General features: G+C 60.5%; 53 protein-coding genes (2 of these 53 running past the window's edge). 24 read left to right on the top strand and 29 right to left on the bottom strand.

Annotated elements, in window-relative coordinates:
- The 3 genes in view from WFP06_RS11790 to WFP06_RS11800 are tightly spaced (at most 22 nt apart) and all read left to right on the top strand, a layout consistent with a single transcriptional unit that may run on beyond the window.
- Positions 1-327: the 3' end of an ABC transporter ATP-binding protein gene (locus WFP06_RS11790; RefSeq protein WP_336987357.1), read on the top strand. 390 nt of this gene lie to the left of the window's left edge; the window shows 327 of its 717 coding nt (coding positions 391-717); its start codon lies beyond the left edge, outside the window; the stop codon is at positions 325-327.
- A gap of 22 nt (positions 328-349) precedes the next feature.
- Complete coding sequence (locus tag WFP06_RS11795; RefSeq protein WP_336987358.1) at positions 350-1,354, top strand: efflux RND transporter periplasmic adaptor subunit; 1,005 nt, start codon at positions 350-352, stop codon at positions 1,352-1,354.
- The gene (locus tag WFP06_RS11800) at positions 1,351-2,787 is read left to right on the top strand and encodes an efflux transporter outer membrane subunit (protein WP_336987359.1); all 1,437 of its coding nucleotides are present in this window, start codon (positions 1,351-1,353) and stop codon (positions 2,785-2,787) included. The genes WFP06_RS11795 and WFP06_RS11800 overlap by 4 nt, the downstream gene beginning before the upstream one ends.
- On the opposite strand, the gene WFP06_RS11805 is transcribed toward WFP06_RS11800, so the two are convergent.
- The 4 genes from WFP06_RS11805 to WFP06_RS11820 are packed head-to-tail and all read right to left on the bottom strand — an operon-like array spanning position 2,754 to position 8,194.
- Entirely contained in the window at positions 2,754-3,737 is a 984-nt protein-coding gene (locus WFP06_RS11805) for a HupE/UreJ family protein (RefSeq protein WP_336987360.1), read from the bottom strand. The two genes, WFP06_RS11800 and WFP06_RS11805, sit on opposite strands and share 34 nt — an antisense overlap.
- A complete protein-coding gene (locus tag WFP06_RS11810) occupies positions 3,734-4,540 on the bottom strand; it encodes a peptidylprolyl isomerase (protein WP_336987361.1) in 807 nt (268 codons plus the stop codon). Before WFP06_RS11810 ends, WFP06_RS11805 begins: the two co-directional genes overlap by 4 nt.
- On the bottom strand, positions 4,537-6,447 hold the full coding sequence (locus WFP06_RS11815; protein WP_336987362.1) for a DUF3604 domain-containing protein: 1,911 nt from the start codon (positions 6,445-6,447) through the stop codon (positions 4,537-4,539). The genes WFP06_RS11810 and WFP06_RS11815 overlap by 4 nt, the downstream gene beginning before the upstream one ends.
- 46 nt (positions 6,448-6,493) lie before the next feature.
- Complete coding sequence (locus WFP06_RS11820; protein ID WP_336987363.1) at positions 6,494-8,194, bottom strand: solute:sodium symporter family transporter; 1,701 nt, start codon at positions 8,192-8,194, stop codon at positions 6,494-6,496.
- Between the two features lie 89 nt (positions 8,195-8,283).
- On the opposite strand from WFP06_RS11820, the gene WFP06_RS11825 reads away from it, so the two are divergent.
- The 4 genes from WFP06_RS11825 to WFP06_RS11840 all read left to right on the top strand — a co-directional run bounded on the left by WFP06_RS11825 (position 8,284) and on the right by WFP06_RS11840 (position 13,657).
- Complete coding sequence (locus WFP06_RS11825) at positions 8,284-9,426, top strand: FAD-dependent oxidoreductase (RefSeq protein WP_336987364.1); 1,143 nt, start codon at positions 8,284-8,286, stop codon at positions 9,424-9,426.
- Positions 9,427-9,496: 70 nt separating this feature from the next.
- Positions 9,497-11,638: an FAD-dependent oxidoreductase gene (locus WFP06_RS11830; protein ID WP_336987365.1), complete on the top strand. Its 2,142-nt coding sequence runs from the start codon at positions 9,497-9,499 to the stop codon at positions 11,636-11,638.
- Between the two features lie 143 nt (positions 11,639-11,781).
- A complete protein-coding gene (locus tag WFP06_RS11835) occupies positions 11,782-13,047 on the top strand; it encodes a NupC/NupG family nucleoside CNT transporter (protein WP_336987366.1) in 1,266 nt (421 codons plus the stop codon).
- A 1-nt stretch (position 13,048) separates the two neighbouring features.
- Entirely contained in the window at positions 13,049-13,657 is a 609-nt protein-coding gene (locus WFP06_RS11840; protein ID WP_336987367.1) for a CDP-alcohol phosphatidyltransferase family protein, read from the top strand.
- Between the two features lie 33 nt (positions 13,658-13,690).
- On the opposite strand, the gene WFP06_RS11845 is transcribed toward WFP06_RS11840, so the two are convergent.
- Positions 13,691-15,559, bottom strand: coding sequence for an ABC-F family ATP-binding cassette domain-containing protein (locus WFP06_RS11845; RefSeq protein WP_336987368.1), 1,869 nt, complete (start codon positions 15,557-15,559; stop codon positions 13,691-13,693).
- Between the two features lie 58 nt (positions 15,560-15,617).
- On the opposite strand from WFP06_RS11845, the gene WFP06_RS11850 reads away from it, so the two are divergent.
- The 4 genes from WFP06_RS11850 to WFP06_RS11865 all read left to right on the top strand — a co-directional run bounded on the left by WFP06_RS11850 (position 15,618) and on the right by WFP06_RS11865 (position 19,030).
- Positions 15,618-16,163: a pseudouridine synthase gene (locus WFP06_RS11850; protein ID WP_336987369.1), complete on the top strand. Its 546-nt coding sequence runs from the start codon at positions 15,618-15,620 to the stop codon at positions 16,161-16,163.
- Positions 16,164-16,281: 118 nt separating this feature from the next.
- Positions 16,282-16,929: a maleylacetoacetate isomerase gene (gene maiA, locus WFP06_RS11855; protein ID WP_336987690.1), complete on the top strand. Its 648-nt coding sequence runs from the start codon at positions 16,282-16,284 to the stop codon at positions 16,927-16,929.
- Complete coding sequence (locus WFP06_RS11860) at positions 16,926-17,936, top strand: fumarylacetoacetate hydrolase family protein (protein WP_336987370.1); 1,011 nt, start codon at positions 16,926-16,928, stop codon at positions 17,934-17,936. Before maiA ends, WFP06_RS11860 begins: the two co-directional genes overlap by 4 nt.
- Before the next feature lie 110 nt (positions 17,937-18,046).
- On the top strand, positions 18,047-19,030 hold the full coding sequence (locus WFP06_RS11865) for a complex I NDUFA9 subunit family protein (RefSeq protein ID WP_336987371.1): 984 nt from the start codon (positions 18,047-18,049) through the stop codon (positions 19,028-19,030).
- Here the strand turns inward: WFP06_RS11865 and WFP06_RS11870 are convergent.
- From WFP06_RS11870 to WFP06_RS11880, 3 genes are all read right to left on the bottom strand, one after another.
- Entirely contained in the window at positions 19,022-19,468 is a 447-nt protein-coding gene (locus tag WFP06_RS11870; RefSeq protein WP_336987372.1) for an NfeD family protein, read from the bottom strand. The two genes, WFP06_RS11865 and WFP06_RS11870, sit on opposite strands and share 9 nt — an antisense overlap.
- The gene (locus tag WFP06_RS11875) at positions 19,468-20,463 is read right to left on the bottom strand and encodes an SPFH domain-containing protein (protein ID WP_336987373.1); all 996 of its coding nucleotides are present in this window, start codon (positions 20,461-20,463) and stop codon (positions 19,468-19,470) included. The genes WFP06_RS11870 and WFP06_RS11875 overlap by 1 nt, the downstream gene beginning before the upstream one ends.
- An 83-nt stretch (positions 20,464-20,546) precedes the next feature.
- The gene (locus WFP06_RS11880; protein WP_336987374.1) at positions 20,547-21,425 is read right to left on the bottom strand and encodes a dienelactone hydrolase family protein; all 879 of its coding nucleotides are present in this window, start codon (positions 21,423-21,425) and stop codon (positions 20,547-20,549) included.
- 197 nt (positions 21,426-21,622) lie between these two features.
- On the opposite strand from WFP06_RS11880, the gene WFP06_RS11885 reads away from it, so the two are divergent.
- Together WFP06_RS11885 and WFP06_RS11890 are read left to right on the top strand one after the other, a co-directional pair.
- Complete coding sequence (locus WFP06_RS11885; protein WP_336987375.1) at positions 21,623-23,740, top strand: PQQ-dependent dehydrogenase, methanol/ethanol family; 2,118 nt, start codon at positions 21,623-21,625, stop codon at positions 23,738-23,740.
- Between the two features lie 96 nt (positions 23,741-23,836).
- The gene (locus tag WFP06_RS11890) at positions 23,837-25,258 is read left to right on the top strand and encodes an aldehyde dehydrogenase family protein (protein ID WP_336987376.1); all 1,422 of its coding nucleotides are present in this window, start codon (positions 23,837-23,839) and stop codon (positions 25,256-25,258) included.
- A gap of 72 nt (positions 25,259-25,330) precedes the next feature.
- Here the strand turns inward: WFP06_RS11890 and WFP06_RS11895 are convergent, their stop codons facing one another.
- The 3 genes from WFP06_RS11895 to WFP06_RS11905 are packed head-to-tail and all read right to left on the bottom strand — an operon-like array spanning position 25,331 to position 27,646.
- Positions 25,331-25,759 (bottom strand): DUF3592 domain-containing protein, encoded by a 429-nt coding sequence (locus tag WFP06_RS11895; protein ID WP_336987377.1) that lies wholly within the window; start codon positions 25,757-25,759, stop codon positions 25,331-25,333.
- A gap of 5 nt (positions 25,760-25,764) precedes the next feature.
- Positions 25,765-26,619, bottom strand: a complete 855-nt coding sequence (gene purU, locus WFP06_RS11900) for a formyltetrahydrofolate deformylase (protein WP_336987378.1) — start codon at positions 26,617-26,619, stop codon at positions 25,765-25,767.
- 4 nt (positions 26,620-26,623) lie between these two features.
- A complete protein-coding gene (locus WFP06_RS11905) occupies positions 26,624-27,646 on the bottom strand; it encodes an NAD(P)H-dependent flavin oxidoreductase (protein WP_336987379.1) in 1,023 nt (340 codons plus the stop codon).
- A gap of 196 nt (positions 27,647-27,842) precedes the next feature.
- On the opposite strand from WFP06_RS11905, the gene katG reads away from it, so the two are divergent.
- A complete protein-coding gene (katG, locus tag WFP06_RS11910; protein ID WP_336987380.1) occupies positions 27,843-30,032 on the top strand; it encodes a catalase/peroxidase HPI in 2,190 nt (729 codons plus the stop codon).
- A gap of 72 nt (positions 30,033-30,104) precedes the next feature.
- Here the strand turns inward: katG and WFP06_RS11915 are convergent, their stop codons facing one another.
- Positions 30,105-30,746 (bottom strand): dioxygenase family protein, encoded by a 642-nt coding sequence (locus WFP06_RS11915; RefSeq protein ID WP_336987381.1) that lies wholly within the window; start codon positions 30,744-30,746, stop codon positions 30,105-30,107.
- Here WFP06_RS11915 and WFP06_RS11920 point away from each other — a divergent pair.
- The 3 genes from WFP06_RS11920 to WFP06_RS11930 are packed head-to-tail and all read left to right on the top strand — an operon-like array spanning position 30,745 to position 33,076.
- The gene (locus tag WFP06_RS11920; RefSeq protein ID WP_336987382.1) at positions 30,745-31,272 is read left to right on the top strand and encodes a cytochrome b; all 528 of its coding nucleotides are present in this window, start codon (positions 30,745-30,747) and stop codon (positions 31,270-31,272) included. The genes WFP06_RS11915 and WFP06_RS11920 overlap by 2 nt on opposite strands.
- 6 nt (positions 31,273-31,278) lie before the next feature.
- A complete protein-coding gene (locus tag WFP06_RS11925) occupies positions 31,279-31,527 on the top strand; it encodes a hypothetical protein (RefSeq protein ID WP_336987383.1) in 249 nt (82 codons plus the stop codon).
- 25 nt (positions 31,528-31,552) lie between these two features.
- Complete coding sequence (locus tag WFP06_RS11930) at positions 31,553-33,076, top strand: catalase (protein ID WP_336987384.1); 1,524 nt, start codon at positions 31,553-31,555, stop codon at positions 33,074-33,076.
- A gap of 57 nt (positions 33,077-33,133) precedes the next feature.
- Here WFP06_RS11930 and purT read toward each other — a convergent pair whose 3' ends face one another.
- The gene (gene purT / locus WFP06_RS11935) at positions 33,134-34,312 is read right to left on the bottom strand and encodes a formate-dependent phosphoribosylglycinamide formyltransferase (RefSeq protein WP_336987385.1); all 1,179 of its coding nucleotides are present in this window, start codon (positions 34,310-34,312) and stop codon (positions 33,134-33,136) included.
- Between the two features lie 37 nt (positions 34,313-34,349).
- Entirely contained in the window at positions 34,350-35,642 is a 1,293-nt protein-coding gene (locus WFP06_RS11940; protein ID WP_419716227.1) for an aspartate kinase, read from the bottom strand.
- A 53-nt stretch (positions 35,643-35,695) separates the two neighbouring features.
- Here WFP06_RS11940 and ubiG point away from each other — a divergent pair, with 53 nt between their 5' ends.
- The 3 genes from ubiG to WFP06_RS11955 all read left to right on the top strand — a co-directional run bounded on the left by ubiG (position 35,696) and on the right by WFP06_RS11955 (position 37,573).
- Positions 35,696-36,442 (top strand): bifunctional 2-polyprenyl-6-hydroxyphenol methylase/3-demethylubiquinol 3-O-methyltransferase UbiG, encoded by a 747-nt coding sequence (ubiG, locus tag WFP06_RS11945; RefSeq protein ID WP_336987386.1) that lies wholly within the window; start codon positions 35,696-35,698, stop codon positions 36,440-36,442.
- A gap of 130 nt (positions 36,443-36,572) precedes the next feature.
- A complete protein-coding gene (locus tag WFP06_RS11950) occupies positions 36,573-37,139 on the top strand; it encodes a hypothetical protein (protein ID WP_336987387.1) in 567 nt (188 codons plus the stop codon).
- Between the two features lie 8 nt (positions 37,140-37,147).
- Positions 37,148-37,573 (top strand): hypothetical protein, encoded by a 426-nt coding sequence (locus WFP06_RS11955; protein ID WP_336987388.1) that lies wholly within the window; start codon positions 37,148-37,150, stop codon positions 37,571-37,573.
- Between the two features lie 42 nt (positions 37,574-37,615).
- On the opposite strand, the gene WFP06_RS11960 is transcribed toward WFP06_RS11955, so the two are convergent.
- Genes WFP06_RS11960 through WFP06_RS11980 form a run of 5 tightly spaced genes read right to left on the bottom strand, consistent with a single transcriptional unit; the run spans position 37,616 to position 40,544 of the window.
- Positions 37,616-38,632, bottom strand: a complete 1,017-nt coding sequence (locus tag WFP06_RS11960; RefSeq protein WP_336987389.1) for a glycerophosphodiester phosphodiesterase family protein — start codon at positions 38,630-38,632, stop codon at positions 37,616-37,618.
- Positions 38,629-38,976, bottom strand: a complete 348-nt coding sequence (locus WFP06_RS11965) for an ArsC family reductase (RefSeq protein WP_336987390.1) — start codon at positions 38,974-38,976, stop codon at positions 38,629-38,631. The genes WFP06_RS11960 and WFP06_RS11965 overlap by 4 nt, the downstream gene beginning before the upstream one ends.
- Positions 38,977-38,986: 10 nt before the next feature.
- On the bottom strand, positions 38,987-39,328 hold the full coding sequence (locus WFP06_RS11970; RefSeq protein ID WP_419716228.1) for an antibiotic biosynthesis monooxygenase family protein: 342 nt from the start codon (positions 39,326-39,328) through the stop codon (positions 38,987-38,989).
- Positions 39,306-39,776 (bottom strand): crossover junction endodeoxyribonuclease RuvC, encoded by a 471-nt coding sequence (ruvC, locus tag WFP06_RS11975; protein ID WP_336987391.1) that lies wholly within the window; start codon positions 39,774-39,776, stop codon positions 39,306-39,308. The genes WFP06_RS11970 and ruvC overlap by 23 nt, the downstream gene beginning before the upstream one ends.
- A 21-nt stretch (positions 39,777-39,797) precedes the next feature.
- A complete protein-coding gene (locus WFP06_RS11980; RefSeq protein ID WP_336987392.1) occupies positions 39,798-40,544 on the bottom strand; it encodes a YebC/PmpR family DNA-binding transcriptional regulator in 747 nt (248 codons plus the stop codon).
- 119 nt (positions 40,545-40,663) lie between these two features.
- Between WFP06_RS11980 and WFP06_RS11985 the strand changes: the two genes are divergently transcribed.
- Positions 40,664-41,335 (top strand): CPBP family glutamic-type intramembrane protease, encoded by a 672-nt coding sequence (locus tag WFP06_RS11985; RefSeq protein WP_336987393.1) that lies wholly within the window; start codon positions 40,664-40,666, stop codon positions 41,333-41,335.
- On the opposite strand, the gene WFP06_RS11990 is transcribed toward WFP06_RS11985, so the two are convergent.
- The 3 genes from WFP06_RS11990 to WFP06_RS12000 form a co-directional block, all read right to left on the bottom strand.
- Positions 41,332-41,649 carry a heavy metal-binding domain-containing protein gene (locus tag WFP06_RS11990; RefSeq protein ID WP_336987394.1) on the bottom strand — a complete coding sequence of 106 codons (318 nt, stop codon included), beginning with the start codon at positions 41,647-41,649 and terminating at the stop codon, positions 41,332-41,334. The genes WFP06_RS11985 and WFP06_RS11990 overlap by 4 nt on opposite strands.
- Positions 41,650-41,771: 122 nt before the next feature.
- Positions 41,772-42,008 (bottom strand): DUF2312 domain-containing protein, encoded by a 237-nt coding sequence (locus WFP06_RS11995; RefSeq protein ID WP_336987395.1) that lies wholly within the window; start codon positions 42,006-42,008, stop codon positions 41,772-41,774.
- A gap of 92 nt (positions 42,009-42,100) precedes the next feature.
- On the bottom strand, positions 42,101-42,424 hold the full coding sequence (locus WFP06_RS12000) for a DUF1244 domain-containing protein (RefSeq protein WP_336987693.1): 324 nt from the start codon (positions 42,422-42,424) through the stop codon (positions 42,101-42,103).
- A 47-nt stretch (positions 42,425-42,471) separates the two neighbouring features.
- Between WFP06_RS12000 and pyk the strand changes: the two genes are divergently transcribed.
- Entirely contained in the window at positions 42,472-43,944 is a 1,473-nt protein-coding gene (gene pyk / locus WFP06_RS12005) for a pyruvate kinase (RefSeq protein WP_336987396.1), read from the top strand.
- 62 nt (positions 43,945-44,006) lie between these two features.
- A complete protein-coding gene (locus WFP06_RS12010; protein WP_336987397.1) occupies positions 44,007-44,375 on the top strand; it encodes a hypothetical protein in 369 nt (122 codons plus the stop codon).
- Between the two features lie 46 nt (positions 44,376-44,421).
- Here WFP06_RS12010 and gltX read toward each other — a convergent pair whose 3' ends face one another.
- From gltX to WFP06_RS12025, 3 genes are read right to left on the bottom strand one after another with little or no spacing between them, the layout of a single operon-like run.
- Positions 44,422-45,765 (bottom strand): glutamate--tRNA ligase, encoded by a 1,344-nt coding sequence (gene gltX / locus WFP06_RS12015; protein ID WP_336987398.1) that lies wholly within the window; start codon positions 45,763-45,765, stop codon positions 44,422-44,424.
- A gap of 20 nt (positions 45,766-45,785) precedes the next feature.
- Positions 45,786-46,502 (bottom strand): hypothetical protein, encoded by a 717-nt coding sequence (locus WFP06_RS12020; protein ID WP_336987399.1) that lies wholly within the window; start codon positions 46,500-46,502, stop codon positions 45,786-45,788.
- Positions 46,502-48,169 (bottom strand): NAD+ synthase, encoded by a 1,668-nt coding sequence (locus WFP06_RS12025; protein WP_336987400.1) that lies wholly within the window; start codon positions 48,167-48,169, stop codon positions 46,502-46,504. The genes WFP06_RS12020 and WFP06_RS12025 overlap by 1 nt, the downstream gene beginning before the upstream one ends.
- A gap of 62 nt (positions 48,170-48,231) precedes the next feature.
- On the opposite strand from WFP06_RS12025, the gene WFP06_RS12030 reads away from it, so the two are divergent.
- Positions 48,232-49,389, top strand: coding sequence for a serine hydrolase domain-containing protein (locus tag WFP06_RS12030; protein ID WP_336987401.1), 1,158 nt, complete (start codon positions 48,232-48,234; stop codon positions 49,387-49,389).
- Here the strand turns inward: WFP06_RS12030 and WFP06_RS12035 are convergent.
- From WFP06_RS12035 to rpoB, 4 genes are all read right to left on the bottom strand, one after another.
- The gene (locus tag WFP06_RS12035) at positions 49,386-49,748 is read right to left on the bottom strand and encodes a DUF6481 family protein (protein WP_336987402.1); all 363 of its coding nucleotides are present in this window, start codon (positions 49,746-49,748) and stop codon (positions 49,386-49,388) included. The two genes, WFP06_RS12030 and WFP06_RS12035, sit on opposite strands and share 4 nt — an antisense overlap.
- A gap of 88 nt (positions 49,749-49,836) precedes the next feature.
- The gene (locus WFP06_RS12040; protein WP_336987403.1) at positions 49,837-50,907 is read right to left on the bottom strand and encodes an AI-2E family transporter; all 1,071 of its coding nucleotides are present in this window, start codon (positions 50,905-50,907) and stop codon (positions 49,837-49,839) included.
- A gap of 126 nt (positions 50,908-51,033) precedes the next feature.
- Positions 51,034-55,383 (bottom strand): DNA-directed RNA polymerase subunit beta', encoded by a 4,350-nt coding sequence (gene rpoC / locus WFP06_RS12045; protein ID WP_336987404.1) that lies wholly within the window; start codon positions 55,381-55,383, stop codon positions 51,034-51,036.
- 68 nt (positions 55,384-55,451) lie between these two features.
- Positions 55,452-57,142: the 3' portion of a DNA-directed RNA polymerase subunit beta gene (gene rpoB, locus WFP06_RS12050; RefSeq protein ID WP_336987405.1), read on the bottom strand. It continues 2,557 nt past the right edge of the window; only the last 1,691 of its 4,248 coding nucleotides appear in the window; its start codon lies beyond the right edge, outside the window; its stop codon occupies positions 55,452-55,454.

The raw sequence follows: 57,142 nt of genomic DNA on the forward strand, positions 1-57,142 counted from the left end.
GTTGCCATGCTGGATAAGCTCAACATTGCGGATCAGGCCGACAAGCTGCCCAACCAGCTTTCGGGCGGCCAGCAGCAACGCGTGGCGATTGCGCGCGCGCTGGTGCACGAGCCGCGTCTGGTGGTGTGCGACGAACCGACCGCAGCGCTCGATGCCAAATCGGGCCGCCGGGTGATGGACCTGCTGCGCGAAGTCGGTGTGGCCGACGACCGTTCGGTCATCATCGTCACGCACGACAACCGGATATTCGACCTCGCCGATCGTATTCTCGTGCTTGAAGACGGCAAGATTATTCACGACGGCACTGAAATGCCCGACGACCATTAAACCCGACCTCTAGGATTATCGCATGGCTTTGCTTCCCGAAAACCTTAGTTTCAACCGCAAGATTTTGCCGGTCATTGCTGTTGTCGGACTGATCCTGGCGGCAATCTTTATCTGGCGCGGCCTACCTGATCGCCAATTGGAAGAACCTGACCGGCAACCGCCCCGCGCAACCGGCGCTCTGGCGAATTCCGCACGGGTGGCGGGTTCCGGCGTGGTCGAACCATCAAGCGAAATAATCGACGTTGGCACTGCCCTGTCCGGCCTCGTCACCGACCTGCGCGTCCAGCCGGGCGACTATGTTTCAAAAGGCCAGCCGCTGTTTGTGGTGGACGACCGCGCAGCACGCGCCCGCACGCAGGAAGCCAGCGCCGCCATCGGCGAAGCCCGCGCCGCCATTGCCGAAGCACAGAGTGCTCAGGCCACCGCGCGGCGGCAGCTTGCGCTTTATCGCAGTGTCGATGATCCCGCCGCCGTCAGCCGCGCCGAAGTGATCCGCGCTGAAGGCGATGCCAATGCCGCCAGCCAGCGCCTTACGCTGGCACAATCGCGGCTGCGCGCAGCGCAGGCCAGTGCGAATAGCGCGCAAACCGAATTGGGCCGATTGACAGTGAGAGCACCGATTACGGGCGAGATATTGGCGGTCAACATCCGCCCCGGAGAATATGTTGCGACACAAGGCGGTAGCGGTGTGCCGTTCATCCAGATGGGGCAAACGCGCCCGCTTTATATCCGCGTCGATATTGATGAAAACGAAGCGGGGCGCGTCGATCTGGGCGCGGCGGCGATAGTATCGCCTCGCGGCTTGGCAGAACAGCAAGTGAAAGCCGACTTCGTGCGCGCCGAACCGCTGGTCGTGCCCAAGCGGTCGCTTACCAACAGCGCTGCCGAGCGTGTGGATGTCCGCGTGCTGCAGGTGCTTTATCAACTGCCCGATACCGATGGTCTGTTCAGGGTTGGCCAGCAAATCGATGCGTTTATTCCGGCGCGCAAACAAACCAGATCCGCAACTGCGCAGGATCAGAAATGATGCACCTGCGCCATCTTTTGCTGGCCGGAATGGCGAGCGCCGCGCTCGGCGCCTGTGTCGCTGGTCCGCCCGCCGAAATTGCCACCCCTGCGCCGGTATTGCCCGCGGCATTTGCTTATGCCCCAAATGCCGGCGAGGCCGCTTCGCTCGCCGCTCTGCTGCCAACCGACGATCCGGCATATAGCGCGTTATCCACGCTCGCCCTCGCCCAGTCTCCGACTTTGGGCGAAGCGGTTGCACGGATCGATGCAGCACGTGCTGCGGCAGGCAGGGCAGGCGCCAACCGTCTGCCGCAGATTGCCGCGGGTGCAAATGTCACCGGATCGCGCACCAACCAAAGCCAGATCGCGGATGCGCTGCCGCCGGGTGTCAGCATCGATAGCGAGCAGATAAGCTACGGTGCCAATCTGACCGCCGGATGGGATGTCGATCTGTTCGGCCGCCTGCGCGCGCAGGAACGTGCCGCCACCGCGCGCATCGATGCCGCCGGGGCCGATGCCGCAGCAGTGCGTCTGGCTTTACTGGGTGAAATTGCCGCAACCGTGATTGACTGGCGCACGCTGTCCGCGCGGCAGGCATCGCTCGAGGCCGATCTGGGCGCCGCAAATAATCTGGCCCGCCTAACCGGGTCGCGCGAGCGGGCGGGCATTTCCCCCGGGTTTGACCGGGTGCGCGCGGAAAGCGCTGCTGCAACATCGCGCAGCCGGCTGACTGCGCTGGAGGGAGAGCGGGCGCGGCTGCTGGGCCGGTTGGTCACGCTGACCGCCACTTCCGCGCAGGCTGTGCGGACCAATCTGATGCTTCCTGCGGACAGCATGACCATACCCGAAGCCCCCGCCGCCGCGCCGTCGATCCTGCTGACGGGCCGCCCCGATGTGCTGGCCGCGTGGAGCCGGTTGGCGGCATCGGATGCCGATCTGGCTGCGGTTGCCGCCAGCCGGTTTCCCAATATCAGCCTGTCTGCGGCGCTGGGTTTGCTGGCATTCAATCCGGCGGATTTGTTTGACGGGGAATCGCTGGTCGGATCGCTTGGCGCTGCGGTGGCTGCACCGCTGTTCGATTTTGGCCGGATCGAAGCCGACATCGACCAAGCCGAAGCTGGCAAACGCATTGCCTTCCAGGCTTATCGCGGCGCTGTCTATTCAGCGTTGGGCGACGCAGAGGCAGCCTACGGGATCGTCGCGTCCGCCGATGCCGAGCTGGCCGCTGCGGTTGACGAGGAAGCCCGCAACAGCCGCGCTGCACGGCTGGCGGATGTCCGTTACCGCGCCGGCCTGGCCGATTTTTTGACCGTGCTGGAAGCGCGGCGATCCGCCGATGCCTCGGGCGAGCGGGTTGCGGCGGCCAATGGCCGGGCGCGGCGGGCACGCGTGCTGTTGTGGCAGGCACTTGGCGGTGATTACCAGCCCGCCAGCCTGTCCAGCAGCCAATAGGTTCCGGTAATCCCGATCGCGTATGTCGCCAGCATCAATGCGGGCGCTTCGGTTCTCGGGGCCATCTTTCGTAAGGCCAACCGCAGCGCCAGAACGGCGGCGATAACCACCAGTTGCCCCGCCTCGACCCCCAGATTGAATGATATCAGCGCCGCGGGCACTTCGCCTTCGGGCAGACCGATTTCGCGCAAGGCCCCCGCGAATCCGAACCCGTGGATCAAACCGAACCCAAACGCGGCCAGCCAGGGAAACCGCGCGGTCATTGATGGATCGCCGCGCTTGGCCTGCCGTGCCAGTTCGACCGCAAGAAACACGATTGAAAGTGCAATCACCGCTTCGACCGGACGCTGCGCCATGCCCGTAAATCCCAGCACCGTTGCCGCCAGCGTGAGCGAATGCGCGGCAGTGAATGCGGTGGCTGCTTTGACCACCGCCCACGGGCGCGCCACCAGCAAAACCAGCGCGATCACAAACAGCAAATGGTCCCAGCCCATAAGGATATGTTCGACCCCGATAGCGAAATAGCTGCGCCAGACCTGCGCTGCGGACGGTTTGGCCGCGATTGTCGCGCGGGGCTCCGCAGCGCTCAGCCGCAAGGTTTGCACCGGCCTTCCCAGCGGCTCCACCCTGACCATGACATCGGCATTGCCGAACAGGCCCGCCACCCCTATCTGGCCGCCAGCGATAGCACCATCGCACCGCACATCGGCGCTGCCGAGCAAGGCCATCGGCGCGCCGCGCTTTATCGGTGTCCCGGCAATCGCGCATCCGCCGGGTAATTCGGGAATGATCAGCGGCGCGGGGCCGGGGGTGGATAGCGATTGCTTCCATGTCAGCGACCAATGGCTGTCGCTGCGCTGGATAAACTCGATCGTGCCGGGCCGCAGCTCATCCGCCAGCGCAGGGCATGACAGCAGCAAAACCAGCGCGGTTACAAGCGCGCGGATCATCGTTCCAGCGATACGTCGTAACCCCTGCGCAGGATGCGATACGCCTCCTCGCGGCGGTTTGCCATGGTTTCTGCCCGCCAGTCATTCGCGACCCGCTCGCGGATTTCGGCCAGCGGCGGAACGGGTCCGGTGCTTGCCTTGCGCAGCCGCAGCAAATGGAATCCGAAGCCGGAGCGCAGCGGTCCGGTCCATTCATTAAGCGGCGCGGTGCCTAGCTGGCCGACAAACTCGCTGCCGAAGCGTGCGATCAGATCACTGCGGCTCGCGCTTTCAACGCTGCGCGGCAGACTGATTTGCTCGCCCTGGCCTTCCCAGCTGGCACCAGCGCCCAGCTGCGCCATCGCATCGCGCGCAGCGGGCCCTTGCGCAAACCACAGTTGATCGAACGAGAAACGGCTGTCGGGTGCAAACCGGGCGGGATGCCGCGCCAGCCATTTCTCCAGCACCGCATCGTCCGGCTGCTGTGTTTCGGCGCGGCTGGCGGCGAGATAATCCATCTTCTGCGCCATTCGCTTGCGGATTACGGCATCGTCATTGTCGAGGCCGAGCCGCAATGCTTCGCGGTACAGCACTTCCTCGCGCACATATTGGTCGACCAGCATATCGAGCTCGCCATCGGTGGGCGGGCGCTGCATCGTCTGCTGGAACTGCAGCGCAATCCGCGCCTGCTGTTCGCGGCTTATATCGATCGAGCGGCTGGCCGGATCCACATCGACGCCGCGCCATGCGAAAAACGCAAAAAGCAGCAGGCCGCCGATCAGAAAATGGACGAGCGGTTCGCGGGTCCAGCCGGGCAATGTCACCCCGTACCAAGCCGCTTGGCGGGCGCTTTCAGCCATACGGGCGAGCTGTAGGCCCGCTCCTGCGACACCGAATTGGCCATTGATTCGGGCGACAGTTTGGTTCCGAAACGCACCGCATCGAACAAGGTCCACCGCGGTGTCGGGATTTCGAGCACGCGGACGTAATAAAACGCGCTCTGTCCCTCGCGGTATTCGGGGTCCGTCCACACGGTTCTGAGTTCTGCGGCCCCGATCGTGTTGGTATAGGTTGCCGTCTTGCGGTCCACCGTATCGCCCACCGGCGGGACCGGCGAATTGGACGCGGCATCCATTTCCCGTTCGCTCCATGCGATATCGAACACCCGTTCCTGCGCCGCTCCGCCCGCATCGATCCAGCCCTTCACGATCTGGACCCGGTCAAGATTGGCGCCTTCGGGATCCTTGAGTGCGGACACGACAAAGCGCGGTGCCTTGCCCTGATCCACCAGCGATCCCCCCATCGGCACGCCGCGTGTATAGCCGTCACGCACCCAGTCGCCGGCAAACGCGTCATCGGCAAAATCGAAACCGGCAAACAGCCGCACCACCATGCGCGGGCCGGTAGTGGCATAAACTTCGCGCCGCACCATCGCATCGAATATTTCAGCGCGCGTATTGGCCCGCGCCCACACCGCGGCATAACCGCTGGCGAGGTAATTCCAGCCGAACCGTCCAAGCCGCGTACCCAGATTTTGCGCTTCGTTCCCGCGCTCGGCGCGTGGTTCGTTGCCGGTATGCTTGCCGAAGAAATTATCCTCGTCGGCCGTGGCCAGCGCAGTGTGGCTGTCGGTCGATCCGATCATGCCGAAATGATAGGGGTTCACGCCGGTCTGCTGTTCGATCGACAGCCCGCGCTTCAACGCCTCGCGAAGATATTCGCCCGCGAACATCGCGTCGCTCTTGCCCGCTGTCAGCGGCAAATTGCCCAATTCCCAGCCGGCATCGCCGAAGCCTGCAAATTCGTCATTCGGCGACAGGAACGGGTGCGCCTCGCTGTCACCCTTGATTTGGGTGACTTCGACAACCGGTTCATATTTCGCACGTTTTCTGGCGTATCGGGCTGTCATCGGTCCGCCGTCCGGCCCCGTCAGTTCAAACATCAGCCCGTTTGAAATATTGGAATTATGCGGAATCGCCAATACTTTACCGCCGGTGGCTTTCTCATATGCCTCCATATAATCCCACAGGCCGGTCACAGGATTGTCGATACCCGGATAGGGTAAAACCCGGCCGGTCTTGTCGCTGCCATCGCGGAACATCACCACTCGGTGCAGATTATTGCCATCCGGCATCAGCGTATATTCAAAGCCTGCAATCGCCGTGAACTTACCCGGTTTGTTGAAATTATCGAGCGTGTCCAGATGGTCTTTCCAGATCGTGGTCGTCGCTTCTTTCGAACGTTCGGGGTCGCTCAGCGCAGGCGGTAAAGTATCATTTGCCGCTGCGGTGATCAGTTCGGCAATCGCCATCTGCGACTGTTCGGGGCTGTCATGCATCATATCGTACCAGCGCAGCAGCGTCTTGTCCCGGATCATCATGCGCGGCGCATCATACAGGCGGCGTGTCGCGCCCAACCCGTCGCTGTGATCGGCAATCACCAGGAAATCGAGCGGACGGTCGAGCTTGGCGGTAACCCCTGTGGTGGAAGTGACTTCCTCGCCGCTGGCAAACCGCAACGCATCATCGGGGCCAAGCCGCACGCCAAAGCCGAATGCGTCGATCGAATTGTCCGTGTGGAGATGCGTATCACCCCACAAGGGGCGTTCGGGAAATTCGGCCAGTTCGATGGTGCCGCTTCCGTCGCCGCGCGCATCCGGTGATGCGCCGCCCCCCGCATCGCAGCCCGACAAAAGGCACAGCGCCGCGGCGCCGATCAACCATTTGCGCATATCTGTCTCCCTCAGACCGGAAGATGGCACGCCGGTAAAAGTTTCGTCAAGCCGCCGGTCTGCGCCCGAAGCCGAACCAGAACGCCAGATTGAGTGCGATGAGCGCGCTGATAGCTGCAGCGAAACCGCTGGAAAGATGGCCTGATGCCAGTCCGAAATTCGAAAACAGCAGATATGTTGCCACCACACACGAAAACAGGCTGACCGCTGTCGGCACGGCCCATTTCCAGCTGGTCAGATCCACCCCCTTCACAGGAGTGAACTTCCACGGCTGCGCGCGCGGCGCGATCTTGCCCGCGGCGAGCATGATGGCGACTTCGATCACGAACAGAACCGCGTAAATATGCAGAAAATGCAGCGTAACCACATCGGCCAGCGCGAATTTCAGCAGGCCATAAGCAATCACATGAAAGACAATCACGATCTTGGCAGCGATTGCCGGCACGCGGCGTGTAAACAGGCCGACCAGTACGATCGTAATGACGGGTATGTTGTAGAAGCCGGTGAAGATGCGGATGATCTGCCACAGCCCCTCGGGCGCGAGGAACAACAGCGGCGCTACGACAAAGCTGGAAACTGCAATCACGGCGCTGACGATTTTGGCCGTCCGGACCATCGCCTGATCGGACAGCGGCTGCACGCGCAGCGGCGCAAGAATATCAAGGCAGAACAGTGTGGCGGCGCTGTTGACCAGCGAATTGAACGAGCTGAAAACAGCGCCCAGCAGCACCGCAAGAAACAAACCCATCAGCCAATGCGGCAGCAGGTCGCGGACCAGCTGCGGATAGGCAAGATCGATGGTGGCAAGACCGGGGCCATACAGATGGAAGGCGATGACGCCGGGCACCATCATCAGAAACGGCACCAGCACCTTGAAATAACCGGACAGCAGCACGCCCTTCTGCCCTTCGGCCAGCGATCGCGCGGCCAGTGTCCGCTGGATGACATATTGGTTGGTGCACCAGTAAAACAGATTGGCGATGATCATCCCGGTGAATATCGTGCCGAACGGTGTCGGATCATCCGCGCCGCCTATGGCATTCAGTTTTTCCGGATTGTCCTGCACCAGTCGCTGGATCCCGCCAGCGATATCTCCGCTGCCCAGCGCCATGAGCCCCAGCACGAGGATCAGCACACCCATGAACAGCAGCCCGATGCCATTGAGCGTATCGGACACCGCAACCGCTTTCAACCCGCCAAACACCGCATAAGCCGCGCCGATCACGCCGATTACGAGGATTGTGGCCACCAGCGCGGGAAATTCCCCGATCCCGAACAGACCCGGCACGTCGAAAATCTTCATCACCGCGATAGAACCGGAATACAGCACCGACGGGATCGTCACCAACCCGTAGCCCAGCAGGAACAGCACGACTGACAGGCGCTGGACGCCGATATCATAACGGTCGCGCAGAAATTCGGGCAGTGTGGTGAACGCTCCGGCGAGGTAGCGCGGAAGGAATATGAACGCCATCGCGATGGTTGCCACGGCAGCCGTTACTTCCCATGCCATGCTCGACAGGTTGAAGCCGTAGGCCGAACCGTTGAGGCCGATCAGCTGTTCCGCGCTGAGATTGGTCAGCAGCAGCGATCCGGCGATAAACACCCCGCCCAGCCCGCGTCCGGCAAGAAAGTAGCCGTCCTTCGTATCGACCGAGCCGCGCGCCTGCCGCCATGCAATCAGCGCCACCAGCGCCATGAAGGCGGTGCAGCTGGCCAGCGTGAGTGCCAGTTCGGCTCCGGTCATCAGGTGGTCCTCCCTGCAGCAGCAAATGCCAGCCTGCCGCAGGCACGTCCAGCTTGCCATTCACCGTTTCAATCGCGAGAGGTCTGTTTGTGAGTGCAGATACAGCCACAAATCCCGCCCCGATCCTGCTTGCCGGCGGCGGCCATGCGCATCTGGGCGTGCTGGCAGACTGGATTGAGAACGGCCCACCGGCGCACGGCTGCGTGCTCGTCTCGCGGCATCCCAAAACGCTATATTCAGGGCTGGTGCCAGGCTGGATCAGCGGCGATTGCGCGTTAGGCGATGCAACCATCGCGCTCACCGGACTGACCGGAAAAGCTGGCGCAACATTCATCCGGGGCGATGTGACAGCTTTCGACCCGCACGCAAAAACCGTCTCGCTCGCGGACGGACGCAAGATTGCATACGACCTGCTATCGCTTGGCACCGGCGGAACGGGCCGCGCGCGCGCCGCGCTGGGAGAGGCAAATGCGCCGCTGTTCGACATCAGACCCATGGAAGCATTCGTAGAAAATTATGCCAAATGGCGCGCTGCCCAAGCCGGGCAGGCCGGCCTTGCCATTGCAGTAATCGGCGGCGGTGCGGGCGGGACAGAACTGGCCTTTGCCCTGCGCTCGGGCCATGGGCTGGCAGAGCAGCCGCAGGTGGTGTTCATAACCGGCGAGGACGGCCTTTTGCCCGGATTTCCACGCGGTGTCCGCAAACACGTCGCCGCAGCGCTGCGCCAGCGCGGCATCGAAATTATCACGGCCGAGGCCCAGATTGCGGACGGCCGATTGACCGCGGGCGGGGAAGAAATCCGGCAACCCGACTGCATCGTCACCGCGCTTGGCAGCGGCGCGCCCGACTGGCCGCGCAAAGCGGGTATCGGGACCGATAGTTCGGGTTTCGTCAAAGTCGATGCCCAGCACCGCTCGCTGTCGCATCCGGAGATATTTGCCGCAGGTGACATCGCGCAGCGCACCGACCGCCATCTGCCGCATTCGGGAGTTCATGCGGTGTTTGCCGGTCCGGTGCTGGCTGACAACCTTCGCGCGGTTCACAAGGGAACAGGGAAACTACGGCGCTATAACGCGCGCTGGAACAACCTTTATCTGCTGTCCACCGGCGACGGTTCCGCAATTTTGACCTATGGCCGCTTCCACGCGGAAGGCGTCTGGGTGTGGCGGCTGAAACGCTGGATCGACCTGCGCTGGGTAAAGCGGTTTCGCAAATTGGCAGAAGGTGTGTAACGACGCGCCTGCGCGGGCCTGAACAAGCGTGCGGACAAGCGGTGAAATTGCGCGATACAGGGATTAAATAATGAAGAAAATTCTGGTCGTTGTGGTGCTTGTTGCGGTTATCGCGGCATATTTCCTGTTCGATCTTGGCCAATATCTCTCGCTTGACGGCATCAAAGGCGTCGCCGCCCAGGCTGACACTACTTATCAGGACAATCCCGCACTGGTGATCGGGGTGTTCTTCGTCGTCTATGTCGCCGTTGCCGCCGCCTCGCTGCCGGGCGCTGCGGTGATGACGCTGGCGGCTGGCGCGCTGTTCGGCGTGCTGGTCGGCACGGTTGTGGTCAGCTTTGCTTCTACACTCGGGGCGACGCTTGCCTTTCTTGCCAGCCGGTTTGTGCTGCGCGACACGATCGAGAGCAAATTCGGCCAGCGGCTGAAAACCATGAACGAAGGGCTGGAACGCGACGGTGCGTTTTACCTGTTCACTATCCGGATGATCCCGCTGTTCCCGTTTTTCGTCGTGAACCTGCTGATGGGGCTGACGCGGATCAAAACCTGGACTTACGCATGGGTAAGCCAGATCGGTATGCTGCTTGGCACAATCGTTTACGTGAACGCAGGGACCCAGCTCGCGCAGATCGACAGCCTTTCGGGCATCGCTTCACCCATGGTGATCGGCAGCTTCGTGCTGCTGGGCATCATGCCCTGGATTGCCAAGGCGATCATCGGCTGGTTGCAGCGCCGCCGAGTTTACAAGGGCTTTGAGCGGCCCGGATCATACGACCGGAATATGGTGGTGATCGGTGCGGGGTCTGCCGGGCTGGTTTCCGCCTATATTGCAGCCATGGTGAAAGCCAAGGTGACATTGGTCGAAGCGCACAAGATGGGCGGCGACTGCCTCAACACCGGCTGCGTGCCCAGCAAGGCGCTGATCAAGACGGCGCGAGTAGCCGACATGATCCGCCACGCCGACCGTTACGGCCTCAAAGCCGCCGAACCCGAAGTTCCGTTCCGTGAAACCATGAAACGGGTGCGCGGCATCATCACCGACATCGAACCGCATGACAGTGTCGAGCGGTTTACCGGCCTCGGCGTCGATGTGGTTCAGGGCTATGCCAGAATCATCGACCCGTGGACGGTCGAAATCGCCCGCAATGATGGCGAAACACAGCGTTTGACGACCCGCTCCATCATCATCGCTTCGGGCGGCGAGCCATTTGTGCCGCCGCTGCCCGGGATCGACACTTCGGGCTATCTCACCAGCGACACCATGTGGGATGCATTTTCCGAAATGGACACGGTCCCGCGGCGCATCACCGTGCTGGGCGGCGGACCGATCGGCAGCGAACTGGCGCAGGCGCTCCAGCGGCTTGGCGCGCAAGTCACGCAGATCGAAATGGCAGACCGGCTGCTGGGCAAGGAAGACGTCGAGGTTTCCGAACTGGCGCAAAGCTCGCTCGAAGCGTCAGGCATCGATGTGCTGCTGGGACACCAGGCGGTTCGCATCGAAGCGGGCAACCGGCTGATTGCCGAACATGGCGGGTCGGAAAAGGCGGTCGAATTCGACTGCCTGATCGTTGCGGTCGGCCGCAAGGCGCGGCTGACCGGCTACGGCCTTGAAGAGCTGGGCATCGATACCGAGCGCACTGTCGTGACCGATGAATTTCTCCAGACCAAATTCCCCAACATTCTGGCAGCGGGCGACGTTGCGGGGCCGTATCAGTTCACTCACGTGGCCAGCCATCAGGCATGGTTTGCTTCGGTCAACGCCCTGTTCGGCCAGTTCAGGAAATTCAAGGCCGATTACCGCGTCATCCCGTGGACGACCTTTATCGATCCCGAAGTTGCACGGGTCGGTTTGAGCGAGGCCGAAGCACAAGAGCAGGACATTGCTTACGATGTCACGCGTTACGACCTCGACGATCTCGACCGGGCAATTGCCGAAAGCGCAACAGCCGGCTTCGTCAAAGTGCTGACTGTGCCGGGCAAGGACAAAATCCTCGGCGTTACCATTGTGGGCGATCATGCGGGCGAATTGCTGGCCGAATATGTGCTGGCCATGAAACACGGCTTAGGGCTCAACAAGATCCTCGGCACGATCCACACCTATCCGACGTGGGCCGAGGCGAATAAATACGCGGCGGGCGAATGGAAAAAGGCCAGAAAGCCTGAAAAACTGCTGGCCTATGTCGAGAAATACCACGCATGGCGGCGCGGTTGATGCCGGCTGAGCAGCGGAGAAATTTGATGAAAGCAGTTTCACTGGCGTTTGTGCGCGTTGCCACCGGGCTGACCGCTGTTTGCGAGCGCGGCATTTTCGATTGCGCCAATGCCTTCGCCCGCAAGAACGCTGCAAACTAGCGCATGGAAGTGCTGCAACAGCTTCAGGGCCTGATCGGCATTGCTCTGCTGCTCCTGCTTGCATGGGGCATTTCGGAAGACCGCAGCGCGCGGCCAAGCTGGCGGTGGATCGGTGCGGCGCTTGGCGTGCAATTGTTGCTGGCAGCCGTGATCCTGCGCGTGCCTTTCGTCTGGGATGTCATGGTGCTGGCCAATCACGGTGTGACGGCTATCGAACAGGCAACGCTGGCCGGCTCGTCCTATATGTTCGGCTATCTGGGCGGGGGCGAGCTGCCCTTTGCGCTGCAAAATCCGGACGCGGCACCGCTGATCATCGCATTCCAGATATTGCCGCTGGTGATCGTGTTTTCCGCGCTCGCCGCATTGCTGTGGCATTGGGGCGTGCTGCAATGGCTGGTGCGCGGGCTGTCATGGGCGCTGCAGCGCACATTGGGTGTCAGCGGCGTCGTGGGCCTGTCGGGCGGCGCGAACATGTTCCTCGGCGTGGTGGAAAGTCCGCTGGTGGTGCGCGCCTATTTCGAGAAAATGAGCCGCGCAGAATTATTTGCGGTGATGGTGCTGGCCATGTCGACCATCTCCGGCGCAATCCTGATCCTTTATGCAACCACGCTGTCCAAGGTGGTGCCCGATGCGGTGGGGCATATGATTTCCGCGTCGCTGATCTCGCTTCCCGCCGCGGTGTTGCTCGCCAAGATCATGGTGCCGGGCGAAGGCCACACAGCGGAGGACCGCGAAGAGCCGGGGCTGAAATATGACGGTTCAATCGATGCGATAGTCAAAGGTACGATGGACGGGATGCAGCTGTTTCTGGCGGTAATCGCGATCATTATCGTGGTGTTCGCACTGGTTGCGCTGGCCGACCAGATGCTGACCGTGCTGCCATTTGTGGGTGACGAACCGATTACGGTAAAGCGCTTGTTCGGCTGGCTGTTTGCGCCCGTAATGTGGACGCTGGGCGTACCGTGGGAGCAATCGCAGGCTGCGGGCGCATTGATGGGGACCAAGTCGATCCTTAATGAATATGTGGCTTATCTGGAACTTGCCGCACTGCCCGCCGGCACCTTCGATCCGCGCGCCAGGCTGATCGTAACCTACGCGCTGTGCGGGGTCGCCAACCTGGCGAGCGTCGGCTTGCTGGTATCGACCATCGGAACGCTTGCCCCCAGCCGCCGCGCGGAGGTTGCGGGATTGGGTATCAAAAGCTGGATTGCGGGCAACTGTGCCTCTGCGATGACCGGCGCCTTCATCGGTATCGTGACGATAAACTGAGATGTTCGATGCCAAACTCCGCCCGTTGATCGATCCGCCGCTGAATGCGGTAGGGCGCGGCCTGGCAAAGGCCGGGATTGGCGCGAACACCGTAACATTTGTCGGCCTCGTAATCGGGCTGCTGGGCGCTGTTGCTCTTGTTTACGAGCAGTTCGGGCTTGGCCTCGGGCTAATCTTGGCCAACCGGATTATCGACGGGCTGGACGGCGCGGTGGCGCGCGTAAACGGCCCGACCGATCTGGGCGGATATTTCGACATTGTCGCGGATTTTGCATTTTATGTCTCGGTCCCGCTCGCCTTCGGCATTGCCCATCCGGCTGATGCGCTGCCCGCGCTGGTGCTGGTCGCGAGTTTCGTGCTCACCGGCACCAGCTTCCTTGCCTTTGCCGCGATAGCTGCCAAACGCGGCGAGACGACCAACGCACATGGCCGCAAGAGCTTCTTTTATTCGACAGGGCTGGCCGAAGGAGCCGAAACCATCGCGGTGTTTGCCGCCATGTGCATCTGGCCCGGTCACTTTGCCGTGCTGGCCTATAGCTACGCCGCGCTGTGCGGCCTGACGGTGATCCAGCGGAGCGTTGTGGCTGCCAGACAATTCGGCGAGCGCTGACCGGCCGCCCGAGCGGCAGCCGCGGGCCGCGGCTTATGCGGCGGTTTCGATCTGCTCGCCCAGTTCGAGCCATTCGGCCTCGAGCGTATCGAGCTGTGTACCCAGTTTGCCGCGCCGTTCGGCCAATTCGCCCATCGAAAGGTTTGCGAATTCGGGCGCGGCGCTGGCCGGTTCGAACATCGCCCGGTCCAGGCCGGAGCATTGTTGCTGCAAGCTGGCGATGTCTTTTTCCGCCGCTTTCATCCGTGCCTGAATTTCGCGCTTGGCGGCGCGCTGCTTGGCCGCGGCCTTTTTATCTTTCTTGCTGCCTTTGGGCTTGTCACCGCCCGCTTTGGGCTGGTTCCGGCCAAGCACGAAATCGATATAATCTTCCATGCTGCCGTCATATTCGCGGGCCAGACCTTCATCGACCAGCACCAGCCGGTCAGCGGTCAGTTCCACCATATGCCGGTCATGGCTGATCAGGATCACCGCACCGTCATAATCGTTGAGCGCCTGCACCAGCGCCTCGCGCGCATCGACATCGAGGTGGTTGGTCGGCTCGTCCAGGATCAGCAGATGCGGCGCATCGCGCGTGATCAGCGCCAGCGCCAGCCGCGCCCGTTCGCCGCCCGACAGTTTCGCGACCTGCTGCGTTGCGCGATTGCCCGAAAATCCGAACCGCCCCAGCTGGCCCCTGACCGCGCCGGGGCTCTGCCCCTTCATCGCACGCGTCATATGTTCCAGCGGCGTGTCCCCGGTCGCTAATTCCTCGACCTGATACTGCGTGAAATAGCCCACCCGCATTTTGCCCGAAGAATGCATTTCGCCTTCCATCGGCGGCAATTGGGCGGCCAGCAGCCGCGCAAGCGTGGTCTTGCCATTGCCGTTGCGGCCCAGCAGCGCGATCCGGTCGTCAGGATCGATCCGCAGATTGAGCCGCTTCAGCACCGGCGCGTCCGCCGCATAGCCGACAGCCGCCAGATCGAGCGTGATCAGTGGCGGTTTGAGCTCGCTGGGATCGGGGAAATGGAAACTGAGTGAAGGGTCTTCCATCATCGCGGCAATCGGCTGCATCCGCGCCAGCATCTTGGCGCGCGACTGCGCCTGTTTGGCGGTTGATGCGCGGGCCGAATTGCGCGCGACATAATCCTGCAGGCGTGCACGCTGCGCGTCTTGCGATGCTGCGGCCGCTTCCAGTTGCGCCGCGCGTTCGGCGCGCTGTTTTTCAAACTCGTCATAGCCGCCGGGATACAGCGTCAGCTTGCCGCCTTGCAGGTGGAGAATATTGTCGACGACATTGTTAAGCAGATCGCGTTCGTGACTGATGATCACCACGGTCGCAGGATAGCTTTTGAGGAAATTTTCAAGCCACAGTGTCGCCTCGAGGTCGAGGTGGTTCGACGGTTCATCGAGCAGCAGCACATCGGGCTGCGAAAACAGCAGGGCGGCCAGCGCCACGCGCATTTTCCAGCCGCCCGAAAAATCGCTCAGCGGCTGTTCCTGCATCGCTTCGTCGAACCCCAGCCCCATCAGGATGCGGGCCGCGCGCGAGGGGGCACTGTAGGCATCGATCGCTATCAGCCGCTCATGCAGATCGCCCAGCCGGTTCGGATCGGTGCAGGTTTCGGATTCCTTCAACAGCCGCGCACGTTCTGTGTCCGCGGCCAGCACGGTGTCTGCCGGCGTGGCTGAGCCATCGGGGGCATCCTGCGCGATATAGCCCAGCTTCGTCCGTTTCGGCATGGAGATCGCGCCGTCATCGGGTTCGATCTCGCCGATCATCGCCTTCATCAGCGTCGATTTACCCGCGCCATTGCGGCCGATCAGCCCCACACGTGCGCCAACCGGGACGGAGGCAGTCGCCTTGTCGAGGATAATCTGGCCGCCAAGCCGCACGGTAAGGGAATCGATTGTCAACATTGCCGGCGCGCCTAACAGCATGATGGCATATGCCAAAGCATTTCGGTAAGCGGGCAGCATGAAATCCCGCCTGATCCTGTTTAACAAACCGTTCGGAGTGCTGTCCCAGTTCACCGACCGGCGATCACCCACCGCGCGGCCAACGCTGTCAGCCTATATCGATTTGCCGGGCGTTTATCCGGCGGGCAGGCTCGACAAGGATAGCGAGGGTTTGCTGATGCTGACCGATGACGGGCAGCAGCAGGCACGTATCGCCGACCCCAAATTCAAAATGCCCAAAACCTATTGGGCGCAGGTCGAAGGCGAACCGGGCGGGGCCGCGCTGGACAAATTACGCCGGGGCATCCGTCTGAAGGACGGGATGACCGCACCGGCAGAAGTCGATGCGATTACGCCGCCCGATGTGTGGCCGCGCGATCCGCCGGTAAGGTTTCGCAAGACCGTAGCCGACAGCTGGCTGCGGCTGACCATCCGCGAAGGCAAAAACCGGCAAGTGCGGCGGATGACGGCGGCAGCCGGGTATCCGACATTGCGGTTGATCCGCTGGAGCGTGGGCGACTGGTCGCTGGACGACCTGACCCCCGGCACTTGGCGCGACGCATAGGCATCACGCGAAGTGGCGGCGCGCAGTTGCCGGCCGGCAAACACCGCGCTTGTATTTGCGGGGCGCCTTTCTATTCATGATAACCGGCCGCGCACGCAACATCGGCCTGGAGAACGATATGAAGCTGTTTGGGTATTATCGCAGTTCGACCAGCTATCGCTTGCGAATTGCGCTTAATCTCAAAGGGCTGGAATATGATCAGTCACCCGTCAATCTGCTCGAATCGGAGCAACGCGGGCAGGATTTCAGTGCGCGCAACCCGTTTGCATCGGTGCCGATGCTGGAGGCTGGCGGGCGTGACCGGGCGCAAAGCGTGGCAATTCTCGAATGGCTGGACGAGGTTTATCCCGCCAATCCGCTGTTACCCGCCGATGTCGAACAGAGATTTACCGCGCGCGAGCTGGCTTACGCGATTGCTACCGAATTACACGCGCCGCTGAATTTGCCCGTGCTGCAATATCTGGGCCGCGAGTTCGGACAGGATCAGGAAAGTGTCGCCACATGGTACCGCCATTGGCTGGCCAAAACACTTGTCCCGGTCGAGGCGCGGCTGAAACAGCTGCAAGCGGGCGATTTCCTGTTCGATGCACCCGGCTTGTTCGAAGTTGTCATGATCCCGCAAATCTACAACGCCAGCCGGTTTGATTTCGATCTGGCCGCCATGCCGCATATCCGCCGGATCAACGCCGCCTGCACCCGGCTGCCGCAGTTCAAGGCGGCCCACCCCGACCTCCAGCCCGACAATTCGCAAAGGAAAGAAACATGAAACTAGCCACGCTGAACGATGGTACCCGCGACGGAAAACTGGTGGTCGTTTCCAAAGACCTGACGCGGTACTGTCTGGCGGATAATATCGCACCCACGCTGCAGGCTGCGCTGGATGACTGGGACACGCATGCCCCCGATCTGGAGGCGCTGTACCGCGATGTGGAACATCAGGCGGTGCCGTGCGAACGGTTTCATGAAAGAGAAGCACATTCGCCGCTGCCGCGCGCGTACCAATGGGCCGACGGCAGCGCCTATATCAACCATGTCGAGCTTGTCCGGCAGGCCCGCGGTGCAGAAGTGCCGCAGAGTTTTTACACCGACCCGCTGATGTATCAGGGTGGTTCCGATGCGTTTCTGCCGCCGCGCGGCGACATCGCGTTGGGCGATCCGGCGTGGGGCTGCGATATGGAAGGTGAAGTCGCGGTCATCACGGGTGACGTGCCGATGGGGGTTTCGGCAGATGAGGCAGCCGATCACATAAAACTGGTGATGCTGGTAAACGATGTTTCGCTGCGCGGCCTGATCCCGGCCGAACTGGCCAAGGGCTTCGGCTTTTTCCAGTCAAAACCGCCAAGCGCATTTTCGCCCGTTGCGGTCACACCCGACGAGTTGGGCGATGCCTGGCAGGGATCGGTCATCCACCTGCCATTGCAAGTGGATTACAATGGCGAGCCATTCGGCCGCGCGAATGCCGGAGAGGATGCGACATTCAACCTCGCACAACTGGTCGCCCACGCCGCCAAAACCCGCCCGCTTACCGCCGGAACGATTATCGGCTCGGGAACAGTTTCGAACAAGGGGCCGACCGGCGATCCCGGCAAACCATGCAGCAAAGGCGGCTTGGGATATTCCTGTATCGCTGAAATCCGCATGATCGAGACGATCGAAAGCGGGGAAGCCAAAACGCCGTTCATGTCAGCGGGCGACAAGGTGCGGATCGAAATGCTCGACAAGGAAGGGCGGTCGATATTCGGCGCGATCGAACAGGATGTGGTCGCCATTTGAAAATGGCTGCAAGCCCGAAGCGGTTGCGGCGGAACACAGCATTGGGCATGGGCGTTGCATATTCGTACATTTAACCCGCGCAGCGTTCAATTACAGGTAACATACGGATTATGGCGAAGACAAAACCACTCGACGGCAAACTGGTCGTTCTGCTTGGCGGGAGCGGCTTTTTCGGCACGCATGTGGCGCAGGATTTGCTTGAACAGGGTGCCCGGCTGCGGATTGCCAGCCGCAATCCCAAGGCTGCCTTTCATCTGAAACCATTGGCCAATCTGGGGCAGATCCAGTTTGTCCGCTGCGACATTACCAAACCTGACAGTATCGCCTTGGCCGTCGGCGGCGCGGATGGCGTTGTCAATCTGGTCGGCGAATTCAAGGGCGATCTGGTTGCAATCATGGGCGACGGTGCGGGCAACGCTGCGAAAGCGTCCAGGGAAGCGGGTGCGGCGGCATTCGTGCAAGTCAGCGCCATTGGCGCGGATGCCAATTCGGAGGTCGATTATGCCCGGGCCAAGGCGATTGGCGAACAAGCGGTTCTGGCCGCATTTCCCGCTGCGACGATCCTGCGCCCGCCGGTCCTGTTTGGCGAGGATGATGATTTCATCAACATGTTCGCCAAGCTGATTTCCACCTTTCCGGCGCTGCCCGTGTTTGCACCCGATGCCAAGCTCCAGCCGCTGCATGTCGATGATGCCGCCGCCGCAGTGGTTGCGGCGCTTGCCGATCCGGCGAAACACGGCGGCAAGATTTACGAGATTGCCGGCCCTGCCGTGATGACAATGGCCCGCATCAACCGCGCCATCGCTGCGGCACAGAACCGCAATACCACGTTCATCGAATTGCCCGATTTCATTTCCGAAGGTTTTGCCAGTGCCACGGGTTGGTTGCCCGGCGCGCCGATCAGCCGCGACCAGCTGACTTTGCTGCAACAGGGCAGCGTTCCTTCGGGCGATTTTCCCGGAATTGCCAAGCTGGGCATCACCCCGCGCCCGCTGGAACTGTATCTGGACCGCTGGATGACCCGTTACCGCAAGCACGGCCGGTTTGGCGTGGCGCGGGTCAGCACGCCGGTGGATGATGGCGGTTTAGGTTAGCGGTTCCACGAGCAAATCGGACCCGGCAGCGCCGGTGATCCGGACACGGGTGCCAATGGCGAGGTCTGCGCCGCGTGCGATCCATTGGCTGTCGCCAACCTGCACCTTGCCGCTGCCGCCTTCGATTGGCACCACGACCACTGCGGTTTCGCCAACCATCCGGCTGAGCCGTTTGTTCATCATCGGATCGGCTTCGCGGATCGGCCTGTCCTGCAGGAACCGCTTGGCGGCATAGACTGTAGCCACCGCAATGACGGAAAAGACGATTACCTGAAGCGCCAGACCCAGCCCGAAAGCCCAGGTCAGCAGACCCGCGGCCAAAGCCGCCAGCGCCAGCCAGATCAGATAGACCCCCGGCACCACCACCTCCAGCGCAGCCAGCAGCAGACCAATGCCGATCCATACCCAGTGGGCGTCCAGATTTTGTAGCGTTTCCATCAGCTGCTCCGCGGCGGCGAACGCGGCACACTGGCGCGCGGCGCAGCCGGTGCCCCGCCACCTGATCCGCCACCTGATCCGCCGCCATTACTTTCCATCATGCCCTTGGCCAATTCGCCAATTCCGCCCAGCGTTCCGATCAGCTGGGTAGCTTCGACCGGGAACAGGATAGTTTTGGCATTGGGCGATGTTGCAAAACCGGCAATTGCCTTGGTGTATTCCTGCGCGATGAAGTAATTGATCGCCTGATTGCCGGAACTGGCGATGGCATCCGACACGACCTGCGTGGCGCGCGCTTCTGCCTCGGCTGCACGTTCGCGGGCTTCTGCATCGCGGAAGGCTGCTTCCTTGTTACCCTCTGCGGTCAGGATGGCGGACTGCTTGTCGCCTTCTGCGCGCAGGATGTTGGAGGCACGGTCGCCTTCGGCCTCGAGAATTTCGGCACGCTTCAGGCGTTCCGCCTTCATCTGGCGCGCCATCGCTTCGGAAATATCGACCGGCGGGCGGATATCCTTGATTTCGACGCGGGTGATCTTGATCCCCCACGGCGAGGTTGCCTGATCGACCACCACCAGCAGCCGGGCGTTGATCTCGTCACGCTTCGACAGCGTTTCATCGAGGTCCATGCTGCCCATCACGGTCCGCAGATTGGTGGTCGTGAGCGCCATGATCGCCTGATACAGGCTGGAAACCTCGTAAGCCGCCTTGCCCGCATCCAGCACCTGGAAGAACACGACTGCGTCCACACCGACCATGGCATTATCGGCGGTGATGATTTCCTGTCCGGGGATATCGAGCACCTGCTCCATCATGTTCACCTTGTGACCGACACGATCGACGAACGGGACCAGAAAATGCAGGCCGGGCTGCGCGGCGAGCGTGAATTTGCCCAGCCGTTCGATCGTATAGACGAAGCCCTGTTTGACGACGCGCACCATCGAAAACAGCACGGCGACAACCAGAACGATCACCATCAGCAGGACACCGAATTCCATAAATTTCTCCGTTTATTTTGCGGCATCCTACGTGAGTTGTCGCCGGCGGCCAAGTGGGTGTGGGCGGGTGCGTTGCGGTGTTTCTAAAGCCCCGCGTATAGCGCCAGCTTGTCGGCATAGGCCTTTTCCGCTGCCGCTTGCGCGTAGGACGGGCTGTCGAGCACGGTCCAGCCGTGATCGCCGGCATAGACATCGACCTTTGCCGGGCGGCCTGCCGCCGCCGCGGCCTCCGCAAACCGGACCTTGTTTTGCGGATCTTTGACGTCATCGTTTTGCGCCACGGCGATCAGATAGCTGGCCGATGTGCCGCCCAGAACCTTGTGCGGGCTCATATCCTCGTCGGTGACCAGACCGCCGCCGTGGAAGCTGGCAGCCGCCTTCACACGCCCCGCGACTGCGGCGGTGCTCCACACGGTGAAAGGTCCGCCCATACAGTACCCTTCTGCTGCGATGCCGCGCGACGTATCGACGGCGCGCTGTGCATCGAGCCATGATACGATCGCGCGCGTGTCGCTCATGATTGCCTGCGTGGTAAGTTTTTTGCGCCATGGGCCGACCTTGTCCCAGCCGCCCTGCATAAAGGTGGCGAAATCGGCGAATTGCGGCGCCTTGCTGTCGCGGTAATAGGGGTTTACGACCAGTACGGCATAACCATCGGCAGCGGTCCGGCGGCCCATCATCAGGAACGAATCGCGCAGCGAAGCGATATCGGGCCAGCAGATCACGGCAGGATGCTTGCCCGATGCCGGCGCAATAAACACCGCATCCATCGTGCCGTCAGCCGTGGTGATGGTAACCGCCGTTTCGGTCAGGGCGCGCGCGCTATTGTTTCCCATATTCCCGTCCACACCCGCACAGGCGGCCAGCGTTGCGGCCGCACCCGCCGCGCCGATCACGCCGAACTGGCGGCGGCTCAGCGCCCGCCAGCCATCGGTACGGCGCTTCATTTCGGCAAGGTCCATTTCTTCGCACATGATCGGGCACTCCGGATTGTTGAATGATTTGAGCGGCAGGATAGCAGCGCAGGGCCCCGCGTCCAGTCAGTCGGTATGCCCGCTTTATCAACAACGGACTCGCCATGCGCCGCGCAAATGTGCAGGATAGGTTCGGGATTAAAACCGGATCGCGCAAAAGCCGGCCGGATTGAAGGATGCTGTCTATGAACCGTCTGGCTTTGATCATCGCTGCGCTATGTCTGCCGCTTGCTGCTTGCGGCTCCGGCGCTCCCGCGCAATCGCCGCTGGCGACCGAAGGCGTCACCGATGCGATGATTGCGGCGGGTAACGGCGATGAGTGGCTGACATATGGCGGCGGCTATGACGAGCAGCGGTTTACCCCGCTCACGCAAATCACTGCGGATAATGTCGGCGAACTGGGGCTGGCATGGTCGGCCGATCTCGACACGGCGCGCGGTCAGGAAGCCACCCCGCTGATGCATGACGGCACGCTGTATATCTCCACCGCATGGAGCATGGTGAAAGCCTATGATGCCAGAACCGGCGCGCTCAAATGGTCTTATGACCCTGAAGTCCCGCGCGAAACGCTGGCGCGCGTATGCTGCGATGCGGTGAACCGCGGGGTCGCGCTATATGGTGACAAGGTGTACGTCGCCGCGCTGGATGGCCGGCTGATTGCGATCGACATGGCAGACGGCAAGGAAGTCTGGGCCAAAACCATCGTGCCCGATCAGGAAAGTTACGCGATTACCGGCGCGCCGCGTATCGCCAATGGCAAGGTGCTGATCGGCAGCGCGGGTGCGGAATATCGTGCGCGCGGTTCGATTGCTGCATTCGACGCGCAAACCGGCGACGAATTGTGGCGGTTCCATACCGTGCCCGGCAATCCGGCAGACGGTTTCGAAAATGACGCGATGGAGATAGCCGCCAAAACATGGGCCGGCGACTGGTGGGAATTTGGCGGCGGCGGAACCGTATGGGATTCGATCACTTTCGATCCGGGCACCAACCTGGTTTATTTCGGTACGGGCAATGCCGAACCGTGGAACCCCAAGACCAATGACCGCGGGCTTGGCGATGCGCTTTACACTTCCTCCATCGTCGCGGTGGATGCCGATACCGGCAAATATGCGTGGCATTTCCAGGAAACCCCCGAAGACCGCTGGGATTTCGATTCCAACGCGCAAATCACCGTGGGCAATCTGGAAATCGAGGGCGAACAGCGCCGCGTTGTGATGCACGCGCCGAAAAACGGATTTTTCTATGTGCTTGATGCCAAGACGGGCGAATTCCTTTCGGGCGAAGCGTTTGTACCGGTGAACTGGGCCAGCGGGCTGGACCCGGAAACGGGCCGCCCGAATATCTTACCCGAAGCGCGCTACGAACAAACCGGCGAAGTGTTTCTGGGCACGCCGGGTCTTTATGGCGGCCACACCTGGCATCCGATGAGCTACAGCCCCCAATCGGGGCTGATGTATATCCCCATCAACAACACGCTGATGCCTTACCTCGCCGACGAGGAGTTCAAGGGCACTGAAATGGGTATGCAGCTGGGCATCGACGTCGCCACCGTTGCCATGCCCGCCGACAAAGCCGCGCGGCAGGCGGCGCTGGATGCCACCACCGGCGCGCTGCTGGCCTGGGATCCTGTGACACAGCAAGAAGCATGGCGTGTCGCCTATCCCGGCCCGTCGAATGGCGGCACACTTTCCACTGCTGGCAATCTGGTTTTCCAGGGCACCGCAGGCGGCGAATTCCGTGCCTATTCTGCCGATACCGGCAAACAGCTGTGGTCGTTCGCCGCGCAAACCGGAATCATTGCCGCACCGATGAGTTATAGCATCGACGGCGAGCAATATGTTGCCATCCTCGCCGGATGGGGCGGATTGTGGGATCTGAATTCAGGACTGCTGTCCGACAAATCCGGCCGCGCACCCAACATCAGCCGTCTGCTCGTGTTCAAATTGGGCGCGGATGGCGAACTGCCGCCACCCCCACCGCTGAGCGAGTTGGTGCTGGACCCGCCCGCCTTCAAAGGCACGCCGGAGCAAGTCGCGCTTGGCGGTAAACTCTACGCGCAAAACTGCTCCGCTTGCCATGGCGATGCTGCGATTGGCGGTCGGCTGAACCCCGATCTACGCCATTCGGGCACAATCGGCCGCGAAGAAGCCATCCGCGCAATCGTGATCGACGGGGCGCTGAAACATAACGGCATGGTATCGTTCAAACGCAATGTCGATGCTGCCGATGCAGAGGCGATCCGGCAATATCTGATCAAACGCGCTAACGAGGACAAGGCATTGGAGATCGCCGCCAGATAGCGCGCACCGCCCTTACCTAGCCGCATTGCGCGTGGTAGGTTTTATCCAGAGACGAATCGCGCCCCGGCGGCGCATCAACGATAATCGGAGACTTCCATGACCAAAAGCTATCACAACCTCATCGACGGCGAGCTTGTCCAGACATCAGGCACCATGGAAGTGCTCAACCCGGCGACCGAACAGGTCATCGGTCTGGTCCCGTCATGCGGGGCAGAAGAACTTGACCGCGCGGTTGCCGCCGCGCGCAAGGCGTTCAAGACATGGTCGAAGACGCCAATCGACGATCGCCGTGCGGTGATCCAGAAAATGTCCGCCGCGATCAAGGAAAACGCCGACGAACTGTTCCGCCTGCTGACCAGCGAACAGGGCAAGCCGCACGATCAGGCCAAGGGCGAAGTTTATGGCGCCGCGGGCATGATGGCCGCGCAGTCCACGCTTTCGCTCGACGATGTGATCAATGAAGACAGCGACACACGCCTGTCGCGCACCCGCCGCGTTCCGGTGGGTGTGGTGGGCGGCATCGTGCCGTGGAATTTCCCCGTGATGATGGCAATGCAGAAGATCGCGCCCGCCATTTTGTCGGGCTGCACCATCGTGCTCAAACCCTCGCCCTTCACCCCGCTCGCCACGCTGCGTATTGCCGAGCTGATCAAGGATGTCGTGCCTGCCGGCGTGGTCAACATCATCACCGGCGAGGATGCACTTGGCCCGCTGATCACCGAACATGCGGATATCGACAAGATTACTTTCACCGGCTCCACCGCGACCGGCAAGAAAATCATGGAAGGCGCGTCGAAAGATCTGAAGCGCATCACGCTGGAACTGGGCGGCAATGATGCCTCGATCGTGCTGCCCGATGCCGATGTTTCCAAAGTGGCCGAACAACTGTTCTGGTCCAGCTTCTCCAACGCGGGGCAAATCTGCGTCGCGGCAAAACGCATTTATATCCACGAGGATATCTATGACGAAATGTCCGCCGCCATCGCCGAAGTCGCCAAAAACGTGAAGGTCGGTGACGGCAGCGAACAGGGCACCGGCGTCGGCCCGATCCAGAACAAAAAACAGTTCGACCGCGTGGTGGAATTGATCGAAGATGCCAAATCCAACGGGTACAAGTTTCTGGTCGGCGGCGAAGTCGATCCTTCAGGCAGCGGCTATTACGTGCCGATCACGATCATGGACAACCCGCCCGAAGACGCGCGGATTGTGGCGGAAGAACAATTCGGCCCGGTAATGCCATTGATGAAATTCTCCACCACCGACGAAGTGATCAGCCGCGCCAACAATTCCGAATATGGCCTCGCGGGCGCAGTCTGGACCGGCGACACGGACAAGGGCGTTGAAATTGCCGAGCAGCTGGAAACCGGCACGGTGTGGATCAACGAATATATGCACCTGTCACCCTTCGCGCCGTTTGGCGGCCATAAACAATCCGGCTTCGGCGCGGAATACGGCGTGGAAGGTTTGAAGGAATTTACCTACGCGCAGGTGATTACGGTGAAGAAAGACGCTGCTTGAGGGCATGGGCGGGGCCTTCGGGCCTCGCCCCTTGAGTCAGGATCGCTGCAAAGCAGCAAAGCCCGCACCCGCTCATCCCGCGCCGATAACCCATGCAGTGTAAAGACTGCCAAATCCCAGCAGCATTACCACCGCCACCGCCAGCCATTGCCTTGATGCAGCCGTGATGTCGGCGCGGTCGGGGTGTTCCTCGTCGTAACGCACTTCCACGACATCGCCGATACCATCGGGCTCGCGGTCGAAGCGGGTTTGCGATTGCACTTCGATTTCTCTCGCTGCACCGGGACGGAAGCGGAATATCGGGGCGTAGGTTGTCGCGCTTTCGCTATCGCGGTTTTCCACATAGCGCACGATCCGGCCCAGCGTCACATGGCCGCGCGTTACCCGCAGTGTCCGGCGGGCCAAACCGACCGTCAGCACAAGCAACGCCGCGCCCATGCCGGCGATCAGAGCCTGCGGAAAACCGCCGAACATCTGGCCCAGAACGGTCGCTGCATCCATCGCCCTTACCCCCTGAACACCACGGTCCGCTGGCCGTTCATAAGTACGCGTTCTTCCAGATGCAGGCGGACTGCTTCGGCCAGCACACGGCTTTCGATATCGCGACCTTTGCGGACCAGTTCTTCTGGCCGGTCGGCATGATTGATCGCCTCGACATCCTGGTGGATGATCGGCCCTTCATCAAGGTCGGCGGTGACATAATGCGCGGTGGCGCCGATCATTTTCACGCCGCGCGCGTGCGCCTGGTGATAGGGTTTCGCGCCTTTGAAGCCGGGCAGGAAACTGTGATGGATATTGATGCAGCGGCCCGCAAAATGCGCGGTCTGCTGATCGGACAATATCTGCATATAGCGCGCCAGCACGACCAGTTCGGCATCCGTTTCTGCGGCAATTGCACGGATTTGCGCCTCCTGCGCGGCCTTGGTTTCAGGCGTTACGGGCAGATGGTGAAACGCAATATCGCCTATATCGGTATGGCTGATCGCGGACCGCGGGTGGTTGGAGATTATCGCGGCCGGCTCCATCGGCAGCTCGCCGATCCGCCAGCGATAAAGCAGGCTGGCCAGGCAGTGATCGAATTTGCTGACCAGCAACAACACGCGGCGCGGGCGGTCGCGCAGTGACAGTTTCCAGTCCATCCCGAACTCCTCCGCCAAAGGACCGAAGTCGCGGCGCAGTGTTTCGCGCGAGGCATCGCCGGGATCGAATTCGACCCGCATAAAGAACGCCGCCCCGTCCTGATCGTTGAACTGCTGCGCCTCCAGCACATTCCCCCCGCGCTCGAACAGAAAGGTCGTGACGCGCGCGGTGATCCCGGGACGGTCGGTGCAACTGAGCGTAAGGACGAGCGGGCGTGACACTGGATTACCGGCGGGTAAGCGCCGCCTCGCATTGGGCCATCAGGCTGTTTACAATATCCGCCACGGGTTCTTCTTCCTTGACCATACCGACGCTTTGGCCGGCCATCAGGCTGCCGTTTTCGACATCGCCATCGATCACTGCCTTGCGCAATGCGCCCGCCCAGTAATGTTCGATCTGCAATTGCGCCTCCAGCATGGGAATGCCTTCGCTGTCGAGGATTGCCGCGACTTCGCGCTGCTTGGCGGTAAACTCCTCGGTGCCCTTGTTCTTCAGCGCGCGCACGGGAATAACCGGCAAACGCGGATCGACCTGCACCGATGCGATGGCGTCGCGGGCATTGGCGCGAAAAAACGCTTTCTTGAAATTGTCATGCGCGATGCTTTCCTTCGCGCAGGCAAAGCGGGTGCCCAGCTGCACCCCGACCGCGCCCATTTCCAGATAGCCCGCAATCGCTTCGCCGCGGCCGATCCCGCCAGCGACGAACACGAGATGGTCTTCCGCCAGTTCCGGCAGGAATTCCTGCGCCAGCACGCTGGTCGATACCGGCCCGATGTGGCCGCCTGCCTCCATGCCTTCGATCACCAGCGCATCGCCGCCCGAACGCAGCAATTTCTTCGCCAGCGCCAGCGTGGGCGCAAACACGATCACTTTGGCGCCAAATGCCTTGATCGCCTCGACACTGCCCTTGGGCGGGATACCGCCTGCCAGCACCACATGGGAAACGCTGTGCCTGGCGCAGACTTCGATCAGGTCGAAGATTTGCGGATGCATGGTAATCAGATTTACGCCGAACGGTTTGGCGGTCAGCTTTTTTGTCTCGGCGATTTCGGTGTCGAGCAAGTCGGGCGTCATCGCGCCGCAGGCAATCACGCCGAACCCGCCCGAATTGCTGATGGCCGACACCAGGCCGCGCTCGCTCACCCAGCTCATCGCGCCGCAAAGGATGGCGTATTCGCTTCCCAGAAATTCGCTGCCGCGCTGCATCAGCTGGCCAGCCTTGGGATAAGTCTTGGTGAAAGCGGTCATTGCGGCTCCGGAAAAAAGGACGTGCCGCGCCATAGGGCGGTCGGCTTTGCGCGGCAAGAACGGCACTGCATCGAAGCGCGCAGACGAGTCGCGCGACAAATCGGTTTATTCGATGAGACTGACGTTAATAATCGGTTCGCTGGCATGGCCTGTCTATGGTAAGGTAATGCAAATCATCTAATCAGGAGAGATTCGAATGGCCGAAGCAGACCCCCAAATTTCAGGTTGTCCCTTTAGTGCAGCCAGCGGCGAGCAGCGCAAGCTGACCGGCCGCGGCAACGCTGACTGGTGGCCCGATGCGCTCCAGCTCGATGTGCTGACGCAAAACGGCAAGTCGCCCGATCCGATGGGCGAAGATTACAATTACGCAGAAGCTTTCAAAAAGCTCGACTATCAGGCGTTGAAGGACGATCTGACAGCATTGATGACTGACAGCCAGCCCTGGTGGCCTGCCGATTACGGCAATTACGGGCCGTTCTTTATCCGCATGGCATGGCACGCGGCAGGCACATACCGCACGGCTGACGGCCGCGGCGGATCGTCCAGCGGGCAGCAACGCTTCGCCCCGCTCAACAGCTGGCCCGACAACGGCAATCTGGACAAGGCGCGCCGCCTGCTTTGGCCGATCAAGCAGAAATACGGCAAACATATCAGCTGGGCCGATCTGTTCATCCTGACCGGCAATGTCGCGATCGAAAGCATGGGCGGCCCCGTCTTCGGCTTTGGCGGCGGCCGCGCCGACGTGTTTGCGCCCGAAACCGACGTCTATTGGGGCACAGAGGAAATGTGGGTCGATCAAGGCGTCGAAACGCGCATCCAGCCGGACAAGGAATGGGATCTGGAAGATCCGCTGGCCGCGATCCAGATGGGCCTGATCTACGTCAATCCGGAAGGTCCGGGCGGCAATCCCGACCCGCTGCTGTCCGCCCGCGATATGCGGATCACCTTTGAACGCATGGCGATGAATGACGAGGAAACCGTCGCACTCACCGCTGGCGGTCACGCCTTCGGCAAGGCTCACGGTGCAAAACCATCGGACACGTTCGGCAGTGCGCCGGAATCCGAAGCCATGCATCTGATGGGCTTCGGCTGGCTGAATGACGAGGATGAGATCAACAAGGGCCACATCACGACTTCGGGTATCGAAGGCGCGTGGACCAACACGCCGACACGGTGGACGGACGATTATTTCCGCCTGCTGCTCGATTACGAATACGAACTGGTCCACTCTCCCGCGGGTGCACAGCAGTGGCAGCCGATAGATCAGAAGGAAGAGGATATGGCGCCCGACGCCCGCGATCCTTCCAAAAAAGTCCCCACGATGATGACCACCGCCGATATGGCGCTGAAGATGGACCCGGAATATCGCAAGATTTCCGAAAAGTTCCGCAATGATCAGGCCGCGCTGGATGATGCCTTCGCGCGTGCATGGTTCAAATTGTGCCACCGCGATATGGGCCCCAAGGTCCGCTATCTCGGCCCCGAAGTGCCCAGCGAAGATCTGATCTGGCAAGACCCCGTTCCGGCCGGCACCACGCCTTCGGACAGCGATGTGTCCGCGTTCAAATCGGCCATTCTGGGCAGCGGTCTGACCACCGCCGAGCTGGTCAAGGCGGCATGGGCTTCGGCCTCCACCTTCCGCCAGTCGGACAATCGCGGCGGCGCCAATGGCGCGCGTGTGCGGCTTGCCCCGCAAAAGGACTGGGCGGTCAACGATCCGGCTGAATTGTCCAGGGTACTCGCGAGGATTGACGAGCACCGCGGCAATATGTCGATGGCCGATGCGATCGTGCTGGCGGGTACGGCAGCGGTCGAAAAAGCGGCGCAGGATGCGGGCTTTACCGTCAGCGTTCCGTTCACCGGCGGACGCGGCGATGCCACCGACGAGCAGACCGATGCCGACAGCTTCGCTCCGCTGGAGCCGAAGGCCGACGGCTTCCGCAATTATCTGAAGACCAAGATGAGCGTGAAAACCGAGGATCTGCTGGTGGACCGGGCAAGCCTGCTCGGCCTGTCGATCCCCGAAATGACCGTGCTGGTCGGCGGATTGAGAGTGCTGGGGGCGAATGCCCGCAACTCTACGGATGGTGTTCTGACCGAAACTCCGGGTCATCTGAACAACCACTTCTTTGTCAATCTGCTCGACATGGGCACGGCGTGGAAACAGGTCGATGACAGCGGCGACGAGGAATTTGTCGGCCGCGACCGCGCAACCGGGACACAGAAATGGACCGCAACCCGCACCGATCTGGTATTCGGTTCCAACTCGCAGCTGCGCGCAATTTCCGAAGTCTATGCCGAAAGCGGTAACGAACAGATGTTCGTGGACCACTTCATCAAGGCATGGACCAAGGTGATGAACGCGGACCGGTTCGATCTGAAGTAATCTGTTAAAGCAAGCGGCTCAAACGGGCCGCAAAGGACCTCCTCGCAGCTTCGGCTTCGGGGAGGTTTTTTGTCAGGGGTGGCGTTCCAGCACGATATTCCGGCGGGCCAGCAAAGTGCCATCGGCAGCGCTTGTCAAACGCACTATCCCGCTGCCGCCACGCAGTTCCTGCCTCGCGATATACGACGGATCGACGCCGAACTCGCCGGCAAATACAATATCGTCGACATAATAACTGCGCTGTCCCGGCTCCGCGATATAGAGATGGATATGCGCGGGCATGGTCATCGAGGGGTAAGGCGCCGGCTTGATCGTTTCAAAGCGGTACCGGCCATCCGCGCCGGTTTTCGCCCAGCCGCGCAGCATTTGCTCGCGCTGCTGCGGCGAGGCGGCGGGATCGTTGGTCTTGTACAGCCCGCTGTCATTCGTCTGGTGCGCGTAGATGATCACTCCCCCCGCCGGCGTAACACCGTCCGGTTTGTACACGGTCCCTTCCGCCACCGACCGCTCGCCCGGTTCATTTTGCGAGGCAATGACGGAGCGCGGACCAAGATCGGGCGGGAGGTTCCTGAACGCCTCGTCGCAGCCGTCGCAGGCGTAAAGATCGGTCCGCGCCTGAAGTTTGGACGAAGCCCGCAGCGTGCAGGCGCCTGTCGCAATCGCCGCCAATCCGGCGATTGCGTATCTTCGCGAAATCGATAATGTTTGTGCCATGGGGCAACGCTATACTAAAACTGCGCGAATTTTGCATTGGTTAATTGCCGCGTTGGTGGCGGGACAAATCGGCCTGGGGTTTGCTTCTGACTGGGTGGAGCGTGAGCAAGCCCGCGCATTGCTGGACCGTCATGTCCAATTGGGCCTGTTGATACTGGCGCTAATGGTGCTGCGGCTGACCTGGCGGCTCGCTTATCCGCCGCCCGCCAGAGCCACGCGCTTGCCCCCGGCGCAGCGGATAGCTGCCGGCGCAACCCATTTCACGCTCTACGTCCTGCTTCTGCTGATGCCGCTTAGCGGCTATGCCTTATGGGCCTGGATCGGCGCCGAAGTGCGCTTTTTCGGCACATTTACGATCCCGGTTCCCGATCTGGCTGGACAAGACGAATTCTGGCGGTCTGTCGCCGGCTATACCCACGAATATGCCGGATATGCCTTGCTGGCCTTTCTGGCGCTGCATATCGGCGCGGCACTGTATCATGAGCTTATTCTGCGTGACGGGCTGGTTCGCGGCCGGATGTTCTAGCGATAGATGGTCCGCACCGGTCTGGTGTCCGGTTCCGCTTATCCGCCCGCGCAAATCCATGCCGGAAACGGCCATGCACAGCTGTCCTGCGACCATTTCATCAACGTGTGGTCCGGCATGACGGGCGCGGACCGCTTCGGTCCGGAGCAGGAGCAGGAGCAGCAGAAGCCGGTTCAACGGGGCCGCAGGCGTGCAATCGTGCGGGCTTATGGCCTTGATAGCGGAACCAGCGCCCTGCGAGGCCGTTTTGACTAAGCGACCAATTTCGAAGGATTTTCCCATGGCCAGTAAAAAATCAGTCCCGGCGACCACCACCGATGGCGGTATCCGTGTGCAAAGCGACGAACATTCGCTGACGATCGGCCCCGACGGCCCGATTGTCCTGCATGATCATTACCTGCTGGAGCAGATGGCCAATTTCAATCGCGAGCGGATCCCCGAACGCCAACCGCATGCCAAGGGATCAGGTGGGTTCGGTCATTTCGAAGTGACCGAAGATGTCAGCAAATACACCAAGGCCAAGGTTTTCCAGCCCGGTACGAAAACTGACGTAGCGATGCGGTTTTCGACGGTTGCAGGTGAAAGCGGCAGCCCCGACACTTGGCGCGATCCGCGCGGCTTTTCGGTCAAATTCTATACCGAGGAGGGCAACTTCGACATGGTCGGTAACAACACGCCGATCTTCTTTGTCCGCGACCCGATCAAATTCCAGAACTTCATCCGTTCGCAAAAACGCCGTGCGGATAACGGGCTGCGCGACCATGACATGATGTGGGATTTCTGGACGCTTTCACCTGAAAGCGCGCATCAGGTCACTTACCTGATGGGTGATCGCGGTGTGCCGAAGAACTGGCGCGAAATGAATGGCTATTCCAGCCATACCTATATGCTGGCGAATGCGGACGGCGAAAAATTCTGGGTGAAATTCCACTTCCACACCGATGTCGGCAAAATGAGCGGAAACGCGCATTTCACGCAGGACGAAGCCGTGAAAATGGCGGGTGAAGACAGCGATTATCACCGCCGCGACCTGTTTGACAACATCGCCAAGGGAAATGGCCCGAGCTGGACCCTCAAATGGCAGATCATGCCCTACGATGATGCCAGGACTTACCGCATCAATCCGTTCGATCTCACCAAAACATGGCCGCACGCGGACTATCCGCTGATCGAGGTTGGCAAGCTAGTGCTTGACCGCAATCCGGTCGATTTCCACACCCAGATCGAACAGCTGGCTTTCGAGCCCAACAACATCGTGCCGGGCATCGGGCTGTCCCCGGACAAGATGCTGCTCGCGCGCGGATTTGCCTATGCCGATGCGCACCGTGCCCGGCTGGGTGTCAATTATAAGGAAATCCCCGTCAACCGGCCGCAAAGCCCGGTCCATAGCTACACCAAAGACGGTGCCGGCCGGACGATGGCCGTAACCGATCCCGTCTATGCGCCCAATTCCTATGGCGGCCCCGCGGCGCAGCCTGTGCCGGGCGAAGAAGCCGGCCTGTGGCATTGCGACGGTGACATGGTACGTCAGGCCTATACGCTGCGCGAAGATGATGACGATTGGAGCCAGGCGGGTATTCTGGTCCGCGATGTGATGGATGATGCGCAGCGCGATCGTTTCGTGTCCAACGTGGCCGGGCATCTGACCGACGGCGTGAGCGAAAAGGTGCTCGTCCGCGCGCTGGATTATTGGCACAAGGTGGACAAATCGATTGGCGACCGGATCGAAAAGGCCGTGCGCGACAAGCTCGGCGGCAAGTCCAAGGCGCCCGGAATGGCATCCGCGGAATCGATCGCCGGCTGACATTACCGCAGATCCAGTTGAAAGAGCCCCCGGCGCCCGGTGCGTTCGGGGGCTTTTTCAGCTATACGAGATCCGCACCTTGCCCGCGGCCTCTGCCGCAATTCGCCGGGCATCGTCGGTGCTGCCGGCTACGGCCAGCGCGACGCCCATCCGCCGGTAGGGACGCGAAGTAGGCTTGCCGAAGATGCGGATATCAACTGTACCGCCTTGGGTGCCGAGTGCATCAGCGAGCCCTTCAAAAGACAGCGTTTCGCTATCGCGGTCTGCCAGTATCACCGCTGAGGCGGACGGTCTTGCGAGCAGCTTTGCCGGGATCGGCAGGCCCATGATCGCGCGGGCATGGAGATCGAATTCAGTCAAATTCTGCGAGCAGAGCGTGACCATGCCGGTATCATGCGGGCGCGGGCTGAGTTCGGAGAATATCACCTCCTCGCCCTTCACGAAAAACTCGACGCCGAACAGGCCGTAGCCCGCGCCGCCGCCTGCCAGATCATCCACCACCTTGCGCGCCATATCTTGCGCGGCGGCAATCGCGGCGTCCGACATGGCGGCCGGCTGCCAGCTTTCCTGATAATCGCCGCGTTCCTGCCGGTGGCCGATGGGCGGGCAAAAACTGACCCCGTCTTTATGCCGGATGGTCAGCAGCGTGATTTCATAATCGAAGTCGATGAATTGCTCGACGATCACCCGCGCGCGGTCGCCGCGCATATTCTGGACGGCGTAATCCCACGCGGTTTCAAGCTCTGCGGCGCTGCGTACGGTGCTCTGCCCTTTGCCGCTGGAGGACATGACGGGCTTGATCACGCAAGGCAGGCCTGTGAAACCGGCGCCCGCAAGCACTTCGTCCAGACTTTCGGCATATTTGTAACGGCTGGTCGTCAGCCCCAGTTCCTGCGCCGCGACATCGCGGATCGCATCGCGGTTCATGGTCAATTGCGCGGCGCGCGCCGATGGCACGACATTGATACCAGCCGCCTCGACCTCGGCCAGCACTTCGGTGCGGATCGCCTCGACTTCGGGCACGACATAGTCTGGCCGATGCCTGCCTATCGCGGCGCGCAATTTGTCGCCGTCCAGCATGGAAAAAACGTCGCTCTCGTCCGCTACCTGCATCGCGGGCGCACCCGCATAGGCATCGCAGGCCACGACATACGCGCCCAGCCGTTTGGCCGAAATTACAAATTCGCGGCCTAACTCGCCCGAACCAAGCAGCAGGATTTTAGCGGTAAATGCCATGCATTGCTCCACAATCCGGGCGCGGCGGCTGCCAAACCTAAGCCGCGTCGTCCTTCGCATCGAGGCCGTAAGCCGTATGCAGCACGCGCACCGCCAGTTCGGTCTCATCCTCGTCGATCATCACGCTGACCTTGATTTCCGAAGTCGAGATCGCCTGGATATTGATCGCCCGGTCGGACAGCGCGCGGAACATCGTGCTGGCGACGCCCGCATGGCTTTTCATGCCCACGCCCACCACACTGATCTTGGCAATATGATCATCGGTAATGATCCGGCCAAAACCGATCGCCGCCTTGTGTTCTTCCAGCAAGGCCTGCGCGCGGGGCAGATCGATTTGCGGGATGGTGAAGGTCACGTCGGTTTCGCCCTTGTCGCGGCCCACGTTCTGGATGATCATATCCACATTGATACTGGCGGCGGCGAGCGGTTCGAAAATATGCGCCACGGCGCCTGGCCTGTCGGGCACGCGGGTCAGGATGATTTTCGCTTCGTTCTTGTCATGGGCGATGCCCGTTACGTGTTGGCGTTCCATTTCGCCGTCCTCCAAAATGCGTTCCATCTCCTCTTCAGAGACGATCATTGTACCGGGCAGATCATCTGCGGGCGGGCTGTCTTCATCGATAAAGCTGGAGAGGACCTGCACCCGCACCCCCTCCTTCATCGCCAGCCCGACCGAACGGGTTTGCAGCACTTTCGCGCCGACCGAGGCAAGTTCGAGCATTTCCTCGTAAGTCACCGCCTTCAGCTTGCGCGCTTTGGCCACGATGCGCGGATCGGTGGTATAGACGCCGTCCACATCGGTATAAATGTCGCAGCGATCCGCGCCGATGGCCGCTGCCACCGCCACCGCCGATGTGTCGGAACCCCCGCGCCCCATGGTGGAAATGCGGCCCTTTTCCGATACACCCTGAAAGCCGGGGATCACCGCAATCTCGCCGCGTTCCATACTGGCAATCATTTCGGCGGCATCAACTGTTTCCACGCGCGCGCTGGCATGTGCCTCGATCGTGCGGACGGGAACCTGCCAGCCAAGCCAGCTGCGCGCTTGTTCGCCCAGTGCCTGCAGGGTCAGCGCGAGCAGGCCGGAGGTGACCTGTTCGCCGCTCGATACGACAACATCATATTCAGCCGGATCGAACATCGGGTTCGCCTCGCGGCAAAAATTAACCAGCCGGTCGGTCTCGCCCGCCATCGCGGATACGACCACGGCCACCTGGTTGCGTTCGCCGTTCTGGCCCGCTGCCTGACGCCGGACGATATTAGCCACGCGGCGGATGCGCTCGGTCCCGGCCATCGACGTGCCGCCAAATTTCATCACTATGCGGGCCAACTTGCGTGAGACTCCTGCTGGATTGACGTGAAAGCGGCTGTTACGGTCGCGTCATGACCAATGCAACTGTCTCAAATGAAACCATCCGCCCTTCCGAAGCCAAGCATTTCGGCAAGCTGGCCGCCGAATGGTGGGACCCGAAGGGCAGTTCGGCAATGCTGCACCGACTGAACCCCGTGCGCCTGCGCTTTATCCGGCAGGCTATCGATATCCATTGGGGCGGCGATGTGGAAAATGTTAAGCCGCTGGCGGGAAAGACCGCGCTCGACGTCGGCTGCGGCGCAGGCCTGCTGTGCGAACCGCTGGCGCGCATGGGCGCGGGCGTGACCGGAGTGGATGCAGCGGCAGAAAATATCGCCGCGGCACAAGCTCATGCGGCAGGCGGCGGGCTGAAGATCGACTACCGCCACGGCGAACTTGGCGCGCTGGGCCTCGGCACCTACGATCTCGTCACCTGCCTCGAAGTGATCGAACACGTCGCGGACAAACGCGCATTTGTCGGCGAACTCGCGCAGCGCCTCGCACCCGGCGGGTTGATGATCCTCTCCACCCCCAACCGCACGATGCAATCGCGCCTGCTGTTGATCGAAGGCGCAGAGGCCATCGGCGCTATCCCCAAAGGCACGCACCATTGGGACGATTTTGTGACGCCTCAGGAACTGGCCGGATTGGTCGCGGAAGCGGGGCTGGCGATGGACCATCCCACAGGCATCGCGTTCGGCCCGGCCAAGGGGCTGCACCTGTCGGACAGTATGTCGCTGAATTATATTGCGGTGGTTAGGCGGGTCTCTGACCGCTAACGATCCGGTTGCAGTTGTTCTGCGCTTCTAGCAAAAAAATATGACCCATAGATACTTGGTAGTATTCTCTTTCATCCTGGCGTAATAATCCAAGTGCAACCAAGTACGATAAGAGCGAGGGGTGCGATTCATGCTTGAACTGTTTCTGTCCGGGATTTTGGGTTTCGCATCGGTTGGTGGCTCACAAGTCGCTTGCCCTGATGTTGACGCAGCCTCCGATGACCATTTGATGGGGGTTTGCAGCCCGCTTGTCACCGAATACCCGGCCTATTCGGTAACCTATCGGGCTAGTCTGTCTCCTCAGCCGGCTTCACAGCAAGTAATGATTTACGGTCGGGATGACGGTTGGATGTTGAGTATAGTTGGATATCGCTGGACGCCGGGCAGCGAAGTTATCCTCACAAGGCGACAGAAAATTGCCATCTCGAATGACGACGCCCAGCGGCTTTCAAACCGTCTGACCGAGGCTTCGATGAAGCAACTGCTGGCTCTGCCTTACTACGGTCCTGGAGATCAAATCTGCACCGATGGAGCGACTAACGAAGTCGCGATGTCGAAGGGCGGCAAAAAGGTAATTGCACAGCAGCATAGCTGTGCTGGAAAAACACTGATCAACGAGATCTCTGCCGCGTTTAGGGAGCTGGCCCTGGAGTATGATCCAGAATTCGAAGGTCTGCTTTCAGGGCTCGAGAACTAGGGGTGCGTATGCGCAAGTTGGGTCTAGCGGCTGCGGTCGCACTCGTTATCAGCACGGTGTCAGCCGCATCCGCGGCGGAGAGACAGTTGGAGGGGGTAACTGCTGAAGAAGCCGCGTCGATCATCACCACGCTCGAAAAGGGTCAGAAAGCCCTGCGCGCGGGTGAGTTCCAGCGATTTACCTTGCTGGCCGGATCGGTCGCCTCCTACGAAGCGACCAATATTCCGGCTCGGGAAGCATTTCTGAGCATACCGTTCAATGAAGTCTGGAGAATTAGCCGCGCTGAAGCCGAGACAATAGCCTGGCAGCCCTTTCGGCTTTCCTATGCACCCGACGGATTGGGGCAGCGTTACTGGGATATTGAGGTCGTCGTCGGTTCAAACGGTGGGCTTGAGTTGGTCACTTTAAACTACAAGGTGCCGCCACCCTTCTAAAGGGCCAAATGTCAGTTCCCATCCAGCTTCAGACATCCTCACTCAACGCAAAGCCTTCGCCAGCACCGCATCGCCCGGATTGTCCGTAAACACGCCGTCCACTCTCGCTTGCACCAGCAGCTTCCACATCGCCGCGAAGTTGCCGATGGCTGAGGGATCGTCGCCCACTTGCAGGGCGGGCGGCAGGAAGGCGTTTTCGCGGCGAAGCGTGTAGGTGTGGACTTCCAGCCCGGCGTCATGCGCGCTTTGTACAAGGCGCGTGGGCGAGCCGTCTTCGTTCAGCACCAGCGATATCGGAACGCCGATTGCATGGGCATATCCGGCGACCTGTTTCAGGCCTTCGGGGGCGAGGAACTGGGCATAGCCAAGCTGCGGCGCATCGGCGGGGCCGCCTTCTTCGGACATCAGCTGCACTGTGCGGAAATCGCTGCGGAATTTGACCTGCACCAGCGGGGTCGGCTCGAAACTCTGGATCAGGACGGGGTCATTCCCGGTATAGCCTGCCGCCCTCAGCGTACCGAGCAGCAGCGGAACCGTATCGAGACCAATGGAAGTAAAATAGGCGTGGTGTTTCAGCTCGGGATAAAGGCCGATGCGCTTGCCGGTGTCCTTTTCCGCGATGCGGACCCAAGCGATAATCTCTTCCAGCGTGACCAGCGGAAATTCGCCGTCATATTGCGTGTTGGCCAGACGGATCGCGGGCAGGCGTTCCCTGGCGCGCAGCCGGTAAAGTTCATACAGATCGAAATCTTCGGTGAACCAGCCGGTGATTGCCAGCCCGTCGATGATTTTGGTCGTCTTGCGGTCAGCAAATTCGGGCAAGTCGGCCACATTGGTTGTGCCCGAAATCTCGTTTTCATGCCGCGCGATCAGCCGTCCGTCGCGCGTCGGCACAAGATCGGGCTCGATATAATCCGCGCCCTGCTCCACCGCCAGCGCATAGGCCGCCAGCGTATGTTCGGGCCGCTCGCCGCTCGCGCCGCGGTGGCCGATGATCAGTTGCGCCGATGCGGGCACAGCCATCGTCAGTGCCATCAGAAACGCGAGCAGCCGGATCACAGAAACTCGTCCCACATCGGCTTGTCGAAGCCGACCAGGATGCTGCCGTCATCCAGTTCCAGAACCGGGCGCTTGATCAGCGAAGGATGCGTGGCCATCAGCAGGATTGCCTTGCCTTCGTCGATGTTGGTCCGGTTTGCCTCATCCAGCTTGCGGAAAGTGGTGCCGCGGGTGTTCAGCAGCGCTTCCCAGCCCACCTGATCGGCCCATTCCTTCAGCCGGTCGGGGTTGGCCCCGGCCTTTTTATAGTCGGTGAAGGAATAGTTGGTGCCGCGCTGTTCCAGCCATTTCTGCGCTTTCTTCACTGTGCCGCAATTGGGGATGCCATAGACTGTAACGCTCATATCGGGTCTTTCATTTGAAATCGGTGGCATTTTCGAAGCGGTGAACGCGGGGCTCGTCACATCCGAAAAGCGTGTAATTATCGTAATATAGGTCGCGTCCGCGCGATTGCACTGCCCGGTGTTCTGCCACCTGACCCCATGCGCGCGCGGCCGCCTCGTCTTGCCATTCCGACACGGCGATTACTTCATCGTCTGCGGCAGTGTAGCTTTTGAAAGAGATAAAACCCGCCTGACTGCGGGCCATCGTCTCCATCACCATAGCTTCGGCGTCATAGGCTGCAAGGTCGATATCGGCGCGCTTGCGATTGCGAAACACCACCAGATACATATTATCGCCCTCCCAGATGCGCATCGGCGATCGCCACCGCCAGCGCATCGGCAGCATCCGCTCCGGCAAGCTGCACTCCGGGCAACAGCACGCGCAGCATCGCCTGTATTTGCGCCTTTTCCGCCGCGCCTGTGCCGACGATGGCTTTCTTCACCTTGCGCGCGGCGTGTTCGTTGACCTGCAGGCCGAACGTCCCGCACGCCGCCAGCACCGCGCCGCGCGCCTGCGCCAGTTTCAGCGTCGATTGCGGGTTCTTGTTGAGGTAAATCTCCTCTGCCGCGGCGCGCCCCGGCGCATGGACCCTGATCACTTCGGCAAGGCCTGATTGCAGCGCTGCCAGCCGCTCCGCCATCGGCGCTTTGGGGCTGGTCGCGATCTGGCCGTTGGCGATATGCGATATGCGCGCGCCTTCGCTGCGGATCACGCCCCAGCCGGTGCAGGAAAGCGAGGGATCGAGGCCCAGAATGATCACGGCCCGTCCCTCCCCGCCCCGTTACGCGTCCAGCTTGTCCATGATTTCGTCGGAAATCTCGTAATTGCCCCAGACGGTCTGGACATCATCGTCATCATCAAGCTGATCGATGAGCTTGAGCAGGATTGCCGCATCCTTCTCGTCCAGTTCGACCGTCAGATTGGGCTTCCATGCCAGTTTGACCGTTTCAGGTTCGCCCAGCGCTTTTTCCAGCGCGGTGGCCACTTCGTGCAGATCGTCGGCTGCGGTCCAGATTTCGTGACCGTCTTCGCCCGACTGGATATCCTCTGCCCCGGCTTCCATGGCAGCTTCGAGGATTTTATCCTCGCTGCCGGCAGCGGCGGGGTAAGCGACAAAGCCCAGCCTTTCAAAACTGTGAGCCACCGACCCAGCCGTACCCAGATTGCCGCCATGTTTGGCAAAGGCAGTGCGAACGGCCGTGGCAGTCCGGTTGCGATTGTCGGTCAGCGCCTCGACGATAATCGCGCTGCCGCCCGGGCCGTAACCTTCATAGCGCAGTTCTTCGTAATTTTCGTCATCGCCGCCAGAAGCCTTGTCGATCGCGCGCTGGATATTGTCCTTGGGCATCGACTGGCCCTTGGCATTGTTGACCGCCAGCCGCAGCCGGGGGTTCATGTCGATATCGGGCGTGCCCATTTTCGCAGCAACGGTAATTTCGCGGCTCAACTTGGAAAACAGATTGGAACGCTTTTTATCCTGCGCACCTTTGCGGTGCATGATATTCTTGAATTTGGAATGGCCTGCCATGGAAATATCCGCTTAAGGGTAAAAACTATGGAAGCCGCATTAGCCGTATGAGTGGGCAAGTCTCAAGTCCTGTATATCACGGTATGGTTCCGCATGAATGGCGGCGCTTTGCACAGTTTGTGCGTGCCCCCCGTTTGCCGCAGAAGATCAACGCATTCAGCACGCGGGTTGTGGCCGGCGTATGGTGGATGTTTGTGCTCGACCTTGTCCTGATGTGCGTGCTGCTCGCGGCTGCGCTGACAATCTTTTCGTTTGGCGTCGATATTCCCGCAAACAAGTTGGATTCGCTGACGCTGGACCCGCAGATCCTTTTTGTCATCATTATCGCCGCGCCGGTATTTGAGGAAATTCTGTTTCGCAGCTGGCTGTCAGGCCGCCCGGCGCTGATCACAATTATGCTGATACTGGGCGCATTTGCGCTGGGGCTGGCGACTATTGCGGGGGCAAGCGGGCTCGACAACCGGTGGATTTTCGCCATTGGCGGTGTGGCTGCCATTATTGCCGCGACATTTGCCGGCCTGCATTTGAGGGGCCGCGCGCCGTTCAGGTTTTTCACGCGCCATTTCGGCTGGTTCTACGCGCTCAGCACCGGGCTGTTCGCGGTCGCGCATCTCGGCAATTACGACAATGCCAATCCGGTGTTTCTGCTACTGGTCATTCCGCAGGCGGTTGCCGGTCTGGTGTTTGGCTATACCCGCATCCATTACGGCCTGTGGGCAAGCATGCTGGTCCACGCACTGCACAACGGCACCTTCATCGCTTTTGCCATGCTGGGGAAATCGGCGGCCTAGATCACCACCGCCGTGCCCGAAATGCTGACCATCAGCATCGAACCGTTCTGGCCAAGCACTTCGTAATCCAGATCGACCCCGACCACCGCATTACCGCCCAGCGAAAGCGCCTCCTGCTTCATTTCGGACAAGGCCTCTTTCCGCGCGCGGGCCAGAACATCTTCGTATTTGCCCGACCGTCCGCCGACAATATCGGTGATACTGGCAAACAGGTCGCGGAAGCTGTTGGCCCCCACGATCACTTCGCCCACCACCACGCCGCAATATTTCTTTACCTCGTGGCCTTCGATCACTGCGGTGGTGGTTACAATCATGCCGCCGCCATCAGGTGCAGCGCTGGTCCAGGGGCTTGCCTTAATATCACTCCGTCCAATACAAAACTGCCGCGCAGGATAGACCCGCGCGGCAGCTTGTAAACGGTAGTTCGCGCGCCGGTTTATTCGAGACCGAGCGCGTTTTTGTAAACTTCCAGGATGGTTTCCATCTCGCTGCGGTCGTCGGGGGCCATTTTGCGCAGCCGCACGACCTGACGCATGATCTTGGGATCATAACCGACCGCTTTTGCTTCGGCATAGACATCGCGAATATCATCCGCGATGCCTTTCTTTTCTTCTTCGAGGCGTTCGATGCGCTCGATCAGCAGGCGCAGGCGATCATCTGTGGCGTCGGCCATTATATACTCCGGTGTTGATGAGAATCAGCTTGGCGGCGGTGATAGCGGCGGCGGCTGATGCGGTGAAGATGCTGCGGGCGCTTTTTGCCGCTTCAACACGGTTTATTTCTGGCAACGCTGTCTTTCATCCGCGCCAACTGTTCTTCGGTTGCGGGCGTCTGGCGGCTCTGCTTCCATTGATCCTGCGGCATACCGTGGATTAATTCCCTCGCGGCAGCTTTATCACCGTCAAACCCGGCATCCATGATCCAGTCGGCCAGACAATTCCGGCAAAATCCGGACAACCCCATCAAATCGATGTTCTGTGCATCATGCCGGTGCTGCAAATGGCGCACCAGCCGGCGGAAAGCCGCTGCCGCCACGCCATCGTCCAAATTATCCAGTGCATCCGCCGCGCGGGCCGCATTCGTATCCATCGTAACTTTCCTTGTCATGTCACAGCGGTATGGCATAGCTTGGCCGGATGGTGAAACCCGATACGTCCAGGCTCGAACCGCGCAGCCGCAAGGTCAAAATTCTCGCAACGGTCGGGCCGGCCAGCAGCAGCCCCGAAATGCTCAAGAAACTGGTGCTGGCAGGCGCAGATGCCTTCCGCGTCAACATGAGCCACGGCGAACATGATATCCACGCCGCGACCATTGCGGACATCCGCGCGCTCGAAACCGAACTGAACCGGCCGATCGCCATCCTGTGCGATTTGCAGGGCCCCAAATTGCGCGTCGGCAAATTCAGGGACGGCAAGGCTGTCATCCGCCATTCGGGCCATTTTACGCTCGACCAGAGCCCCGAACCGGGCGATGAAACCCGCGTGCATTTGCCGCATCCCGAACTGTTCGGTCTGATGGAAAAAGGCCAGCGACTGCTGATCAATGACGGCAAGATCCGCCTTCGGGTGATCCGCGCCGACGCGAATGAAATTCTGTGTTCGGCAGAAGTCGGCGGAGTGATTTCGGACCGCAAGGGCGTCAATATCCCCGACGCCGAAGTGCCGATCCCCGCGTTGACCGACAAGGACCGCAAGGATCTCGCATTTGCGGTCGAACACGGTGCCGACTGGATCGGGCTCAGTTTTGTCCAGCGGCCCGAAGACGTGGCCGAAGCGCGCAAGCTGATGGGCACCGCGGGAACGGCGATCTGTGCCAAGATCGAAAAACCGATGGCGGTGCGGCGTCTGGCCGAAATTCTCGAAGTGTCGGACGGCGTCATGGTCGCGCGCGGCGATCTGGGTGTGGAATTACTGCCCGAAGAAGTGCCCGTCATTCAGAAACGCATCGTCAATGATGCGCGCAGTCTGGGCAAGCCTGTGATCGTTGCGACGCAAATGCTGGAAAGCATGATCGAAAGCCCTGCCCCCACCCGCGCCGAAGTTTCCGATGTCGCCAACGCGGTTTATGACGGGGCCGATGCCGTAATGCTCAGCGCCGAAACGGCGGCGGGCGACTGGCCCGAAGAAGCAGTGACGATAATGGACCGGATCGCCGCGCAGGTGGAGGCTGACCCCAGCTATTCCGACCGCGTGCATTTCCATGAAACACGCCCCGATGCGACCACCGCCGACGCACTGAGCCATAGCTGCATGACCATCGCGGAGACCGTCCCGATCACAGCGATCATCGTGTTTACGGGCTCTGGTTCGACCGCGCGCCGCGTTGCGCGCGAGCGGCCTTCCGTGCCGATGCTGGTGCTGACACCATCGATGCGAACGGCCCGCCGGGTGGCGCTGTTATGGGGCACGCAAGCGGTCCCGACCAAGGATATCGGCAGCTTCGAGGAAATGATCGCCAAGGGCAAACGCATGGCGCTGCGCCACGGGTTCGGCAGCGCGGGCAGCAAGCTGATTACGCTGGCAGGCGTACCCTTTGGCACGCCTGGCAGCACTAATTTGCTGCATGTTGTGACGCTGAGCGGGCATGAACTTGATGGGCGCGAGGATTGAGCGTTTTCCTCGATCCGTGTTAGTCGAATATCCAGCGCCCGACGCTCTTGTGAAAGATGATCATGGAAGCCTATCTGCAAAACCTCGACAAAATGCTGGCTGCCTGGAACACGCCGGATGCTGCGGACATGCAGGCACTGGCCGAAGCGTCGATGGAGCATAATATCCATTTCGTTGACCCCAACCACAATATCATCGGGCGATCGGCATTTGTGGACATGGTCGGCGCGGTACAGAAACTCATCCCCGGCGCGGTCTATTCACGCGCAAGCCGGGTAGATTTCCAGAACAACCATTGCCGCTATCACTGGTCAATCGACAAGGACGGCCAGTGCTTGATGAAAGGCTTCGACGTCACCGAAGTCAGCGATGCGGGCAAGATCGTCAAAGTCACCGGATTTTTTGGCGAACTGGACCGGACCGAGGTTTAACCCGCGCAATCCGTCACGGCCCAGGCAGCATAGACCAAAAGCCGGCTTAGCGCGCCGCCCGCTCCAACCTCAACCTCGCTTCAGATTCGCCTATCAGCGGCATCAACTCGCCCATATCGGGTCCGTGATCCATTCCGGTCAGCGCCTGGCGCAGCGGCTGGAACAGCGCCTTTCCCTTGCGGCCAGTGCTGTCTTTCAGCGCCGCTGTCAGCGTATGCCACGGGTCATCGCCCCACTGAAGCGAGGCCAGCGCGGCCGCAAGGTAGCCCCTGGTATCTTCATCGAAGTCGCGCGCCTCGACCGGGCCGGTGACGAGTTTCCACCAATCCGCTGCCTCGCGCACAGTGGCCAGGTTGGGGCGGACCGCATGCCAGCCATCTTCGCCCATACCATCCGGCAGGCGGTGCTTCACTGCATCGAAAGCCAGCTGATGGACGATGGCGGCGTTCACGCGGTCCAGTTCCGCATCATCGAAACGGGCGGGTGCGCGGCCAAATGTGGATAGGTCGAACGTCTCGACCAGAATATCGCGCTCGGCAATCGGTTCGACCGGCTGCGAAGTGCCCAGCCGCGCCAGCATCGCAATGATGGCTTCGGGCTCGATCCCGCGCTCGCGGAAGGAATCGCAGCCCAGCGAGCCAAGCCGTTTGGACAGCTTGCCTTCCTTGCCCACCAGCAAGGCCTCATGCGCGAAGCGCGGCGGTTTCGCACCCATGGCCTCGAACATTTGCACTTGGGCAGCAGTATTGGACACATGGTCTTCACCCCGCAGCACATAGTCGATGTCCATTTCGACATCGTCCACTGCGCTGGGGAGCATATAAAGCCAGCTGCCATCGGCGCGGCGGATTACCGGGTCGGATATCAGCGAGGCATCGAATTTCTGCGGCCCGCGCACCCCGTCGTCCCAGGTTATAGGGGCAGAATGGTCAAGTTTGAAGCGCCAGTGCGGCCGGGTGCCCCCGGCCTCTTTCGCTGCGCGCTCGGCGTCCGATAACTCCAGAGCCCCGCGATCGTAAATCGGCGGCTTCCCGCGCCCCAGCTGGATTTTGCGCTTCAGATCAAGCTCCTGCGCGGTTTCGTAGCAGGCATAAACCCGCCCGGCCTCGCGCAGTCTTTCAAATGCCGCTTCGTACAGATGGAAGCGTTCGCTCTGGCGTTCCTCGCCATCGGGCACGATACCCAGCCACGCTAGATCGGCGCGGGTTGCCTCGACAAATTCTTCCTTGCTGCGTTCCTGATCCGTATCGTCGATCCGCAGCATAAACCGCGCATCTTCGCCGCGCGCCCTGGCCTTGGCAGCGAGCAGCCAATTATGCAGAGCCGTGCGGATGTTGCCGACATGAAGCCGCCCGGTAGGCGACGGCGCGAAACGTGTGATGGTGGTCATGGAGGCTGCTATAAGCGTTCTTACGAGAGATTGAAGCGCCCACGTATCTTTTGGATTTCCTCGCGGTAGCCGGCAACGGCCCGCAGGTCTTCCTTGGACCCGTGCCCCGTCACCCACGGCTCGAGCTCGGCAATTTCATACACTGCAATATCGAGGTGCCCCGGCAATTCTTCCAGCGCCTGCAACCGCCTGTCCTCGAAGCTCTCGTGATATTGAGCTGCCAGATCTTTTGGCCGTTTGCGGCCAGCGTCCCGCCAGCGATCCTTTGTGCGGTTCATGATTTTGTGCAGGTGTTGGCGGATCAGTTGTACAGCCAATGCGCCTTCGCCATTGGCAACAAACCCGTCCAGCGCCATGCGGTTGCGTTCGTCCAGCCAGTTCGGAAAATGGAAGGCGGTGCGCGCTCGCAGCCAATTGGCGACCTGTTCACTTTCGCGTGCGATGATGTATCGTTCGATAAGCGGGGCCGAAATCATATATGCATCATCGAGAAAGATCCGCTGCGCCTCGGCCTTTGTAATCAGGCCGTCCTTGTGGAGCGCAGTCGCTGCATTGCTCACGCGTTCGTAATCTTGCCGAAATCCCTTGAACCGCAATGTGGCGCGATTGGCAAAATCACGGGCGATCTGCGCCAGCTTCGGCGGCGGCGGTGCGGGTTGTTTGCCGCCGAACAGCCTCTGCTCCATCTCGCTGATCGGCCGGTTCGGATCACCTTCAGGGGTAAGCCGGTCGTCCATCAACCCGTCCTGAACTTATGCGTGATCGGATATCGGCGATCGCGCCCGAAATTGCGTGTGCCCAGCTTTACCCCCGGCGGGGCCTGGCGGCGCTTATATTCGGCGAGGTGGAGGAGGTGTTCGATGCGCGTTACCACGTCGCGGTCGAAGCCCTCTGCGACAATTTCGTCCACGCTTTCGTCGCGTTCGACCAGCCCCATCAGGATCGCATCCAGCACCGGATAATCGGGCAGCGAGTCCGAATCCTTCTGGTCGGGCCGCAGTTCTGCACTGGGCGGTTTTTCGATGATGTTCTGCGGGATAACCTCGCCATCATTGCCCAGCGCGATCTCCGGCCTGGCGGTGTTGCGCCATTTCGAAATCGCGAAGACGGTCATTTTATAGGCATCTTTCAGCGGGTTATAACCGCCCGCCATATCGCCGTAGATCGTGGCATATCCCACGCTCATTTCCGATTTGTTGCCGGTGGTCAGCAGCATCGGCCCGAACTTGTTGGAAAGCGCCATCAGCGTGACGCCGCGAATGCGCGACTGGAGGTTTTCCTCGGTCAGATCGACGTCTGTATCGGCGAAATCATTGGCCAGCATTTCGTCAAAGCCTGACACCGCAGGCTGGATCGGAATGGTGGTGTATTTGCAGCCGATGGCCTTGGCGCAGGCAGTCGCATCATCCAGGCTGGCCTGGCTGGTGAAGCGGCTGGGCATCATCACGCACCACACGTTTTCAGGCCCCAAAGCATCGGCAGCAATCGCCGCGCAAATCGCGCTGTCGATCCCGCCCGACAGGCCCAGAATCACGCCCTTGAACCCGTTCTTGTGCACATAGTCACGCACTGCGATCATCATCGCGCAATAGACGTCTTCGGGATGGTCGGAGAGTGCGTGCTTCTCGCCCGCTGCGCATTTCCAGCCGTCATCTGTGCGGTTCCAGACGGTGTCGATGATCTGCGCTTCCCAGTCGCGCATCTGGATCACGACTTCGCCGTCGCCATTGATGACGAAGCTCGCCCCGTCAAACACCAGCTCGTCCTGCCCGCCAATGCGGTTGAGGTAGGCCATCGGCAGACCTGTTTCGATGGCGCGTTGTTTGGCCACGCCTTCAATCCGCAATTCGTCCTTGTCGATTTCATAGGGGCTGCCATTGGGTGACAGCAGGATTTGCGCGCCTTGTTCTTTCAAATGCGAGCAGACCGAAGGATGCCAGATATCCTCGCAGATCGGCAGGCCGATCTTGACCCCGCGAAACTCTACCGGATCGGGCAGCGGGCCGGAAGTGAAGTGGCGCTTTTCATCAAAGGTGCCGTAATTGGGCAGCTCGTCTTTATAGCGCACCGCCGCGATCTTGCCGCCGTCGAGCAGCGCGACGGCATTATAAAGATCTTTGCCTTCGCGGATTACGGTGCCCACTATCATCGCCGGGCCGCCATCACCGGTGGCGAGCGCCATGCGCTGCAATTCCATCGCCGCACGGTCCAGCAGTGCGGGCTTCAGGATCATATCCTCCGGCGGATAGCCGATCAGCTGCATTTCAGGATACATCACCAGATCAATCGCAGGATTGCGCCCGGCTGCTTGGCGGCGAAGCTCAAGCATCTCGTCGGCATTTTCGGCCATATGCCCGACGTTCTGGTTCATCTGGCACAGGGTGATGGTGAGCGTGTTTGTCATGCGCCAATGGTGGCGGAGCGATGCCGCTTTCACAAGCGCTTTGGTGCTGATACGTCATGCGAATGATCGATGACACATCACTCCAAACCGTTTTCGAAAAATCCGGCCTGCCCGGCGGCGTTGCCCTGATCACCGATGCGAGGGGCGTCACCTATTCGCGCGCTTTCGGTCAATCGGATGCGTTGGAAGGCGCGCCGATGGCACAGGACACGATTTTCCAGATCGCTTCCATGACCAAGCCGCTGGTAACCGTGGCCGCGATGCAATTGGTGGAGCAGGAAAAGCTTTCGCTCGATGCGCCGATTGGCGGCGTCCTGCCCGCGCTCGCCGATCCGCAAGTGATCACGGGTTTTGAACTGGACGGCAGGCCAAACACGCGTGCTGCCATGCGGCCGATTACGCTGCGGCATTTGCTCACCCATACTTCTGGCCTGGGCTATATTTTCGTCCAGCCCGAAGTGCTCAAACATTTCCAGCACGCCGGTATGCCCGCGCCGGGCAGCATGGCCAGCGTCACCATGCCGCTGCTGTTCGATCCGGGCGACAAATGGGAATATGGCGTTTCCACCGACTGGGTCGGCCTTGCCATAGAAGCCGTCACGGGAATGCGGCTGCAGGATTATCTCAGTGCCAATGTGCTCGAACCGCTCGGCATGACGCAGACGGCCTTTCGTGATGCGCTGCCCGGCGGCGCGGCGAAGGTGCACGCGCGGCAGGCGGACGGGTCGCTGGCTATCCTGCCCTTGTTCATCGGCGGCGGCGAGTTTGATTCCGGCGGCGGCGGGCTGACCTCGACTGCCGCAGATTATGCGCGGTTTATGCGGATGATGCTGAACGGCGGCGAGTTGGATTCAAACCGCATCCTGTCAGCCGAGAGCGTTATGGCGATGAGCACCAACCAGATCGGGGATCTGCGCGCCGGAGCGATGGGCACCAGCATGCCCGATGTCGCGCAACCCTTCGACCAGTTCCCCGACCAGCATACCGGCTGGACGCTGGGTTTCCTGACCAATCCCGAGGCGATCGAAGGCCGCCGAAGCGCGCACAGCCTGTCTTGGGCGGGCATCTTCAACAGCTATTTCTGGATCGATCCGGCGGGGGGTGTCGGCGGATTGTTCATGACCCAGCTTTCACCCTTTGGCGATCCCGGTGCCTTGGCTTGTTTTGAAGCGGTCGAGCGGATGGCCTATCCGCAATCCGCTGCGGACAATCCGCCTTAGCGTTTCTTTTTCTTGCGCCGTTTGCGTGCGGCATAACGCTCGTCGCGGATAGCCTTTTTCTCTTCTTCGGTGAGCTTCGGGCCTTTGGCGGCTTCCTCTGCTGCGATCCGGTCCTTTTCAGCCTGGATTTCCGCCTGCCTGGCAGCTTCCTTTTCGGCCTTGATCCGGTCGCGTTCAGCCTGCTTTTCTGCCCGTTTGGCTGCCTTGGCAGCCTCGCGCGCATCGTGCGCTGCCTTACGCTCGGCCAATTCGGCCTCGGTCGGCTGCGGCTTGGCCTTCAGTTTCTTGAGAGCTTTTTCTCTGGCCTTGTTGGCCAAAGCGATGCGGTCCTGAAAGCTGGGCTGTGAAAATGACGGCATTAGAAAATCTGGTTCCTGTAGATTGGTTTAAGATCGCTGCTGTTAGGGAAGGTTGGCGAGAATAGCAAAGCCGCGTTGATTCCGGCTATCAGGCCGGATCATCGCGTTGCTGGGTATAGATAGACCATCCGGCAAGAAACAGCCCTGCTGCCAGCGGGCCCAGAATAATTCCGCTGAGGCCCAGCGACACAATCCCGCCAAGCGTCGTGACAAGGATCAACCAGTCGGGGATCCCCGTATCGCGGCCGACGAGGATGGGCCGCAGGATATTGTCAGCCATACCGATCAGCGCGGCGCCGGATATCACGACGACAACCGCCTGCCAGACGGCACCGGTCACCAGCAGGTATAACGCCACCGGCAGCCACACTATCGCGGGGCCAAGCGCCGGGAGTAACGAAAAGATCGCCATCAGCACCCCGAATAGAACAGCCGATGGCACGCCGACGACCCAGAAAGTCGCCGCACCCAGCGCGCCCTGCACCAATCCGACGACGACCGATCCTTTGATCGTGGCGCGGATAATCTGAGTGAACTTGTCACTCAGCCGCCGGGCAACATCGCGCGGCAAAGGCATCGCATCCCTGACGCCCGATCCGATCGCCGCCCCGTCGCGAAGCAGGAAATACACGACATACATTCCGATCCCCAGCGACAGGACGAAGGAAAATGCGCTTCCGCCGATAGATACCGCTTGCTGCGCGATGATGCCGATGCTTTCTCTGGCAAATTGCAACACGCCGTCCTGCACCGCGCTGAATTCCGCATATTCGGAATTATCAAGCATCTGCTGAAGCCGCGCGGGCAAAGCGTTGTGAAAACTGCTGAACAGGCCCGGCAAGTCCAGATCGCCCTGGCTCATGGAAGAATAGAGTTCGATCGACTGGCGGACGACGGCGCTACCGATGATGATTGCGGGCACAACCACAGCAATGACAATAATCACCAGCGTTCCCAGTGCCGCGCGGCCTGGATAGCGCGGCCATTTCGCAAGAATCCGCTGATAAAGAGGCTGAAACATGATCGCCGCCAGCATGGCCCACAAAAGCGCGGAGACGAATGGCCAGATGACCATTACGAGGATGATTGTGACAAGCAGAAGAAACACCAGAAAGCCTGCGCGTTCGGTATTGGTGGCCCCGTCAGGTGTCGAAGTCATCGTTGCTCGTCTTTCACCAGTTCAATCGGATTTTTTCCCGTCCTAGGGGATCGCTTGCGGTTTTGCTAACAAAAGACCCCGCCGGATCGCTCCGGCGGGGTCTTGATTGCTCAGTCGCGAAACCGCTTATTCGGCTTCTGGCGCTTCCTGTACCGGTTCGCTCGAAGCGGCGTCTCCGCCCTTCTGCGCTTCTTCGGTCAGGTAGTCGCCGGCATCCGCATTGGTGCCGGTCGCATCGCCTTCCATTGACGCGAAAGTCGCATCGCCGGTTGCGGCTTCTTCGCCTTGCGCGAGTTCGGCCTTGCGTTGTTCTTCGGCACTGTCAGCGGCAATCAATGCTTCCTGCATTTTCCTGTACTGGGCACGAAGCGAAGCATCGCGGCTGTTGGCGGTAACGCGGACACGGTTCATCGCCGCGCCGGTACCTGCCGGGATAAGCCGGCCAACAATCACGTTTTCCTTCAGGCCGACCAGCGTATCCTTCTTGCCTTCGACCGATGCCTGCGTCAGCACACGGGTCGTTTCCTGGAAGGAAGCGGCCGAGATGAAGCTGCGGGTCTGCAGGCTAGCCTTGGTGATCCCGAGCAGGATCGGCTTGCCTTCAGCCTTCTTCTGACGGCGTTCCAGCTTCGCGTTGACTTCGTTCATTTCTTCGCGGTCTACCTGTTCGCCGGCCAGCAATGTCGTGTCGCCGCCATTGGTGATTTCAACCTTTTGCAGCATCTGACGAACGATCGTCTCGATGTGCTTGTCGTTGATTTTCACGCCTTGCAGACGGTACACTTCCTGGATTTCCGCAACCAGATATTCAGCCAGCGGCTCGATGCCGAGCACTTCGAGGATGTCGTGCGGATCGGGCGAACCTGAAATCAGATTGTCGCCCTTCTTCACGAAATCGCCTTCCTGAACGTCGATGACCTTGGTCTTCGCGATCAGATACTCGACGCGTTCGCCCTCCTCGGGAACAATCGCGATCTTGCGTTTGGCCTTGTATTCACGAACGAATTCGATCTTGCCGGAAATCTTGGCAATAACCGCACTGTCCTTGGGGATGCGAGCTTCGAACAGTTCGGCAACGCGCGGCAAACCACCGGTAATGTCGCGCGTTTTCGCGGCTTCGCGTGATGCACGGGCAAGAATGTCACCCGCCATAACCTGCTGGCCATCTTCAACCGACAATGTCGTCCCCGGGGCGAGCATATACCGCTGCGCTTCGGTTTCATCGTCATCAACGCTCTGGCCTTCGCCAAGCAGTGTCAGGCGCGGACGAAGGTCTTCTTTCTTCGCACGGCCAACCGAACGGTTTTCCGTCACCACACGCTGGGCAATACCCGTTGCGTCATCCACGCGCTCTTCCATGGTTTTTGTATCGATCAGATCCTGATACTTCACCACGCCCGAAGTTTCGGTGATGATCGGCAGGGAGAACGGATCCCATTCTGCCAGACGGTCGCCTTCCTTGACCTTGGCACCATGCGCGAACAGCAGCACTGTGCCGTATGGTACGCGGTGAATGGCGCGTTCGCGTCCTTCGTTATCGATCACCACCATCTCGCCCGAGCGTGCGAGCGACAGGCGGCGATCCTGCTTGTCCTGAATCGTCGGCATGTCGCGATATTCGACCGTACCGTCGCTGATCGATTCCAGATGGCTGGTTTCGTTTACCTGCGCCGCGCCGCCGATGTGGAACGTCCGCATCGTCAGCTGGGTGCCTGGTTCACCGATGGACTGGGCAGCGATAACGCCGACAGCTTCACCGATGTTAACCGGCGTACCGCGGGCAAGATCACGGCCATAGCAAGTCGCGCAAACGCCCTGATCGGCTTCACAAACGAGTGGCGAGCGGATTTTCGCAGACTGCACTTCGGCAGCTTCGACTTCCACCACCATCGCTTCGTCCACCAGCGTGCCGGACTTTACCAGAACCTTGTCGGTTTTCACGTCAACCAGATCTTCGGCGGTCGTGCGCCCAAGAATACGCTCGCCAAGCGAGGCAATCACGCTGCCGCCCTGAACGATCGCACGCATGGTCAGCGCGTTCTTGGTCTTGCAGTCTTCTTCGACAATGACGCAGTCCTGCGACACGTCGACGAGACGGCGGGTGAGGTAGCCCGAGTTTGCAGTCTTCAACGCCGTATCCGCAAGACCCTTGCGCGCACCGTGGGTGGAGTTGAAGTATTCAAGAACGGTCAGACCTTCCTTGAAGTTCGAGATGATCGGTGTTTCGATAATCTCGCCCGAAGGCTTGGCCATCAGACCGCGCATACCGGCCAGCTGCTTCATCTGGGCGGGCGAACCACGCGCACCGGAATGAGACATCATGTAGATCGAGTTGATCTGCGCCTCGCGGCCGTCCTTGTCCTTGGGACGGGCCTTGATTTCTTCCATCATGGCGTCGGCAACCTGGTCACCGGTACGGCTCCAGGCGTCGATCACCTTGTTGTATTTTTCCTGCTGGGTGATCAGACCGTCCTGATATTGCTGTTCGTAGTCAGCGACCAGCTTCTTGGCCTCGACGATCATCCCGTCCTTGCTGTCAGGAATGATCATATCGTCCTTGCCGAACGAAATGCCCGCCTTGAACGCGTGCTTGAAGCCAAGCGTCATGATCGCATCGGCGAACAGAACCGTGTCTTTCTGGCCGGTGTGACGGTAAACCTGATCGATCACGTCACCGATTTCCTTCTTGGTCAGAAGGCGGTTGATGGTCTCGAACGGCACGGTGTGCGACTGCGGAAGACATTCGCCCAGCAGCATCCGGCCCGGCGTGGTGTTCACGCGCTGCATAAAGGTTTTGCCCTTTTCGTCCGTTTGCGGGACGCGGCTGACGATTTTGGAGTGGTACGTTACCGCACCCACTTCGATCGCCTGGTGAACCTCGGCCATATCGGCCAGGATCATGCCTTCGCCAGGTTCGCCTTCGCTTTCCATCGTCAGGTAATAGAGACCCAGTACCATGTCCTGCGAGGGAACGATGATCGGCTTGCCATTGGCAGGCGACAGGATGTTGTTGGTGGACATCATCAGCACGCGCGCTTCGAGCTGGGCTTCCAGCGAAAGCGGCACGTGGACGGCCATCTGGTCACCGTCGAAGTCGGCATTGAAGGCCGAGCAGACCAGCGGGTGAAGCTGGATCGCCTTACCCTCGATCAGCACAGGTTCGAACGCCTGAATGCCAAGCCGGTGAAGCGTGGGCGCACGGTTCAAAAGAACCGGATGCTCGCGGATCACTTCGTCCAGGATATCCCAGACTTCCTTGCGTTCTTTCTCGACCCATTTCTTGGCCTGTTTCAGGGTCATCGAAAGACCCTTCGCATCCAGACGGGCGTAGATGAACGGCTTGAACAGTTCGAGCGCCATTTTCTTCGGCAGACCGCACTGGTGCAATTTCAGTTCCGGCCCGGTCACGATGACCGAGCGACCGGAATAATCGACGCGCTTACCCAAAAGGTTCTGGCGGAAGCGGCCCTGCTTGCCCTTGAGCATATCGGACAGCGATTTCAGCGGACGCTTGTTCGCTCCGGTGATGATCCGGCCGCGGCGGCCGTTGTCGAACAATGCGTCAACCGCTTCCTGCAGCATCCGCTTTTCGTTACGCACGATGATGTCGGGCGCGCGCAATTCGATCAGCCGCTTCAACCGGTTGTTCCGGTTGATCACGCGGCGATAGAGATCGTTGAGATCGGAGGTCGCGAAACGGCCGCCATCCAGCGGCACCAGCGGGCGCAGTTCAGGCGGGATGACCGGGACGACTTCAAGGATCATCCATTCAGGCTTGTTGCCCGAATCGATGAAACTTTCGACGACTTTCAGACGCTTGATAATCTTGGCCGGCTTCAGCTTGGACTTGGTGGTGCGAAGATCTTCCATCAGATCGTCGCGTTCCTGCTCCAGATCGAGATCCATCAGCATGGTCTTGACCGCAGAGGCACCGATGTCGGCCGTAAAGGCGTCTTCGCCATATTCGTCCTGCGCTTCGAGGAGCTCGTCCTCGGTCAGCAGCTGGAACTTCTCCATCGGAGTAAGACCCGGCTCGGTGACGATGTAGCTTTCGAAATACAGCACGCGCTCGAGCTGCTTCAGTTGCATGTCCAGCAACAGGCCGATGCGCGAAGGCAGCGATTTCAGGAACCAGATATGCGCAACCGGCGCAGCCAGTTCGATGTGGCCCATCCGCTCGCGGCGGACCTTGGTCACGGTGACTTCTACGCCGCACTTCTCGCACACGACGCCCTTGTATTTCATCCGCTTGTACTTGCCGCACAGGCATTCGTAATCCTTTACCGGACCGAAGATGCGGGCACAGAACAGGCCGTCACGCTCGGGCTTGAACGTCCGGTAGTTGATGGTTTCCGGCTTCTTGATTTCGCCGAAGGACCACGAACGGATGCGCTCCGGCGAGGCGATACCGATCTGGATCTGGTCGAATGTTTCCGGCTTTGCGAGCTGGTTCGTGAATTTTGTCAGGTCGTTCATTTTGTCATCCCTTGGGGGGTGAAAATATCAGGTGGAAGGCGGGGCGGCGGTTTTGGCCGCCGGCCCCTTCATTCCGCAGCTATCGCGAGACCGTCATCATCTTCGCCATCATCAAGCGAGGACAATTCGACGTTGAGGCCGAGGCTGCGCATTTCCTTCACCAGCACGTTGAAGCTTTCCGGAATGCCGGCTTCGAATGTGTCGTCACCCTTGACGATGGATTCGTAAACCTTGGTCCGGCCGACGACATCATCGGACTTCACAGTCAGCATTTCCTGCAGCGTGTAAGCGGCGCCGTAGGCCTGGAGTGCCCAGACCTCCATCTCGCCGAAGCGCTGTCCACCGAACTGCGCCTTACCGCCAAGTGGCTGCTGGGTAACAAGCGAGTACGGGCCGATGGACCGCGCGTGGATCTTGTCATCGACAAGGTGATGCAGTTTCAGCATGTAGATGTAACCGACAGTAACCTGACGGTCGAAGGTATCGCCCGTGCGGCCATCGAACAGAGTGACCTGTCCGCTGCCCGGCAATCCGGCCTGGATCAGCATTTCGGTAACGTCGGCTTCGCGCGCGCCATCGAACACCGGCGTGCCCATCGGAACACCGTTGGTCAGATTACCCGCCAGTTCGATGACATCGCTGGGCGAACGTGCGTCCAGTTCTGCATGATATTGCTCGCCGTAGATTTCCTTCAGCTTGTCAACCACGACCTGCGGCGGTTTGGCCGCTTCGGGGTCGGGGTTGGCTGCGCGCCATTCTTCCAGCGCAGCGGTAACCTGCTGGCCAAGACCGCGGGCAGCCATACCAAGGTGCGTTTCGAAAATCTGGCCCACATTCATGCGGCTAGGCACGCCGAGCGGGTTCAGCACGATATCGACCGGCGTACCGTCTTCAAGGAACGGCATATCTTCGGCTGGCAGGATGCGTGAAATCACACCCTTGTTGCCGTGACGGCCGGCCATCTTGTCGCCCGGTTGCAGCTTGCGCTTCACCGCGACGAAGACCTTCACCATCTTCAATACGCCCGGAGCAAGCTCGTCGCCGCGCTCCAGTTTTTCCTTACGGTCGTCGAACTTGTCTTCGATGATCTTGACTGCTTCGTCATACTGGAACTTCACAGCTTCCAGCTGCGTCTGCATATTGTCATCGGCGACCGCAAACTTGAACCATTCGTGCTTTTCGACACTGTCGAGCAGATCGGCATCGATTTTGACGCCTTTCTTCACGCCCTTGGGCGCAGCCGAAACTGTCTGGCCGGGCAGCATATCAGCCAGCCGGTTGTAGGTCGCACGGTTCAGGATAGTGCGTTCGTCCTGGCTATCCTTGCGCAGCCGTTCGATTTCCTCGTTCTGGATCGCCCGCGTACGGTCATCGATTTCGATACCATGGCGGTTGAAAACGCGGACTTCGACCACGGTTCCGGCAACGCCCGGCGGCAAACGCAGCGAGGTATCGCGCACGTCCGAAGCCTTCTCGCCGAAGATCGCGCGAAGCAGCTTTTCTTCCGGTGTCATCGGGCTTTCGCCCTTTGGCGTGATCTTGCCGGCCAGAATATCGCCCGGATGCACTTCGGCACCGATATAGACGATACCCGCTTCGTCGAGGTTGCGCAGCGCTTCCTCGCCAACGTTGGGAATGTCGCGGGTGATGTCTTCGGGGCCAAGTTTCGTATCGCGGGCCATCACTTCGAATTCGTCGATATGGATCGAGGTGAACACATCGTCTTTCACGATGCGTTCGCTGATCAGGATCGAATCTT

This window comes from Altererythrobacter aquiaggeris (assembly GCF_037154015.1).
In the GTDB taxonomy this organism is placed as follows: domain Bacteria; phylum Pseudomonadota; class Alphaproteobacteria; order Sphingomonadales; family Sphingomonadaceae; genus Aestuarierythrobacter; species Aestuarierythrobacter aquiaggeris.

Bases quoted from the DNA above. Each gene is read 5' to 3' on its own strand.
- WFP06_RS11795 (WP_336987358.1), top strand. From the start codon at position 350: ATGGCTTTGCTTCCCGAAAACCTTAGTTTCAACCGCAAGATTTTGCCG.
- WFP06_RS11800 (WP_336987359.1), top strand. From the start codon at position 1,351: ATGATGCACCTGCGCCATCTTTTGCTGGCCGGAATGGCGAGCGCCGCG.
- WFP06_RS11805 (WP_336987360.1), bottom strand. From the start codon at position 3,737: ATGATCCGCGCGCTTGTAACCGCGCTGGTTTTGCTGCTGTCATGCCCT.
- WFP06_RS11815 (WP_336987362.1), bottom strand. From the start codon at position 6,447: ATGCGCAAATGGTTGATCGGCGCCGCGGCGCTGTGCCTTTTGTCGGGC.
- WFP06_RS11820 (WP_336987363.1), bottom strand. From the start codon at position 8,194: ATGACCGGAGCCGAACTGGCACTCACGCTGGCCAGCTGCACCGCCTTC.
- WFP06_RS11830 (WP_336987365.1), top strand. From the start codon at position 9,497: ATGAAGAAAATTCTGGTCGTTGTGGTGCTTGTTGCGGTTATCGCGGCA.
- WFP06_RS11835 (WP_336987366.1), top strand. From the start codon at position 11,782: ATGGAAGTGCTGCAACAGCTTCAGGGCCTGATCGGCATTGCTCTGCTG.
- WFP06_RS11840 (WP_336987367.1), top strand. From the start codon at position 13,049: ATGTTCGATGCCAAACTCCGCCCGTTGATCGATCCGCCGCTGAATGCG.
- WFP06_RS11845 (WP_336987368.1), bottom strand. From the start codon at position 15,559: ATGTTGACAATCGATTCCCTTACCGTGCGGCTTGGCGGCCAGATTATC.
- WFP06_RS11850 (WP_336987369.1), top strand. From the start codon at position 15,618: ATGAAATCCCGCCTGATCCTGTTTAACAAACCGTTCGGAGTGCTGTCC.
- maiA (WP_336987690.1), top strand. From the start codon at position 16,282: ATGAAGCTGTTTGGGTATTATCGCAGTTCGACCAGCTATCGCTTGCGA.
- WFP06_RS11860 (WP_336987370.1), top strand. From the start codon at position 16,926: ATGAAACTAGCCACGCTGAACGATGGTACCCGCGACGGAAAACTGGTG.
- WFP06_RS11865 (WP_336987371.1), top strand. From the start codon at position 18,047: ATGGCGAAGACAAAACCACTCGACGGCAAACTGGTCGTTCTGCTTGGC.
- WFP06_RS11870 (WP_336987372.1), bottom strand. From the start codon at position 19,468: ATGGAAACGCTACAAAATCTGGACGCCCACTGGGTATGGATCGGCATT.
- WFP06_RS11875 (WP_336987373.1), bottom strand. From the start codon at position 20,463: ATGGAATTCGGTGTCCTGCTGATGGTGATCGTTCTGGTTGTCGCCGTG.
- WFP06_RS11880 (WP_336987374.1), bottom strand. From the start codon at position 21,425: ATGGACCTTGCCGAAATGAAGCGCCGTACCGATGGCTGGCGGGCGCTG.
- WFP06_RS11885 (WP_336987375.1), top strand. From the start codon at position 21,623: ATGAACCGTCTGGCTTTGATCATCGCTGCGCTATGTCTGCCGCTTGCT.
- WFP06_RS11890 (WP_336987376.1), top strand. From the start codon at position 23,837: ATGACCAAAAGCTATCACAACCTCATCGACGGCGAGCTTGTCCAGACA.
- WFP06_RS11895 (WP_336987377.1), bottom strand. From the start codon at position 25,759: ATGGATGCAGCGACCGTTCTGGGCCAGATGTTCGGCGGTTTTCCGCAG.
- WFP06_RS11905 (WP_336987379.1), bottom strand. From the start codon at position 27,646: ATGACCGCTTTCACCAAGACTTATCCCAAGGCTGGCCAGCTGATGCAG.
- katG (WP_336987380.1), top strand. From the start codon at position 27,843: ATGGCCGAAGCAGACCCCCAAATTTCAGGTTGTCCCTTTAGTGCAGCC.
- WFP06_RS11920 (WP_336987382.1), top strand. From the start codon at position 30,745: ATGGGGCAACGCTATACTAAAACTGCGCGAATTTTGCATTGGTTAATT.
- WFP06_RS11915 (WP_336987381.1), bottom strand. From the start codon at position 30,746: ATGGCACAAACATTATCGATTTCGCGAAGATACGCAATCGCCGGATTG.
- WFP06_RS11925 (WP_336987383.1), top strand. From the start codon at position 31,279: ATGGTCCGCACCGGTCTGGTGTCCGGTTCCGCTTATCCGCCCGCGCAA.
- WFP06_RS11930 (WP_336987384.1), top strand. From the start codon at position 31,553: ATGGCCAGTAAAAAATCAGTCCCGGCGACCACCACCGATGGCGGTATC.
- purT (WP_336987385.1), bottom strand. From the start codon at position 34,312: ATGGCATTTACCGCTAAAATCCTGCTGCTTGGTTCGGGCGAGTTAGGC.
- ubiG (WP_336987386.1), top strand. From the start codon at position 35,696: ATGACCAATGCAACTGTCTCAAATGAAACCATCCGCCCTTCCGAAGCC.
- WFP06_RS11950 (WP_336987387.1), top strand. From the start codon at position 36,573: ATGCTTGAACTGTTTCTGTCCGGGATTTTGGGTTTCGCATCGGTTGGT.
- WFP06_RS11955 (WP_336987388.1), top strand. From the start codon at position 37,148: ATGCGCAAGTTGGGTCTAGCGGCTGCGGTCGCACTCGTTATCAGCACG.
- WFP06_RS11965 (WP_336987390.1), bottom strand. From the start codon at position 38,976: ATGAGCGTTACAGTCTATGGCATCCCCAATTGCGGCACAGTGAAGAAA.
- WFP06_RS11970 (WP_419716228.1), bottom strand. From the start codon at position 39,328: ATGCGCATCTGGGAGGGCGATAATATGTATCTGGTGGTGTTTCGCAAT.
- WFP06_RS11980 (WP_336987392.1), bottom strand. From the start codon at position 40,544: ATGGCAGGCCATTCCAAATTCAAGAATATCATGCACCGCAAAGGTGCG.
- WFP06_RS11990 (WP_336987394.1), bottom strand. From the start codon at position 41,649: ATGATTGTAACCACCACCGCAGTGATCGAAGGCCACGAGGTAAAGAAA.
- WFP06_RS11995 (WP_336987395.1), bottom strand. From the start codon at position 42,008: ATGGCCGACGCCACAGATGATCGCCTGCGCCTGCTGATCGAGCGCATC.
- WFP06_RS12000 (WP_336987693.1), bottom strand. From the start codon at position 42,424: ATGGATACGAATGCGGCCCGCGCGGCGGATGCACTGGATAATTTGGAC.
- pyk (WP_336987396.1), top strand. From the start codon at position 42,472: ATGGTGAAACCCGATACGTCCAGGCTCGAACCGCGCAGCCGCAAGGTC.
- WFP06_RS12010 (WP_336987397.1), top strand. From the start codon at position 44,007: ATGGAAGCCTATCTGCAAAACCTCGACAAAATGCTGGCTGCCTGGAAC.
- gltX (WP_336987398.1), bottom strand. From the start codon at position 45,765: ATGACCACCATCACACGTTTCGCGCCGTCGCCTACCGGGCGGCTTCAT.
- WFP06_RS12020 (WP_336987399.1), bottom strand. From the start codon at position 46,502: ATGGACGACCGGCTTACCCCTGAAGGTGATCCGAACCGGCCGATCAGC.
- WFP06_RS12025 (WP_336987400.1), bottom strand. From the start codon at position 48,169: ATGACAAACACGCTCACCATCACCCTGTGCCAGATGAACCAGAACGTC.
- WFP06_RS12030 (WP_336987401.1), top strand. From the start codon at position 48,232: ATGATCGATGACACATCACTCCAAACCGTTTTCGAAAAATCCGGCCTG.
- WFP06_RS12035 (WP_336987402.1), bottom strand. From the start codon at position 49,748: ATGCCGTCATTTTCACAGCCCAGCTTTCAGGACCGCATCGCTTTGGCC.
- WFP06_RS12040 (WP_336987403.1), bottom strand. From the start codon at position 50,907: ATGACTTCGACACCTGACGGGGCCACCAATACCGAACGCGCAGGCTTT.
- rpoC (WP_336987404.1), bottom strand. From the start codon at position 55,383: ATGAACGACCTGACAAAATTCACGAACCAGCTCGCAAAGCCGGAAACA.